The 56482-nt window shown below is 35.3% G+C and carries 64 protein-coding genes and 1 pseudogene (1 of these 65 cut by a window edge); 45 read left to right on the forward strand and 20 right to left on the reverse strand.

Features of this window, described 5'->3' with window-relative positions; all coding sequences use genetic code 11:
• Positions 1-136: 136 nt before the first annotated feature.
• The 24 genes from EHQ31_RS09275 (at position 137) to EHQ31_RS09390 (ending at position 17020) form a co-directional block, all read left to right on the forward strand.
• Entirely contained in the window at positions 137-1069 is a 933-nt protein-coding gene (locus EHQ31_RS09275; RefSeq protein ID WP_135574155.1) for a hypothetical protein, read from the forward strand.
• Positions 1070-1302: 233 nt separating this feature from the next.
• Positions 1303-1818 (forward strand): MltR family transcriptional regulator, encoded by a 516-nt coding sequence (locus EHQ31_RS09280; protein ID WP_135574157.1) that lies wholly within the window; start codon positions 1303-1305, stop codon positions 1816-1818.
• A 154-nt stretch (positions 1819-1972) separates the two neighbouring features.
• Positions 1973-2200, forward strand: a complete 228-nt coding sequence (locus EHQ31_RS09285) for a DUF2188 domain-containing protein (RefSeq protein ID WP_135574159.1) — start codon at positions 1973-1975, stop codon at positions 2198-2200.
• 211 nt (positions 2201-2411) lie between these two features.
• The gene (locus EHQ31_RS09290) at positions 2412-3158 is read left to right on the forward strand and encodes a class I SAM-dependent methyltransferase (RefSeq protein WP_167481651.1); all 747 of its coding nucleotides are present in this window, start codon (positions 2412-2414) and stop codon (positions 3156-3158) included.
• Between the two features lie 279 nt (positions 3159-3437).
• Positions 3438-3683 carry a CopG family ribbon-helix-helix protein gene (locus tag EHQ31_RS09295; RefSeq protein ID WP_135574163.1) on the forward strand — a complete coding sequence of 82 codons (246 nt, stop codon included), beginning with the start codon at positions 3438-3440 and terminating at the stop codon, positions 3681-3683.
• Positions 3683-4099: a putative toxin-antitoxin system toxin component, PIN family gene (locus EHQ31_RS09300; protein WP_135574165.1), complete on the forward strand. Its 417-nt coding sequence runs from the start codon at positions 3683-3685 to the stop codon at positions 4097-4099. Before EHQ31_RS09295 ends, EHQ31_RS09300 begins: the two co-directional genes overlap by 1 nt.
• Positions 4100-4369: 270 nt before the next feature.
• Complete coding sequence (locus tag EHQ31_RS09305) at positions 4370-4651, forward strand: type II toxin-antitoxin system RelE/ParE family toxin (protein ID WP_135574167.1); 282 nt, start codon at positions 4370-4372, stop codon at positions 4649-4651.
• 12 nt (positions 4652-4663) lie between these two features.
• Positions 4664-4969 carry a HigA family addiction module antitoxin gene (locus EHQ31_RS09310; RefSeq protein WP_100721806.1) on the forward strand — a complete coding sequence of 102 codons (306 nt, stop codon included), beginning with the start codon at positions 4664-4666 and terminating at the stop codon, positions 4967-4969.
• 1115 nt (positions 4970-6084) lie between these two features.
• Complete coding sequence (locus EHQ31_RS09315; RefSeq protein WP_208652760.1) at positions 6085-6285, forward strand: type II toxin-antitoxin system VapB family antitoxin; 201 nt, start codon at positions 6085-6087, stop codon at positions 6283-6285.
• Positions 6282-6671, forward strand: coding sequence for a PIN domain-containing protein (locus EHQ31_RS09320; protein ID WP_135574171.1), 390 nt, complete (start codon positions 6282-6284; stop codon positions 6669-6671). Before EHQ31_RS09315 ends, EHQ31_RS09320 begins: the two co-directional genes overlap by 4 nt.
• 515 nt (positions 6672-7186) lie before the next feature.
• Positions 7187-7411 (forward strand): hypothetical protein, encoded by a 225-nt coding sequence (locus EHQ31_RS09325; RefSeq protein ID WP_135574173.1) that lies wholly within the window; start codon positions 7187-7189, stop codon positions 7409-7411.
• Positions 7412-7793: 382 nt separating this feature from the next.
• Complete coding sequence (locus tag EHQ31_RS09330) at positions 7794-8072, forward strand: hypothetical protein (RefSeq protein WP_135574175.1); 279 nt, start codon at positions 7794-7796, stop codon at positions 8070-8072.
• Positions 8073-8279: 207 nt separating this feature from the next.
• Positions 8280-8606 (forward strand): hypothetical protein, encoded by a 327-nt coding sequence (locus EHQ31_RS09335; protein ID WP_135574176.1) that lies wholly within the window; start codon positions 8280-8282, stop codon positions 8604-8606.
• Positions 8607-8657: 51 nt separating this feature from the next.
• Positions 8658-9047 carry a hypothetical protein gene (locus EHQ31_RS09340; protein WP_135574178.1) on the forward strand — a complete coding sequence of 130 codons (390 nt, stop codon included), beginning with the start codon at positions 8658-8660 and terminating at the stop codon, positions 9045-9047.
• A gap of 255 nt (positions 9048-9302) precedes the next feature.
• Positions 9303-9647 carry a helix-turn-helix domain-containing protein gene (locus EHQ31_RS09345; protein ID WP_100729106.1) on the forward strand — a complete coding sequence of 115 codons (345 nt, stop codon included), beginning with the start codon at positions 9303-9305 and terminating at the stop codon, positions 9645-9647.
• Positions 9634-10182 carry a hypothetical protein gene (locus EHQ31_RS09350; RefSeq protein WP_135574180.1) on the forward strand — a complete coding sequence of 183 codons (549 nt, stop codon included), beginning with the start codon at positions 9634-9636 and terminating at the stop codon, positions 10180-10182. The genes EHQ31_RS09345 and EHQ31_RS09350 overlap by 14 nt, the downstream gene beginning before the upstream one ends.
• A gap of 345 nt (positions 10183-10527) precedes the next feature.
• Positions 10528-10809, forward strand: coding sequence for a type II toxin-antitoxin system RelE/ParE family toxin (locus EHQ31_RS09355; protein WP_135574182.1), 282 nt, complete (start codon positions 10528-10530; stop codon positions 10807-10809).
• A gap of 11 nt (positions 10810-10820) precedes the next feature.
• Positions 10821-11126, forward strand: a complete 306-nt coding sequence (locus EHQ31_RS09360) for a HigA family addiction module antitoxin (protein WP_015679981.1) — start codon at positions 10821-10823, stop codon at positions 11124-11126.
• A gap of 203 nt (positions 11127-11329) precedes the next feature.
• The gene (locus tag EHQ31_RS09365) at positions 11330-12013 is read left to right on the forward strand and encodes a DUF4304 domain-containing protein (RefSeq protein WP_135574184.1); all 684 of its coding nucleotides are present in this window, start codon (positions 11330-11332) and stop codon (positions 12011-12013) included.
• 524 nt (positions 12014-12537) lie between these two features.
• Positions 12538-13344 (forward strand): integrase core domain-containing protein, encoded by an 807-nt coding sequence (locus tag EHQ31_RS09370; protein ID WP_135574574.1) that lies wholly within the window; start codon positions 12538-12540, stop codon positions 13342-13344.
• Positions 13345-13504: 160 nt separating this feature from the next.
• A complete protein-coding gene (locus tag EHQ31_RS09375) occupies positions 13505-14164 on the forward strand; it encodes an MORN repeat-containing protein (protein WP_135582927.1) in 660 nt (219 codons plus the stop codon).
• A gap of 407 nt (positions 14165-14571) precedes the next feature.
• Positions 14572-15684 (forward strand): dual specificity protein phosphatase family protein, encoded by a 1113-nt coding sequence (locus tag EHQ31_RS09380; RefSeq protein ID WP_135574188.1) that lies wholly within the window; start codon positions 14572-14574, stop codon positions 15682-15684.
• 13 nt (positions 15685-15697) lie between these two features.
• Positions 15698-16375: a lysophospholipid acyltransferase family protein gene (locus tag EHQ31_RS09385; protein WP_167481652.1), complete on the forward strand. Its 678-nt coding sequence runs from the start codon at positions 15698-15700 to the stop codon at positions 16373-16375.
• Between the two features lie 78 nt (positions 16376-16453).
• Entirely contained in the window at positions 16454-17020 is a 567-nt protein-coding gene (locus EHQ31_RS09390) for a DUF4256 domain-containing protein (protein ID WP_135574192.1), read from the forward strand.
• A 126-nt stretch (positions 17021-17146) separates the two neighbouring features.
• Here EHQ31_RS09390 and EHQ31_RS09395 read toward each other — a convergent pair whose 3' ends face one another.
• Positions 17147-17803, reverse strand: a complete 657-nt coding sequence (locus EHQ31_RS09395) for a glutathione S-transferase family protein (protein ID WP_315901916.1) — start codon at positions 17801-17803, stop codon at positions 17147-17149.
• Entirely contained in the window at positions 17787-18224 is a 438-nt protein-coding gene (locus EHQ31_RS09400) for a MarR family winged helix-turn-helix transcriptional regulator (protein ID WP_135574578.1), read from the reverse strand. Before EHQ31_RS09400 ends, EHQ31_RS09395 begins: the two co-directional genes overlap by 17 nt.
• Before the next feature lie 111 nt (positions 18225-18335).
• Here EHQ31_RS09400 and EHQ31_RS09405 point away from each other — a divergent pair, with 111 nt between their 5' ends.
• Positions 18336-18725, forward strand: coding sequence for a DoxX family membrane protein (locus EHQ31_RS09405; protein ID WP_135574194.1), 390 nt, complete (start codon positions 18336-18338; stop codon positions 18723-18725).
• A gap of 64 nt (positions 18726-18789) precedes the next feature.
• On the opposite strand, the gene EHQ31_RS09410 is transcribed toward EHQ31_RS09405, so the two are convergent.
• The 4 genes from EHQ31_RS09410 to EHQ31_RS09425 all read right to left on the reverse strand — a co-directional run bounded on the left by EHQ31_RS09410 (position 18790) and on the right by EHQ31_RS09425 (position 20824).
• Positions 18790-19374, reverse strand: a complete 585-nt coding sequence (locus tag EHQ31_RS09410; RefSeq protein ID WP_135574196.1) for a putative antibiotic biosynthesis monooxygenase — start codon at positions 19372-19374, stop codon at positions 18790-18792.
• A 115-nt stretch (positions 19375-19489) separates the two neighbouring features.
• The gene (locus EHQ31_RS09415; RefSeq protein WP_135574198.1) at positions 19490-19957 is read right to left on the reverse strand and encodes an SRPBCC family protein; all 468 of its coding nucleotides are present in this window, start codon (positions 19955-19957) and stop codon (positions 19490-19492) included.
• Positions 19958-20016: 59 nt separating this feature from the next.
• Positions 20017-20481, reverse strand: a complete 465-nt coding sequence (locus EHQ31_RS09420) for an SRPBCC family protein (RefSeq protein WP_135574201.1) — start codon at positions 20479-20481, stop codon at positions 20017-20019.
• Positions 20444-20824, reverse strand: a complete 381-nt coding sequence (locus tag EHQ31_RS09425; protein ID WP_135574214.1) for an ArsR/SmtB family transcription factor — start codon at positions 20822-20824, stop codon at positions 20444-20446. The genes EHQ31_RS09420 and EHQ31_RS09425 overlap by 38 nt, the downstream gene beginning before the upstream one ends.
• 223 nt (positions 20825-21047) lie before the next feature.
• Between EHQ31_RS09425 and EHQ31_RS09430 the strand changes: the two genes are divergently transcribed.
• The gene (locus EHQ31_RS09430; RefSeq protein ID WP_135574580.1) at positions 21048-21374 is read left to right on the forward strand and encodes a DMT family transporter; all 327 of its coding nucleotides are present in this window, start codon (positions 21048-21050) and stop codon (positions 21372-21374) included.
• A gap of 10 nt (positions 21375-21384) precedes the next feature.
• Entirely contained in the window at positions 21385-21915 is a 531-nt protein-coding gene (locus tag EHQ31_RS09435; protein WP_135574216.1) for a MepB family protein, read from the forward strand.
• Here EHQ31_RS09435 and EHQ31_RS09440 read toward each other — a convergent pair.
• The gene (locus tag EHQ31_RS09440; protein WP_135574218.1) at positions 21895-22719 is read right to left on the reverse strand and encodes a helix-turn-helix domain-containing protein; all 825 of its coding nucleotides are present in this window, start codon (positions 22717-22719) and stop codon (positions 21895-21897) included. The genes EHQ31_RS09435 and EHQ31_RS09440 overlap by 21 nt on opposite strands.
• Positions 22720-22809: 90 nt before the next feature.
• Here EHQ31_RS09440 and EHQ31_RS09445 point away from each other — a divergent pair, with 90 nt between their 5' ends.
• Positions 22810-23250 (forward strand): LIC_13387 family protein, encoded by a 441-nt coding sequence (locus tag EHQ31_RS09445; protein WP_135574220.1) that lies wholly within the window; start codon positions 22810-22812, stop codon positions 23248-23250.
• Between the two features lie 80 nt (positions 23251-23330).
• On the forward strand, positions 23331-24161 hold the full coding sequence (locus EHQ31_RS09450) for an acyl-CoA thioesterase (protein ID WP_135574222.1): 831 nt from the start codon (positions 23331-23333) through the stop codon (positions 24159-24161).
• Here the strand turns inward: EHQ31_RS09450 and EHQ31_RS09455 are convergent.
• On the reverse strand, positions 24151-24882 hold the full coding sequence (locus EHQ31_RS09455) for a pseudouridine synthase (RefSeq protein WP_135574224.1): 732 nt from the start codon (positions 24880-24882) through the stop codon (positions 24151-24153). The two genes, EHQ31_RS09450 and EHQ31_RS09455, sit on opposite strands and share 11 nt — an antisense overlap.
• Positions 24883-25000: 118 nt before the next feature.
• On the opposite strand from EHQ31_RS09455, the gene EHQ31_RS09460 reads away from it, so the two are divergent.
• The 6 genes and pseudogenes from EHQ31_RS09460 (at position 25001) to EHQ31_RS09480 (ending at position 30576) form a co-directional block, all read left to right on the forward strand.
• The gene (locus tag EHQ31_RS09460; protein WP_135574226.1) at positions 25001-26800 is read left to right on the forward strand and encodes an ABC transporter ATP-binding protein; all 1800 of its coding nucleotides are present in this window, start codon (positions 25001-25003) and stop codon (positions 26798-26800) included.
• A gap of 180 nt (positions 26801-26980) precedes the next feature.
• Positions 26981-27175 (forward strand): annotated as a pseudogene (locus EHQ31_RS19085) (methyl-accepting chemotaxis protein); the annotation flags it as partial.
• A complete protein-coding gene (locus EHQ31_RS09465) occupies positions 27170-27985 on the forward strand; it encodes a PDC sensor domain-containing protein (RefSeq protein WP_244247330.1) in 816 nt (271 codons plus the stop codon). The pseudogene EHQ31_RS19085 and the gene EHQ31_RS09465, both read left to right, overlap by 6 nt.
• A gap of 15 nt (positions 27986-28000) precedes the next feature.
• Positions 28001-28246, forward strand: coding sequence for a hypothetical protein (locus tag EHQ31_RS09470; protein WP_135574228.1), 246 nt, complete (start codon positions 28001-28003; stop codon positions 28244-28246).
• 26 nt (positions 28247-28272) lie between these two features.
• Positions 28273-28950 (forward strand): hypothetical protein, encoded by a 678-nt coding sequence (locus EHQ31_RS09475; protein ID WP_135574230.1) that lies wholly within the window; start codon positions 28273-28275, stop codon positions 28948-28950.
• A gap of 105 nt (positions 28951-29055) precedes the next feature.
• The gene (locus EHQ31_RS09480; protein ID WP_135574232.1) at positions 29056-30576 is read left to right on the forward strand and encodes an SDR family oxidoreductase; all 1521 of its coding nucleotides are present in this window, start codon (positions 29056-29058) and stop codon (positions 30574-30576) included.
• Here EHQ31_RS09480 and EHQ31_RS09485 read toward each other — a convergent pair.
• Positions 30563-32305 (reverse strand): alkyl sulfatase dimerization domain-containing protein, encoded by a 1743-nt coding sequence (locus tag EHQ31_RS09485; protein WP_135574234.1) that lies wholly within the window; start codon positions 32303-32305, stop codon positions 30563-30565. The genes EHQ31_RS09480 and EHQ31_RS09485 overlap by 14 nt on opposite strands.
• Before the next feature lie 348 nt (positions 32306-32653).
• Here EHQ31_RS09485 and EHQ31_RS09490 point away from each other — a divergent pair, with 348 nt between their 5' ends.
• Positions 32654-33763 carry a hypothetical protein gene (locus tag EHQ31_RS09490; protein WP_135574236.1) on the forward strand — a complete coding sequence of 370 codons (1110 nt, stop codon included), beginning with the start codon at positions 32654-32656 and terminating at the stop codon, positions 33761-33763.
• A 43-nt stretch (positions 33764-33806) separates the two neighbouring features.
• On the opposite strand, the gene EHQ31_RS09495 is transcribed toward EHQ31_RS09490, so the two are convergent.
• From EHQ31_RS09495 to EHQ31_RS09510, 4 genes are all read right to left on the reverse strand, one after another.
• Positions 33807-34859, reverse strand: a complete 1053-nt coding sequence (locus EHQ31_RS09495; RefSeq protein ID WP_135574238.1) for an MBL fold metallo-hydrolase — start codon at positions 34857-34859, stop codon at positions 33807-33809.
• Complete coding sequence (locus EHQ31_RS09500) at positions 34856-35692, reverse strand: formylglycine-generating enzyme family protein (RefSeq protein ID WP_244247331.1); 837 nt, start codon at positions 35690-35692, stop codon at positions 34856-34858. Before EHQ31_RS09500 ends, EHQ31_RS09495 begins: the two co-directional genes overlap by 4 nt.
• A gap of 122 nt (positions 35693-35814) precedes the next feature.
• Entirely contained in the window at positions 35815-37476 is a 1662-nt protein-coding gene (locus EHQ31_RS09505) for a sulfatase-like hydrolase/transferase (RefSeq protein WP_135574240.1), read from the reverse strand.
• A gap of 172 nt (positions 37477-37648) precedes the next feature.
• Positions 37649-38140: a DinB family protein gene (locus EHQ31_RS09510; RefSeq protein ID WP_135574242.1), complete on the reverse strand. Its 492-nt coding sequence runs from the start codon at positions 38138-38140 to the stop codon at positions 37649-37651.
• A 278-nt stretch (positions 38141-38418) separates the two neighbouring features.
• On the opposite strand from EHQ31_RS09510, the gene EHQ31_RS09515 reads away from it, so the two are divergent.
• From EHQ31_RS09515 to EHQ31_RS09530, 4 genes are all read left to right on the forward strand, one after another.
• Complete coding sequence (locus EHQ31_RS09515) at positions 38419-40023, forward strand: ArnT family glycosyltransferase (RefSeq protein ID WP_135574243.1); 1605 nt, start codon at positions 38419-38421, stop codon at positions 40021-40023.
• Complete coding sequence (locus EHQ31_RS09520) at positions 40020-40334, forward strand: hypothetical protein (protein ID WP_135574245.1); 315 nt, start codon at positions 40020-40022, stop codon at positions 40332-40334. Before EHQ31_RS09515 ends, EHQ31_RS09520 begins: the two co-directional genes overlap by 4 nt.
• 26 nt (positions 40335-40360) lie before the next feature.
• Positions 40361-41119 carry a polyprenol monophosphomannose synthase gene (locus EHQ31_RS09525; RefSeq protein ID WP_135574247.1) on the forward strand — a complete coding sequence of 253 codons (759 nt, stop codon included), beginning with the start codon at positions 40361-40363 and terminating at the stop codon, positions 41117-41119.
• 119 nt (positions 41120-41238) lie between these two features.
• Positions 41239-41532 (forward strand): STAS domain-containing protein, encoded by a 294-nt coding sequence (locus EHQ31_RS09530; RefSeq protein ID WP_135574249.1) that lies wholly within the window; start codon positions 41239-41241, stop codon positions 41530-41532.
• On the opposite strand, the gene EHQ31_RS09535 is transcribed toward EHQ31_RS09530, so the two are convergent.
• Positions 41521-43152, reverse strand: a complete 1632-nt coding sequence (locus EHQ31_RS09535; RefSeq protein WP_208652762.1) for an alpha-glucosidase — start codon at positions 43150-43152, stop codon at positions 41521-41523. The genes EHQ31_RS09530 and EHQ31_RS09535 overlap by 12 nt on opposite strands.
• An 81-nt stretch (positions 43153-43233) precedes the next feature.
• Between EHQ31_RS09535 and speD the strand changes: the two genes are divergently transcribed.
• Entirely contained in the window at positions 43234-43995 is a 762-nt protein-coding gene (gene speD / locus EHQ31_RS09540) for an adenosylmethionine decarboxylase (RefSeq protein WP_135574253.1), read from the forward strand.
• Positions 43996-44001: 6 nt separating this feature from the next.
• Here the strand turns inward: speD and EHQ31_RS09545 are convergent, their stop codons facing one another.
• Both EHQ31_RS09545 and EHQ31_RS09550 read right to left on the reverse strand, forming a co-directional pair.
• Positions 44002-44565, reverse strand: a complete 564-nt coding sequence (locus EHQ31_RS09545; protein WP_167481653.1) for a thioredoxin domain-containing protein — start codon at positions 44563-44565, stop codon at positions 44002-44004.
• Positions 44552-46081: a methyl-accepting chemotaxis protein gene (locus EHQ31_RS09550; RefSeq protein ID WP_135574255.1), complete on the reverse strand. Its 1530-nt coding sequence runs from the start codon at positions 46079-46081 to the stop codon at positions 44552-44554. Before EHQ31_RS09550 ends, EHQ31_RS09545 begins: the two co-directional genes overlap by 14 nt.
• Positions 46082-46342: 261 nt before the next feature.
• Between EHQ31_RS09550 and EHQ31_RS09555 the strand changes: the two genes are divergently transcribed.
• From EHQ31_RS09555 to ileS, 3 genes are read left to right on the forward strand one after another with little or no spacing between them, the layout of a single operon-like run.
• Positions 46343-48517 (forward strand): hypothetical protein, encoded by a 2175-nt coding sequence (locus tag EHQ31_RS09555; protein ID WP_135574257.1) that lies wholly within the window; start codon positions 46343-46345, stop codon positions 48515-48517.
• A 13-nt stretch (positions 48518-48530) separates the two neighbouring features.
• Complete coding sequence (locus tag EHQ31_RS09560; RefSeq protein ID WP_135574259.1) at positions 48531-49160, forward strand: leucine-rich repeat domain-containing protein; 630 nt, start codon at positions 48531-48533, stop codon at positions 49158-49160.
• A gap of 58 nt (positions 49161-49218) precedes the next feature.
• Positions 49219-51954 carry an isoleucine--tRNA ligase gene (ileS, locus tag EHQ31_RS09565; RefSeq protein ID WP_135574261.1) on the forward strand — a complete coding sequence of 912 codons (2736 nt, stop codon included), beginning with the start codon at positions 49219-49221 and terminating at the stop codon, positions 51952-51954.
• 176 nt (positions 51955-52130) lie between these two features.
• Here the strand turns inward: ileS and murJ are convergent, their stop codons facing one another.
• From murJ to lipB, 4 genes are read right to left on the reverse strand one after another with little or no spacing between them, the layout of a single operon-like run.
• The gene (murJ, locus tag EHQ31_RS09570) at positions 52131-53756 is read right to left on the reverse strand and encodes a murein biosynthesis integral membrane protein MurJ (RefSeq protein ID WP_135574263.1); all 1626 of its coding nucleotides are present in this window, start codon (positions 53754-53756) and stop codon (positions 52131-52133) included.
• Between the two features lie 11 nt (positions 53757-53767).
• Positions 53768-54634, reverse strand: a complete 867-nt coding sequence (locus EHQ31_RS09575) for an STAS domain-containing protein (protein ID WP_135574265.1) — start codon at positions 54632-54634, stop codon at positions 53768-53770.
• A gap of 3 nt (positions 54635-54637) precedes the next feature.
• The gene (locus EHQ31_RS09580) at positions 54638-55633 is read right to left on the reverse strand and encodes an LIC_12071 family protein (protein WP_135574266.1); all 996 of its coding nucleotides are present in this window, start codon (positions 55631-55633) and stop codon (positions 54638-54640) included.
• A gap of 60 nt (positions 55634-55693) precedes the next feature.
• The gene (gene lipB, locus EHQ31_RS09585; protein ID WP_135574268.1) at positions 55694-56353 is read right to left on the reverse strand and encodes a lipoyl(octanoyl) transferase LipB; all 660 of its coding nucleotides are present in this window, start codon (positions 56351-56353) and stop codon (positions 55694-55696) included.
• Here lipB and EHQ31_RS09590 point away from each other — a divergent pair.
• Positions 56336-56482: the beginning of a type II toxin-antitoxin system antitoxin SocA domain-containing protein gene (locus EHQ31_RS09590; RefSeq protein ID WP_135574586.1), read on the forward strand. The gene runs 387 nt beyond the window's last position; 147 of the gene's 534 nt are visible here — the first part of the coding sequence; its start codon is at positions 56336-56338; its stop codon lies beyond the right edge, outside the window. The genes lipB and EHQ31_RS09590 overlap by 18 nt on opposite strands.

The raw sequence follows: 56482 nt of genomic DNA on the forward strand, positions 1-56482 counted from the left end.
CGCAAGCCTCGTTCCAGTCCCTAACGTCCCGTTGGGACTCAGGGCCAGCCTACGTCGGTTAGTCTAGTTCGTTATCTGCCATTTTTCAAATCAAATTCACTCTATAAAAATTTTGAATAACTTGGACACTTAGAAAATGAATTCAAATAAACATAGCCTAGAAAACATAGAAGCTGAATTAAAAAAATATGACACTGAACATAACTATTCATCATATTCAGCTAACGATAAAGAATTAGAAAGACAATTTTTAACCGATACTATTAAAACAGACATAAAATCCACTCTGGGAATTGATATTTACCAGTATTCTCAATTTCCTGAACCGAATCAAAATTTTATCCCTGTCATATTCAAATTATTAATCGATGTGACTAATCTAAATATAGCAAAATATGATTTCATACTATTTCAAAAATATATTAAAAATTCTAAACTGGAAATCGACTTTATTGATTCAGGTGACGGAGGATTTTTCATATTTGAAAATCCATTACTGTCTTTAGCCTACGCAATCCATTTTCAAGAAGTCTTAACCAATTATAATACATATCATCTATACAGAAGACTTCGGATTAGCATTGGAGAAATTTCTTTAAGGTATTCGATAACATACGATTCTATTTTTCAATTAGATGATAATTTCTATGGTGCTTCGATTATAAACAATGCTCGAATCTTATCAAAAGATAAACTAAACCGATGCCTTAGCGACCAAAATACACACGACTGGTTTTTGAAATATTTTAACAGTATTGAACAACTCTCCAATATTACTGATAGAGACCTAAAAAGAGTTGAACCATTTAAAGATTATGACTTTAAAAATATCTCCAAAATAAAATTTTCCGCTTTATCAAAAAATGCAAATGGTGCAGTTCAATCCTTTGGTATTAAAAATATCTATTCTCAAAAGATAGGTTTAATAAAATCAAAGAATCAATATTTTTCTATTTATAACTTACAAATTACCTTTATTTACGGTATATTCAATGAAGAGGGCACTGAATATCAAAATATAACATCAACCCTAGGAAATTTAAATACATCAGGTTTAAATGTTGAATAAATTAAAGTCATAAAAAACGGCAGATAACAGCGCCTTAACGCTTCACTTCGGCACTTACGGCCTCGTTCGGTCTGCGACACATAGGCTTCTGGCACTCCCCTTGCCTGCGCAAGTGTCGTGGCCAGTCCCTAACGTCCCGTCGGGACTCAGGGTCAGCCTACGTCGTTAAGGCTAGTTCGTTATGCGTAATGGCTAAAATTAATTAGAATAAGTCAAAGACAAAATTTAATCGAATGTCCAACAAGACCGATCCCGAAATAATAGAATTATCTCAATTTCTGAATGAATTCAATAAAGAAAGCGATCGAGGAGCAGTTCTTGTTTCTACTTCATTAATTGATGAATGGTTAATGAAAATGTTATTTAGTTATTTTGCAGATGTTAAATCATCTAAAGATTTAATTGAAAGATTTAATGCACCATTAGGTACATTTTCATCAAAAATAAAAATAGCCTACTCTCTAGGTTTACTTCAGGAAAATGAATATAATGAAATCAACATAATAAGAAAAATTCGCAATGAATTTGGCCACTCATGGAAAGACATAGATTTTAAAAATAGTACAATTATTCAATTCTGTAATATGCTTCCTTGGCTAGGACCCAAGGAACTAGAAAAAGAATCTAATGCTAGAGAAAGATTTAATTTTACCGTTGTAATTTTACTAACTGATCTCATGTGGCGTGACCGTTTAATAAAAAAAGAAAAATGTAAAATAAGAACCTGGCCTAACAAATCAAGAAATTGATAAGAGAATCAAATTTTTTAGCGTAATTTCTTGTCTTTCGATTCATTTACCTGAAAATACTACTTAACTTTTTAAAAAGAGACACCAAAAATATATTGACAACTATACATCCGTATTGTATATTTAGGGACATAATCCTTCTTGGAGATTCACTATGTCTAAAAAAACACATCACGTTGTCCCTGCACAAAACGGTGGTTGGAATATAAAAAAAGGTGGTGGAGAAAGAGCCATCTTACATACCCAAACGAAAAAAGAAGCAATCGATAAAGGAAGAGAAATTAGTAAAAACCAACATTCTGAGTTTTATATTCACAACTTGAATGGTCAAATTTCTCAAAAAGATAGTCATGGAAATGATAAATATCCTCCTAAGGGCTAAAAATTCAAATAAAAGCTATATTATCATACCTTAGCCACTACGCATAACAGCGGGGAAACGCTGCGCTTCGGCACTTACGGCCTCGCTTGGGCTACGCAAGCTACATGCCAGTCCCTAACGTCCCGTTGGGACTCAGGGTCAGGGAACGTCGTCTCCCCTAGTTCGTTATACGCTATGGTGCAAAATTTCTTTAACAAAAAGGAAAATTAATTTGGATAAAAACGCAAAAACTTTCAATCTTGAATCAGAAAAATATTTTTTAAACCGCCCTCGGTATCCATTAGAATTATACAGTTTCATAAACAAGCACTGCAATGGTAATAAACTTGCTTGGGATTGCGCTTGCGGAAATGGACAAGTTGCCATTGATTTAGCTTCATATTTTGAAAAAATTGAAGCTTCCGATATAAATGAAAATCAAATTATAAACTCTTTCAAACACGAAAAAATTAACTACTCTATTCAGAATTCTGAGAATACTTATTTCCCGAATAATTACTTCGACCTCATTTGTGCTGCTCAATGTCTTCATTGGTTTAATTTTCAAATCTACTTTAATGAGGTCAAAAGAACACTTAAAAAGAATGGGCTATTTGTTACTTGGGGATATAGTTTCTTTAAAATAGATAATAATATTGACAACATAATTGATTCAGCTCTTTTTAAAATCATTGATCCTTTTTGGTCCGATAAAAATAGAATTTTACATAAACAATACTCTGGCATTGAATTTCCATTTACAAAAATTAATATTCCGGAAGTCGAAATGTCTTTATCTTGGGACTTAAATCAATTACTTTCATATTTACAAACTTGGTCAGCCGTAAAACTATATATAGATAAATATTCTGATCATTTGTTAGAAAATTTAAGACAACTTTTATCCGGACATTGGCCTGAAAATAGTAAGAAAAAAATTAAAATGGACTTCTTTTGTTATTTCGGGTATAACGAATAAAATGCACCACAGCGTATAACTACCGCTAACCACTTCGCTTCGGCACTTCCGGCCTCGCTCGGCCTGCGGCACATAGGCTTCTGGCACTCCTCTTGCTTGCGCAAGCGTCGTTCCAGTCCCTAACGTCCCTCCGGGACTCAGGGCCAGCCTACGTCGGTTAGCTGAGTTCGTTATGCGAACATTGCGGGGAAGAATCGCCACATCCGTGTGGCGTTTTTAAGAAATCCTTTAAAATTATCGATTTGACAAATATACAAATTTTGTATATCTTGGAGAATTATGAATCAGACTGTAAATATCTCTTTCGAAAAAACTCTCTTAAAAGAAATCGATAAAATTGCAAAAAGAGAGCATAGATCCAGATCTGAACTGATTCGTGAGGCAGCAAGGACTTACATTGAGAAAAAATCTAAGTGGCAAGCTATCTTCGATTTCGGCACTAAATCTGTTGAAAAATCAAATATTACAGAAGCTGACATTTTTGGAGAAATTAAAGCTGTTAGAAGAAATAGAAAAGTTTCTTAATGCTTAAAGTTCTCCTAGATACAAACATTTACATTTCTGCGATTCTATTTAATGGAAAACCTAAGCTTGTTTTACAAGATTTAATAGACGAGGTTTTTGTTGGATATATTTCAAATGAAATTCTCAATGAAATTGAAGAAACTTTAGCGAAACCTAAGTTTAAACTTCCAAATGACTTTATTCAGTTCACAATTGAAGAAATCAGAGGCTCTACAACTATTACTAAAAATAAACCTCTAAAGGATTATTTAAATCTAAGAGATAGAGATGATTTTCACATTCTTGAAACTGCTTTTTCTGCAAATATAGATTTCATAATTACTGGTGATAAAGACTTACTTACTCTTGAAAAAATCAAAGGTTTAAAAATAATTACACCTGATGAATACTTAAGAATAAAAGACGAACTTAGATAAGATTGCGACATCCGTGTCGCTCCCCGCAACGTCGCATAACAGCGACTAACCGCTTCGCTTCGGGACTTACGCCCTCGCTCGGTCTGCGACACATAGGCTTCTGGCACTCCTCTTGCTTACGCAAGCCTCGTTCCAGTCCCTAACGTCCCGTTGGGACTCAGGGCCAGCCTACGTCGGTTAGTCTAGTTCGTTATACGACATCACCAAGAATTTTATCCAAAGAACAAAATAACTATTGACAATAGTATCGCAATACGTTAGTATCTGATTGTGATTATAGGTTTTGCCGACAAAAAAACTGAAAAAGTTTGGAAAGGTGAGTTTTCTAAAGATTTACCAAATGAAGTTCAGAACCAAGGCAGAAAAAAACTTAGGATGATTAATAATGCTCAAAATATTGAAGACTTAAAAGTTCCTCCAGGAAATAAGTTAGAGATTCTAAAAGGTAACAGAAAAGGCCAGTATAGTATACGAATTAATGATCAATGGCGTATCTGTTTTTATTGGGACGGAAATAACGCTTCTTTAGTAGAAATTGTTGATTACCATTGATAAGGAGATTTTATGAAACGTTTAGCAAACATACATCCTGGACAAATTCTATCGGAAGAGTTTCTTACTCCATTGAATATAACTGCCTATCGCCTTGCTAAGGAAACTGGTATTCCACAAACAAGAATCAGTCAAATTCTACTTTATAAAAGATCAATTTCTGCTGATACGGCAATACGCTTATCAAAATTTTTTGGAACTACTCCACAATTCTGGCTTGGTTTACAAAATGATTATGATCTGGAAGAAGAAATGTTGAAAAAACAAAAAGAATTTAACGGAATTCACAATTACAAAGATCTAGCAAAAGCTTCTTAATTCTATTTAGTACCTCGGTGACGTCGTATAACAGCACCTTAACGCTTCGCTTCGGCACTTGCGGCCTCGCTCGGTCTGCGACACATAGGCTTCTGGCACTCCCCTTGCCTACGCAAGTGTCGTGGCCAGTCCCTAACGTCCCGTTCGGGACTCAGGGTCAGCCTACGTCGTTAAGGCTAGTTCGTTATGCGACAAGTGGTAAAATATTATTCATTACTAATTAAAATAAATTCTACGTAATTACTTGATAGGTAAAATAAATCCACTTTTTAATAGAATGAAAAAACAAATTCTCTGATATATTCATAAAGATTTACACGGACTATTCATAAACTCAACTTTGAAATAATCTTAATCCATTCGTTTCAATTAAGTATGAAACTTATCAAACCTCTCAAATTTAAATCGAACTATCGAAAAATAATAAAAAAATACTTCATTACAATATTATTTGCATTCCTATTATTAGGTTTCAGCTTTTTAGCAGTAAATTTTGCCTTTGCTTATTGTAAGAGTGAAATATTGTATGGAAACCAAACAAAGCAATACGGTCATATGCTGCTTACTATATTTTTAGCATTCTCTTACTTACCTATTCTACTACTATGGATTTATAAACGAACCCATGATTTAATCAATTTCAAAATAATCCTTACAGTTGTATCTATTGGCATCTTAAATCCATATACATTATTCATATTTATTGGATGCCATTTTTACAGAGAATGTTTGTAGTCGACCTGACTATACTCTTTCTTAATTTACCATTTCTGAGATATAATCATATTTAATTGAAAAAGAATTAATCTTAATAAATACCACACTGCGAATAACAGCGACTAACCGCTTCACTTCGGGACTTGCGCCCTCGTTCGGTCTACGACACATAGGCTTTTGTCACTCCTCTTGCTTACGCAAGCGTCGTGCCAATCCCTAACGTCCCGCTCCGGGACTCAGGGCCAGCCTACGTCGGTTAGTCTAGTTCGTTATGCGTAATGACCTAAATGTATGCCTCAGGACAAGGGTAACACCAATATAAAGGAAAAAATTTCCTTAACTTTTACTAATGTGACAGAAAAACAGGAGTTGACTAATGCATATAAAATAGTAAAATTATGCATATAATGAGAACAACAATAGATATACCAGAAGAGTTAGTTTTAGAAGCAATGAAACTTACACACATCAAAACTAAAACAGATGTAATCAAAGAAGGTTTGAATACATTAATTAGAAAAGAAAAGTTGAAAAACCTAAAAAATTTCAAAGGAACGATCGATCTTGACATAAACCTTAATGATTTAAGAAAAAGATGAATCAGGTTTTATTAGATTCTTCTGTTTGGATCGAATATTTTAGAGATTCTAATTCTAAAGTCTCTTACGAGGTTGATAAACTGATCGATATTGGAAACATTTTTACAAATGATTTAATTTTGACTGAAATAATTCCATTTCTTAAAATCAAAAAACAAAATCAATTAATTCAAATTCTGGATTCTATTGAAAGTTTTGAAATGAATATAGATTGGAAGCAAATAATCGAATTTCAGACCACAAACCTTAAAAATGGAATCAATAAAATTGGCATTCCAGATTTACTGATTCTTCAAAATACAATTCAAAATCATTGCTCCCTATTCACTTTAGATAAACATTTCAAACTAATGAGCAAAGTCCATAAGCTTGATCTTTATAATTAGGTCACTACGCATAACAGCAACTAACCGCTTCGCTTCGGGACTTGCGCCTTCGCTCGGTCTACGACACATAGGCTTCTGGCACTCCTCTTGCTAGCGCAAGCGTCGTTCCAGTCCCTAACGTCCCGTTCGGGACTCAGGGCCAGCCTACGTCGGTTAGTCTAGTTCGTTATGCGTAATCGTATAATTAGAAATCAGAAAAAATGGAACTTTCAAAAGAAAGATAAAAGGATATATTCAGTAAAATTAAAGATAGATATGAATATGAAGATTTTTTATTCATATCTCACGATCTTAAACAGATATTACCAAATTTCCCAAGCTGCGTATTAGAACAGTGGACATTCAGACATCGCAGTAATTTTTTAAATGACTACTGGGATCTAAAATTTGAAAATTTTGAATTCAATTTAGAAAACTGGAGCACTGAGAAAATATATAATAATATAGGATGGAAAGAAAGGGTTCCATTAGATTTTTGGGGCGATGAACTCTATGCTAGAAAAAATCCACTTCGGATGAAAACTTGGTTAGCTAAATATTTTATCGAAAATAAAACTTGGCCAAAACCAATTATTATTTTAACAGTAAACCAAATTCAATCATATCAGAATATAAAATTTTCAAAAGATTTTCATCTACTAGAGGGACATATGCGTCTTGCATATATGCGAGCACAATACAGAAATAAAATTGAAAATATACCTAAAAGTCACCTTGCATGGGTTGTGAAAATTGTCTAAAAAATTATACTATTAGTATAGAGGATTAATGGAAAACCTATTCTTTAAACTAGATACAAAAGATAAATTTACAAAAATTTCCGATCATTTAGTCAGATTGAATTTAACAAAAAATGACCTGGAAGAATCATAAAAATACATAGAAACTCTGTTAAATTCCTTTAATGATTTTCAAGAAATACTGGTAAAGGAATCACTTTCTGTATCAGCAGTTGTCTCTTATACTCGATGCTTTAATAGCGATTACTCCTTACCAATACCTATAGAAATTTTTGACGCTACCGTCCCAGATCCGACAAACCCAGCTAGTTTATCTATGAGAGAATTTCATAGACTAGTAATGAACTGGAGAAACCAACACATTGTACATTCGAATACACTTATGAATATAGGCGGAATCGGAGGAAATAAAAATGAGTCTGGATTACATGAAATTATTATTATAAGTGTAAGTAGGAGCAAAGTTGAAGATCCCTATTTCTACCAATCAATATTGAAATTGATCGAGGTTTCCCAAAAATACGTTGAAACACAAATCAATGAAAAATCAGAAGTTCTAAAAAAAGCATTAGATAATAATGACATTCAACTAAGCACAAATGAACTTAATTTTACTCCAATTCCATCCAATAAGAGCCCAAGAGAGCTATGGGGATTATAAATATACGACTACGCATAACAGCGCCTTAACGCTTCGCTTCGGCACGAGGCCTCGCTCGGCCTTCGGCAAATTCCCCTTCTGGCATTCGCCTTGCTTACGCAAGCTACATGCCAGTCCCTAACGTCCCGCTGGGACTCAGGGTCGGGGAACTTCGTTAAGTCTAGTTCGTTATACGCCATTTTTTAAAAAAGTAAGAAAATAACAAAAATGATAGAATTAATTTTATCCTTCCTTCAGAAGAACCAAAGCATACTTAGTGCAATATTCTATATCAGTGCTCTATGTATTTTTTCCTTTATTTTACAAAAAATTAAAAATTTAGCACGTGAAGCTACGGAAAAAACGATAAAAAACTATGAACAAACGATAAAACTTAGCGCAGATGAAACTATTAAAAAAACTGAAGCTTCACTCAGATTGGATACAGAAAAAAATTTAGAACAACATAAAAGAGAAATCGAATTATTATTTCGAGATGAAGATATCAGAAAAAATATTCTACAAAATACTATTATAGATGCCAACAAAAAATGAATAGATTTTTATAAAGAAATTTATTCTCTTTTTTTTGAAATTCTTTATGGATTGAACGAAGTACGATCTTCAACACTTGATATAAAAAAAAATAAATACAATAAATTACATAAAAAAACAGAAGAAATACGGACAAAAATTTTTATAAACTCAATTCATTTAGGTAAATTAACTCAATATCTATTGAATGCGCAATTAGCTTTCTGGGATGATATAAGATTAGAAGCAGATGAGGAATATGCAAAATATTACTTTACAGATGAAAATAGAAAGAAAGCATTTTATGCATCTGAACAAATAGACAATGCTAGTAAATGGATTATTGAAAACATGGGGACTGACAAAACTTATATAGATTTCGAATTAAACCCAAAGGATTTAGAAAACATTCTAAACATAAAGAACCAACAGATTGAGGAAATGTTTAAACCAAAAGAGTAAAAAAACGGCGTATAACAGCGACTTAACGCTTCGCTTCGGCACAAGGCCTCGCTCGGTCTGCGACACATAGGCTTCTGGCACTCCCCCTGCATCCGCAAGTGTCGTGGCCCTGAGTCCCTAACGTCCCGTTCGGGACTCAGGGCCAGCCTACGTCGTTAAGTCTAGTTCGTTATGCGTAATCCCTATAGACTACTTTTTAGTCTATATCGACTATTTTTTGGTTGATAGATTTGAGCGAATCTGTATTTATAAATCATGATACTTGATGGTATATTTGGGAACAAAACTGCTTCACGAGTTCTTCTACATTTATTTCATTACAATGAAATTCATTCAGCTGCAATAGCAAAGGATTATCAACTCGCTTCTACACCAATTAGGTTACAACTCGAACGTTTTGAAAATGCCGGTATTCTTGTAGCAAAAAATGTCGGAAGAACTAGGCTTTTTTCATTTAACCAAAAATCTCCATTTGTCAAACCTATTAAAGATATCTTAGAGATATTTTATAATTCATTAACTATAGAAGAAAAAGAAAAAATATTTTCAGCACGAAGAAGGCCTAGGCTAAAAGGGAAACCTGTATATGGAAGAGCCTAATTGGCCTATCGTTAATGAGGAAGACCTTTGGAAATTTGTTGGATGGCATCTTGCAAATAAAGGAATTCATTCCGTTTTAGTTGGTGGCGCTGTCGTGGCTATTTATTCAAAAGGAGCATATCGTTCTGGCGATTTAGATTTAGTTGAACCACTTTTATCAAAGCAGACTGAAATCAAGTCTACTATGGAAAGTATTGGCTTTAACAAAGTAAATCGTCATTATGTTCACCCAAAATGTCCGCATCTGTATATTGAATTCGTTTCTGCACCTGTATCAATAGGCGATGATTATAGAATTATTCCTGACGAAAAAGAATTCAAAGGAAAGATTCTCAAAATTTTATCTCCTACAGATTGTATCAAAGATAGACTAGCTTCATTCATACATTTCAAAGCTAGAGAATGTCTAGATCAGGCGTTGTTAGTTGCAAAAAGTCAAAATTTTGACTTACAAAAAGTAGAAGAATGGTGTTTAAATGAATCGAGTAGCGGTAAAGAAGCTTTCGATGAATTTATTAAGCTATATAAGAAATAATTTAATATACGGGACTACGCATAACAGCGACTTAACGCTTCGCTTCGGGACAAGCCCTCGCTCGGCCTACGGCAAATTCCCTTTCTGGCATTCGCCTTGCTTACGCAAGCTACATGCCAGTCCCTAACGTCCCGTTCCGGGACTCAGGGTCATGGAACTTCGGTAAGTCTAGTTCGTTATACGACATTCTTGGAAGCTTAAATTACTAATTTTAAATCTGTCTGATACGTTAGCGAAGAAAAAACGAACATGTCATTTTTTGAAATCTTAGTTCCAAATGAAAATATCTTAAAATCATCAGTAATAGTGTTTGACACTAGTATCTCAATACACCAGTATTGACTTGTGATAAAATCCTTCAGAGACAAAGATACTGAAGCTATTTGGAATGGTGCTCTATCTAAAAAATTTCCAAAGGAAATTCAAAGAACCGCGAGAAGAAAAATGATCCATATCGATAGTGCTAAAAATCTAGATGATTTAAAAACACCACCCGGAAACAGACTGCACCACCTTACTGATGACCGATCTGGACAACATTCAATAAGTATCAATATGAAATATAGAATCTGTTTTAATTGGAATAATGGTTCTGTCGAAAATGTGGAAATTATGGATTATCATTAAGGAGATTCTGTATGAATAAAGAACTTATGAACATTCATCCTGGGGAAATTCTATTAGAAGACTTTCTTAAACCGATGGAATTATCTGCTTACAAACTTGCGCAAAGTACTCTTATCGATCAAAAAAGAATTAGTGAAATTATTCATGGGAAAAGAGCAATTACAGCAGATACAGCTCTGCGTTTCTCTAAATTCTTCGGAAATTCTCCTGAGTTCTGGCTCTCGATTCAAGCTCATTATGATTTAGAAATCAAACAATATGAATTGAAAAATGAGTTAAGAGCAATAAAAAAATATAAAGAGCTTAAAGCCAGTTAAACCCAAGCACGTCGTATAACAGCATGTTACCGCTTCGCTTCGGCACTTCCGGCCTCGCTTGGCCTCCGGCAAATTCCCCTTCTGGCATTCGCCTTGCATACGCAAGCTACATGCCAGTCCCTAACGTCCCGTACGGGACTCAGGGTCGGGGAACGTCGTCTCCGCTATTTCGTTATACGCAATTTTTTAAATTGAATATCTAAATGGGTGCAAAAGAATTTAAAAATCTCTCTCGTTTACATCTATCTCCTAAATTAAAAGAAATGGGGTGGAATGGAGACGGTTTTAACTTTTACAAAACAACAAATAATATAATTCAAATTTTCGGAATTTATGGATCTTGGATAGGTGGAACAATTTACTGTGAAACTGCAATTCATTTTAATTTAATACCAGATCTGGCTGGAAATATTCAACCAGCAAAAATCAGATTTAATAGTTGCCTAATCCGGGAAAGATTAACTCGGAATGGTTTTGGAAGTTCAGGTTGGAAATTAAAAGAAAAGGAAGAAGATAATATCTCATCAATTCTTCAAATTCAAAATTCATTCGAAAAATTTGGATTAGAATTTTACAAAGAGTTCGAAAATTTTCCCAAACCATTTGATTCTATCAATCCCGAAGATATTCAAACTAAAAGAAATCTAAGAGTATTGGAGAAGTATTATATTCATAATGAAATATATTTTCTCTGGTTATTACTAGAAATAAATTGCAAAATGAAAAGACTTAATGTTGCAAATCGATTCTCTCAAATCGGCCTGGAAAAAGTAAACATTCACTTTCAGAAATTAATCAGCAATATAAAAGACGATAAACAAAAACTAATAACAGAAGAAAATTGGAAAAAAATGAAAGAAAACTTTCGAATAAAAAACTTCGTATAACAGCGACTAACCGCTTCACTTCGGTACTGCCGCCCTCGTTCGGTCTACGACACATAGGTAACACTTTCAAGTTATTCATCCCTTTAGATCACCTTTTTAGGAGGGCTTTGGGGATGCCTTGGAAGGAGTTTAATACCGTGGATTTAAGATTTCAATTCGTTCTGGATTCGTTCCAGACAGGCGTCAATTTTACTCAGCTTTGTGCTCAGTATGGCATCTCCACTAAGTGTGGATACAAGTGGTAAGAACCCTTTCTGAAGGAAGGGAAAGAAGGTCTTCGTGATTGGAAGAAAACTCCGAAGAACTCTCCCGCTAAAATTGCTCAAGATACAATTTTAGAGATCATTAAGATCAAAAATCACAGAAAGTTTTGGGGTGCTAAGAAAATCCGAGAACTCTACAAGACTCAATTCCCGAATCGCAAGGCTCCTAACAGATCTACCATTGAACGAATTCTTAAGAAAGCGGGACTACAAGATTCTAAGAGAAAAAGAAGACACACTAACTCTGGTCAACGTATCTCTATGCCCGAGAAAGCTACCAGACCTAATCATGTTTGGACTGTTGACTTTAAAGGATGGTGGTATACTCCGGAAGTTAATCCTCTCACTGTTCGAGACGATTTCTCCAAATACATTCTCTCTATAAAGACTCTTAAGAAAGGGGACATTCCTTCCGTTAAGGCCGAATTTATTAGGTTATTTAAAATCTATGGGATTCCGGATATCATTCGCTCTGACAATGGTCCTCCATTCGCTTCTATGCAGTCCCTTTGGGGACTCACTAAACTCTCTGTTTGGTGGCTCTCCCTAGGAATCAAACTTGATCGATTTCAACCTGGAAAACCTTACCAGAATGGCGCTCATGAGCGCATGCATAGGGACATGGCTCGCGAACTACAACATGAGATCGTGGGAAACATCACTCTCTTCCAAAAACTATTCGACAAGTGGAGAATCGATTTTAATAGAAACAGACCACATGAAGCTCTAGGTATGAAAACTCCTGAACAGATCTATGTGAAGTCAGATAAACTATTCGATCCAAATGCTGATTTACTCATCTCATATCCTTATGGCTTCAAGCAAAGACATGTCAATGACAGAGGATACATTAATTGGAATGGGCACCTCGTTATGGTTGGAAATCCTTTTAACGGATTTAATGTCGGGATCAAAAATGAAAACGATTCTGTTTCCATTTGGTTCGGTTCTAATAAGCTGGGGTTCATCGATCAAAATTTATTCTTGATCATTTCTGATCCTAACTCATACAAAGTTCATAAACCAAGAAAGATAAATAAAAAGTGTTACCCTTCTCATGACGCATAACCGTTACACATGTATTGAAGTCATACCAGAACTATAATAATACCTAAGTTCATAATTGACAAAACTAACCAAAATTAAGACTTAAGAGAAGGTACATCAAATGAAAAATATACTAGCAACTATAATTTCAATATCAATCTTATTTTCATGTAGATCTTCAATGCTAAAATGCACAGAAGAGAATCAATGTCAGAACAACAAAGGTAGATACATCGCAACTGGCGAATATAAAGACATTTATGAAGGACAAACTAAAGTAAGCCCATTTTTCAATTTTTGGGTAGACCGTATTTTACCTTTTGGTCGTGGAAAAATGCTATATATTCAAGAAAAACCAGGATACCATCGAAATGAATCTCTAATTTTTTCTTATGAAGGAGATTGGGATTGGATTCAACCAAATCCAAACATAGATTACATAAGCGTATATCATGGAAAAGGAACAAAAACATTAACTGACGGGACAGTAATTGATACCGAATGGCAATTTGGAGAACATAAAATTGGATCAGCAGGAAAAATTACTTTTAAGGATGGTAGAACAATCGCTGGAACTTGGGGCAAATACTTTCTATGTTCAGGAAATTGTTTAAATGGCACGGGAAGCTGGTCAAGTTCTGCTGGTGGTTGGATCCAATCGGGAACTTTCACAAATGGAAGCCTAAATGGAAACGGAGTCGAAGAAACAAATGAATATATTTTTACCGGAATTTTTGAACGGAACGCTAAAATATCAGGTAAAGTAAAATGCAAAGTAAATACAGTAGAATGCAAAAAATCTATACCGAAAGGTTATCACTCAATATTAGATTTCGAATAAAAACTACGCATAACAGAGAAAAAAAATCATTAACTCAATGAATTACATTCATTAGATGTTTCTACTAAACAATTTACAAAAAGCTAAAACCTTTCGCGTTATACCGAAAGTTTATAACATAGACCAAACGCTCATAAGAAAAACTCAATATTTGAAAAAACACTTTTTGTATTTTTCCTAAATACAAAAAGCTAACAAAAAATAAACGATTAATTTAAAATAACAAAGTATGATATAATTACTCCATCTAATTATGTCATTATTCATATAAACAATTTACCAAAATAATTTCCAATTTAAAAAGAATTTTCTTGTCATTAAATACTAACATACAATAGATAGACCTTTCAATCAAGCCTCCTATTGATCCAAATCAATCATTGGCGCTGATAACAGGAAACGTAAAGATGTCAAAATCAGAAAGAATTTATTGCGCGGGCCCAATGTTTAATCCTTCCGAAATCAACGAACTTGCCGCAATATCGAAACATCTGGAATCTCTAGGCTATTCTACATTCCTACCACCGAGAGATGGCTTAGAAATAGCTGAGTTATTTAAGGTAATACCAAAATCAAGAGATATTGTACCCGAAGAAGAACAAGGCTGGGCAAAATATTATCTAAAATCAGCAATTTTTGCAATAGATGTTTATAATGTTATCGAACGATGCGATGGTGTCGTATTAAATTTGAATGGAAGAGTTCCTGACGAAGGTGGAATTATTGAAGCAACTCTTGCCTTCGCAGCTGGAAAGCCAGTAGTTTTTTATAAGACAGATTATCGAACCAAACTATTTGGCGAAGACAACTTGATGGTAACTGGTTTAGCAAGAAGTGTCCCTTATGTAGAAAATTTAAAAGATTTAGAACAAGCATTAGATTTAAGTTTTGATATTCTTAGGAGACGAGGTGGTATCGGTGGTCCACTGCCTGCTTCCACAAATATCTGGGTAGAACTTGGACGACAAGTTTTCGATTACCTACTTCAACTACGAGGGTCCGAAAATTATAAAACAGGAAAAATCAATCAGATCGATATTATCCACCAACTCATTGGAATTCTTGCAAGGAGTAATTCATTAGAGAGTCCGGCAGTTGTTGAGACTGCAAAACCTGATGAAGTAATTGACGGCCTGTACATTAGTGGCTTACAAGCTTCTTTAAATAAGAAAGAACTACAAAAAAATGGAATTACACATATATTATCTCTAGGATCTTTTTTAGATGACCCTCATAAAGGTGAATTCAATCATAAATCATTCCGAATCTTAGACAATAAATCAGAATCATTATCTACAATACTTCAAGAATGTATGGAATTTATCGAAGAAGGAAGGAAAAACGGAAAAGTCCTTGTACATTGTCTATCAGGTGTTTCCAGGAGTGCTGCTATTGTAACTGCATACTTAGCAAAAACAAACGGAACTTCTGTAGATGATTCTATGCAATTTCTAAAGACGAAACGGAATGTTATTAATATAAATGAAGGATTTCGCGAGCAATTACGAGCGCTTGTGTAATGTAACTCTCAATATGAGAAGGACACTTGCTTTTCTCATTCTTTTAATAGTAACTTTTCTTTCCAAGGTATTTTATAAAGGTCATTTTCGATGGTTAGATCCAATTCCGAAAAATCCTTGGAAACAGATCAGACTTATTGTATTCTTAAACCATACATCGTTATACGAAGTAGTCTATTCCAAGATACTCCCATTTAGTTATCTTTGGCATTTATCTGGACACTTTAAAATCCCTGGTGCAGATACCACACTTAAACGCCCGATTGTGGGAACTTTTTTGAAACTACTGATCCCTAATTTATATTCAGTTTCTAGAAAAAACGATGAGACCTGGGATCTTTACCTTCAAAGTCTTAAACCAACAGATATTGTTATGATCACCCCCGAAGGACGAATGAAGCGACCAACCGGATTTGATAAGTTTGGAAAACCTATGACAGTCAGAGCTGGTGTGGCAGATATTATGGAGAAAATGGATGATGGAATGATGTTACTTTGCTTATCTGGTGGTCTTCATCATGTGCAGGCTCCAGGACAATTTTTTCCAAAGCTATTTAAAAATATTCACATGAACTTTTCTTATATCGATATTAAATCTTATAAAGCGCAATTTCCTGAATCCAAACGGGAACGAAAACTTGCGATAGTTCAGGATCTTCAAAGAAGATTAGAAACTGATTGTCCAAAATAAAACTTATATTTTACATTTTCTTGCAATCTAACAAAAACTATTTTGTAACGAATTGCAATTTCAGAAGAGGCACTTGAAATGAGCAGTAGTAAAAAAAAGTTAACAGTTAAACAATCAGTTGAACTATTGAAAGAATTAAAGATTCGTTTCGATAAAAATAAAAATAGACATAAAGATCTCGATTGGCTGGAAATACAAAAAAAACTCGAAGCTAATCCTGAAAAAGTTTGGTCGCTCAGTGAAATGGAAAGAACCGGCGGAGAACCAGATGTAGTCGGATACGATCAAAAGACAAACGAATATATTTTTTTTGACTGTTCAATTGAATCACCAAAAGACAGGCGAAGTTTTTGTTATGATCACAAAGCATTAAAGGAACGTAAAGAAAACAAACCGAAAAATTCCGCCATTGGCATGGCAAATGAAATGGGCATCAACTTGTTAACAGAAAGCCAATACAAAGAATTGCAAACATTGGGTAACTTTGATACAAAAACATCAAGCTGGATACTCACACCTTCTAATATTCGAAATTTAGGTGGAGCATTATTCGGAGACTTACGTTATGATACTGTTTTCATTTATCACAACGGCGCCGAATCTTACTATGCTGCCCGAGGATTCCGAGGATCTCTTCGTGTATAACGATCACACCGAAATATTCTAAATATTTCAGAATAATCTAATATGTTTGTATATAATTTCGGATGCCTAATTGATCAAAAAAAAACGAATTGTCACAGAAAGGAAAACTAAATTTAAATGCAAAATCTATTCAGCTAATCCAGGCATAGTAATATACCCTGGCATATTTTCTATTTGCAACATCCATTTCCGAATATTCCCATAGTCTGATAAATCAACTTTTCCTTGATGACAAAGTGCAATATAAGGATAAATTGCTAGATCAGCAATGGTAATGGAATCTGTGACTAACCAATTTTGATTTGAAAGTCTATTTTCTAAGATAGATAGAAGGTTTTCTGTTACAGATTTTGCTTCTTCAAGATTTATTGGACGTCCCAACAAATAATGCGCTCGTAGTGTAGCAGGTCCACGCGAAACTTCGTTTGCAGCGGTTGATAGCCAAGCGATTACCTCGGCAGTATGTAAAGGTTCCGTTGGGAACCAATTTGTTCCACCATAAGTTTGCGCTAAATATACTAAAATTCCTTGGCTATCTCGAAGTAGAATTCCCTTATCTTTTAACACAGGAATTTGACCAAATGGATTCATAGCCAAAAAAGAACTAGTTTTGTGTTCTTTTTCTAAAAGATTAACGATTCGACTTTCATATTTTAAATTCAAAAAAGACAACAATAACTTAACTTTGTAGCAATTTCCAGATAAAGCAAATTCGAATAATTCAATCATATTTTTTCTAATAACTAAAAATATATACGAATGGCAATTATTTCTTAACTTCATCGCCTAGAATTTTTCGAAATTGTTTCAATAGCAGCAAAAACATTTTGCGATTTTTCTCAGACATTGCGTTTAATATAGGATCAAAGTGAGTTAAGATTCTCTTTGGCAAAATCCTTTGTAATGATCTTCCATCAGCAGTAAGATTAATGATAGTTGAACGTTTATCTAATTTGGATACTTTTACCTGAATCAAACCAGCATGTTCCATTCGGCGCATCATTTTTGATGCAGAAGGTGCATCTTGTAAGGTTAATTCAATTATTTGTTTTTGCGTTAATTCCTCTTTTTGCCACAACATAGCTAAAACCTGCCACTGCTCGGGCGTTAAGTGAAATTCCCGAAGACAACGAATCAGTTCTCGACGAAATAAAAGAGCCACTCGATTCAAATTAAATCCAATTTGATCTTCCAGTAAAAACATAATTAAATATTCAGATGAACCCATATCATTTACTTGTCTAGACAAATAAATGTTGACGGAAATTTTTATTTAAAATTTACTTGTCCGAACAACTACTTTTTGGAGATATTTATGAATCCTTTGGACACCTTTTTTAGAATTGTATTGGGAATTATTTTTATCCTATTCGGATTTAGCAAGTTTTACGCTTTTATGCCTACGCCTCCCATGACACCGGCGGCTGCGAATTTTATTGCTGCCATTATTTCAACAGGTTATTTGTGGAATCTTGTAGGTATCATCGAAATTATTGGCGGAATTCTTGTTCTTTATCAAAAGACAACGGTCACTGGTTTATTGATTTTATCTCCAATTGTAATTAACATTGTATTATATTTAGGGTTTTTACAATACAGTATTGGACCTGCCCCGTTTCTTATGATTCTATTTTTGCTCGTAAGCACTTGTTACTTAGCTTGTAAACGTTTAAACCAATGGAAAAAATTATTTTTACCAAATTAGAATATTTGAAAGTATGATTATGATACACTTCGCATAACGAAGTGTATCATTTTAATTGTGATAATTATGGTCTTTTATATAACCAAGTTCTGATCAAACTTGTATATTTTGGCATTATCACAAAAACCATTAAATACACGATGCACGCAGAAATAAAAAAAGAATCTAATAAACGATTTTCGTATGGAATTATGTACCGTAAAGCAGGCAAAATAAATATTGGAACTATATTTACTAATGGAAAGATAGCTGACCAAGTAATAAGAAATTGTTTCCAACGCAATGGTGGCTTAATAGATTGTGTTTCGAATGAAAATAAAAAATCTAGACCATTCCTTGTGTCGTATTGATCTCCACTTTCAAGAGAGTCACTAATTTCCTGAATAAGATGACTCCTTTGAAAAGAGTTCATCCAATTTTGTAAATTTATTTCAGAATTAAACCTAATAATAAAAGTGTATGTAACAGTTAAATTGGGAATTGGTTTAATTACCTGCCAATCCAAAAAGCCATTCGCAGCACGGCAATATGAAGAAATAACTTCCAGCCACTCTTCATATTTTTTTTCTTTGCCTATCAAAACACGATGCGAAATGATTACTGTAGCACCTTGTATATTAATTGGCGTAGTTTTTTCTTTAGCTTCCATTGAATTTTAAGCTGATATAAGAAAATTTTTCGTCAAGTTTTTTGTTCTTTCCTTTTCATCTGCCTTTGTTTTTCCAATTAGACAGATGAAATTTTTTAGTCTAATTACATCTAAATCAATTTATATCATCAATTTTGATATCATCAGGTGAAGGTTTTCCAACTCCAATTTCAATTAAGTTCTTTAAGCTGAGAAGAAAGGTTGCCCATTTCATACTACAATGAGCAGTAAACTCTGACTCTTTCTTCCAATCTTTATGTCGAAAGTATAAAATTGTCAATTCTTCTCCTGTGGCAGCCTTTCCCATATTCAAATGGAAATCAATATGGGAACCGATCCAATCTTCTGGTCCAGATATACATTCCCATAAAACGTGATTTGCCGTTATATCCTGCACTTTCATTTCAATAGCATTACCATGCCCAAACCCAAATGAAATCAAATCTCCTACAGCAGAAATTCCGGAAAAAAAATTTCCACTGACGTCCTTCGTCCACCAATTGGCTAATCCTGTTTTTGTGGTCAGTGCATTGATTACATCTTTAGCTACTGCCTTAACCCCTATTTTGTGATATATCCCCATACAACTCTCCTTATTTATAATTCAATATTCTTTAATTTCTTTAAAGCTAAGTACTCGACTCACTCACACCATTTGTTCAAACCTTCCAATATACTTGTCCATCCGTGGTTGTGATTTTTAATTTGAATTTCGTCTGATAACATTTCATGCACCAAGGTTATCAAGGTTGTTGGATGTTTTAATGATACCTCACTATTTTCACTTTTTTCATTAGATAACTCGGTAAATGTTACTGTAACGAGCGTATCACGGTTTTCAGTTGCGTGTGAACGCCAAGTAAAAATTAATGTATGCGGTTCTTCAATTTTAATGTATTCACCTGTATGTGGAAGAATTTCTCCATTGAGACTCATATTGATTAGAAACTTTCCACCGGGTCGCGGTTCTAAAGTAACCGATTCAATCCCTATCAATTCACCGGATAAAAACCAACGTGAAAAATCCTCTGCATTGAGCCATGCCCGAAATAATCTTTTTGCATCAGCATTAATTTTTCTTTCTACTCTTAATACTTGATTGTTCATGATCTTTCTCCTGTAAAAATGCTTCCAACTTTTCTAATTTATTTGTCCAAAACTCTTGATGATAAATAATCCAATTGGATGCTTCTGTTAAAGTTTGGTTTTGAAGTTCCAGACGATAACTACGCCCATCTTCAGGAGCGCGAATCTTTCTCACTAGCTGTGCTTCAGTTAAAACTTCGATATGTTTAGCAACACCTGCAAATGACATAGCAAAGGGCTCAGCAAGCTCGGTAATACTCAAGGATCCCTTTCGAAGCCGAGATAACATTTGTCTTCTTGAATGGTCTGCAAGTGCTGCAAACACACGGTCCAATACTTGTTCTTTCTTTTTTAATTCAACCATTTAGTTTAATAAAATATAGTAGCTTTTTTTGGTCAATTATTATACCAAATAGTTGAATAAATTTTAATTAATTTAGAGAATAAAATCGGGCCATCATTGCAATCAATTGGTTTTTCAAAAAACAATGTCACGATACAAACTACATCAACTCGGCCAAACCAGTTTATTCATATGGAGTTTACAACCAAAGATGTATGGCGAGGATAGCCTTACGGGAGTGTATATGAGTTGGATTTTACTTTTAATTGCAGGTCTTTTCGAAGTTTTGTTTGCTTTTTGTTTAGGCAAAACAAAAGACATTACCGGTACAGAAACTTATTTTTGGTATTCCGGTTTTTTGGTTTCACTAATCATTAGTATGAGTTTATTGATTAAAGTAACGCAAACGCTTCCGATAGGAACTAGTTATGCGGTTTGGACTGGAATTGGTGCCATAGGAACTGTGGTGATTGGAATTTTATTTTTTAAAGAACCAATGGAATTCTGGAGATTATTTTTCCTTTCAACTTTAGTTTTATCTGTTGTGGGTCTCAAATTAGTATCACACTAAAAAAATTAAAATGAAACCTATTCCAACTAATAAAAATACTATTCCCAAATTTCTATTAAGATTACAAAAAAAGTTATTCGATCTTTATCATTTAACCATTGAAGAAATCCAATACGATAAAGAAAGTGAAGACTATAATGCAATTAAATTCGAATGTAAAAATAAAATAATTATTTTTCGAACCGCAAAAATTACTCCAAAAAAAATCGGACAATTTGTAACTCTATGGAAACGGAGTAAAAATGGACCGATTGAACCATTTCATTACAAAGATAATATTGATCTTTATATCATAGAAACTATCAATGAAAATAGAAACGGTTACTTTATTTTTCCAAAGGTGGTTCTTAATGAAAAAGGAATTTTATTGGGTAAATATATAGGTAAACGAGGATTTAGAGTGTATCCGCCTTGGGATACGCCGAACAATAAACAAGGAATCACTACTCAAAACTGGCAATTAATCTATTTTGTTGAATCAACAGATATTAAAGATAATTTGGAAGCTTTGAAAACTCATTTAGAGATTTTTATAAAATAATTTACCAAATTGATTTTCCTTGGACGTAAATTGATTCGGACTATGTCCAGTGTATTTTTTAAATTCTTTAATAAAATGTGACTGGTCGTAGTATAAATCTAATAATCCAAGCTTCTGAAAATGAAGGATGTCAGTTTTCGCCCATGTTTTGTAAATTGATTGAAATCTCTCAATGGATGAAATCAGCTTAGGAGATACTCCGACATAAGCTTGAAACAATTTATCTATATAACGTTTACTGTATCCAATATCTTCAAAAATTTCCTGAATGAAAAACTGTCCTTGTTGTAATTGTATCTGATTAACTACATAATTCACGATTCTATTTTCTTTATTTAATAAATTTTTTGAATTGATTAAGAATTCTTGAATACTGTCTGAAATCTGATATGGATCTTTAATGTTACTAATTGTTTCTTCTAATGAGTTTGCTGATTTTCCAAAAATTTCAGACAGATATAAAATCTTATTGGTTGATTCATGTAAGGGGAATGGAAAGATTTGATAACCACCTACAGTGGTCAGTCGAAAGATAAGAGTATTGATTTGATATTCCGATGATCGAATTGATACTGGATGATCCCAAATCCCAGTAATCAAAATTTTTGATAATGGGTATTCATTTGTTACGCCAAATTCTTCGGTAGTTAATTTTCCACAAACAGGAACGATCAACTTTGCACTACTGTGCGGTACAACAATTGAACTATCCGAGCTAGGAATGCCTATCCCACTTTCAAACCACCAGATACTTTCGATAATTTCAGCCAATTCAGGCCTTATCTTTAGTGACAATAATTTCAATGATTAGTTCCCTTTTTTACAATACCTTTCCACATTTACATTGTAAATTAAAATCAAAATATAAATATTTCAATTCAACGGAGATAAAAAATGAAATCTAAATGGAGACTTATCAGCGCAATAGGATTAATGATTTTTTTTCTTATTGGTCATACAATTGGCAGCCTTACTAGGAAGGATTTAAAACTAGAAACCTCACTTCAGACCTTGCAAGCAATGGAAAAAACACTTGTCGAACTCCCTGGTGGCTTATCTAACCATACAGTTGACGAATTTTATCAAGGTATGAGTCTTTCCTTGGATATATCCATTTTACTCGTCATTGGCATTTTAACAATATGTTTAACAGATGGGCAATTACCTGGTCGCTCAAAAAGTAAATTACTATTATATGCCTTTTTTTGGAATGCGTGCGTTTCGATTGTAAGCTTTCGTTATATCTTTCCAGTGCCTGCTTTTACCTGTCTTTTCACCGCAATACTATTAGCATTAGAGTGGTATAAAGTATATTTTAAATCGGAAAGGATTTAAAAATTCCATTTCATATGTAAATGCGAAATATATGCAGGTATTTTTCTTTACCATTCTCTTGAAATAGAAACAAAGGTGGAATGAGCCAAATTTACCGTAAAACCTTAACTACTCGACACTTTGATTTGGACTGGAATCGCCACGTTACAAGTCGTACGTATGAACGTTTTGCTTACGATGCGCGCTGCGAAGTTTTAAAAGAATTTGGATATCCCATTGAACTACTGTTAAACTTAAATATCAGTTATTTTCCAGGTTCAACGAAAGTGCGATTTCTGAACCAACAATTTGTTAATTCTGAAATTACCGTAGAATCTCAAATTTATGGCTTGGATGACGCAAGCCTACTCTGGAAACAAACAATCTTAGGAGCAGATGGAAAAAAAGCCTGCGAAATAGAAACAACATCCAGATTGGTTCAGGATGGAAAAAATATTCGCATCCCAAATGTGCCTGAAATCAATATTTTGCCATACCAATTTACAATCCATCCAAAGCCAACATTACAAAATACTGTTGAACATAATTATTATATACCGTTCAGTGATATGAATTGTTTTTGGAATTTACCATCGGATTCTATTTGGAAAATTTTCGAAGAAGGTCGTTTTCTATTTTTTAAAGAAATTGTTGATCTTAATTTAATCAAAGAAACTGACTCTACCACTTTTTTTATGGGCGGTGAAATTTTAATCTATAAGCAGCCGGACCCAGGCTCATATGTAAAAATTATTAGTTGGATCGAAAGTTTTGAAAAAATTCGATTCTACTTCAGACAAGACATCATTGATTCTAATGGAAATTTATTGGCGAGTATGAAAGATGAACAGCTATTTGTTTCTCTTTCAAATTCTAGACCAAGAAGAGCACCGGCAGCCTTCTTCGACAAAATCGAACGATTTATTGAATGAGAGGTATTTTCTGTTTAAGAATGGATTCTTCTTCTACTGTCAACTCTCGATAACTACCAAGTGGAATTGACGGATCCAATTTTAAATTTCCCATTTTGATTCGTTTGAGATAAATAACTTCCTTTCCTAAACTTTGAAACATTCTGCGAATTTGTCGATATTTACCTTCTTTTAACCAAACGGTTGCTATATGTAACCGGGAAGGATCAGGAATGGCTAATCTTGCTGGTAAGGTTTTATAACCATCATCTAATTCGATACCCTTTTCAAATGCTGTGATATCATGGTCAGAGACTGGAGCAGAAATTTCAACATAATACTCTTTTTCGACAAAATGTTTAGGTGATGTATAATAATGGGCAAGTGTTCCATCTGTTGTAAATAATAAAAGTCCCTCTGTTTCTTTATCTAATCGACCAACAGGAAACAAATTCATATTCCGATGTCTCTCACTTAAATAATCCATCACAGTTTTTTCACGAATATCTTCGGTCGCAGTGATACAATCAGGGGCTTTGTTCATCATGAAGTAATAAAATTCTTTTCGAATTAAAATTTCTTCATAATAAATAACTTCATCTGAGAGAGAAACTTTAAAGCCAGGATCTTTAACCACCTTTCCGTTAACTTTAACAAGTCCCTGGTGTATCTCTTTTTTAACATCAGAACGAGAACCTAATCCATAATTTCCTAAAACTTTATCTAAACGTTCTTTTGTCATAATCTATTTTCAAGTTCTAAATCCTAAATAGTTATGGCAATCAGGAATTCTATTGAATCGCCCTCTATCCAAATAAAAAAATGTATCAAAAACAAATACCAAATACAATCTAACAAGTATGTCCGATACCTTTTTTAGGATTCTCAAAACTTCGCGAATTGCTTTTGATTTGGCTTACAGAAGTTCTCCAATTTTAACCGCGCTAATCTGCATTTTAACTATAGCCAATGGCTTATTTCCTTCGACACTTGTATGGATCGGGAAACTAATTATTGATTCCATTTTATTAAGTCAAATAAAGTCAGAGGATTGGATTACCTTACTTCAATCAGATACAGTTTCCTTAGTATATGCGGAAGGTGTTTTAACGATTCTCTTTTTTGGTTCGCAGAAATTATATAATATTGCCTACACTCTGCTTAGAATTCGTTTAGGACAAGAAGTGAATGAAAGGATACTATCAAAAGCCATTCGACTAGAACTAACACAATTTGAAGATTCTGAAACCTATGATAAAATGACTCAGGCAAGGACAGAGGCTTCCTCCAAACCTCTTTCGATGGTTACTAGGTTTTTTACCATCGCACAATCATCTATTACCATTATAAGTTTTTTTGGGCTTCTTATCAAACTGTCACCATTGGCTTCTTTAATTTTAGTTGTGGCGGCAATCCCATCCTTTATTGCAGAAACTAAATTTTCAAATCATAGTTTTCGATTGTTCCGCTGGAAAGCTAAAGAAACAAGAGAACAAGTTTATCTTGAAACTCTCATGGCAAGAGAAGACAATGCAAAGGAAATTTTGCTATTTAATCTTGGAAAAGATTTTTTAAAAAGATATAAAGAAAATTTTAATAAAATATATACTGAAGATAAAAAACTTACAATTCAGAAAGGTATGTTTAGTTTTCTTTTAGGATTACTCAGCCAATTTGCATTTTATGGTTCTTATGTTTGGATAGTATGCCTTTCTTTATTACATAAAATCTCTTTAGGTGAAATGACAATGTATCTTGTCATATTCAGACAAGGTCAAAGTACTTTTTCTAATGCGCTATCAGCATTCGGTGGAATATATGAAGATCATTTATATATAGAAAATTTAATGGAATTTCTTGAATTACCAATTCTAAAACGTTTCGGAAATAAAAAAGGAAACAGTAGATCGGGCATAGTTTTTGATTCTGTTTCTTTTTTATATCCAGGAGCCAAAGAACCTTCACTTTCCAATGTTAGCTTTGAATTAAAATCTGAAGAAAAACTTGCCATAGTTGGAGAAAATGGATCAGGTAAAACAACTCTTATTAAACTTCTAACTCGATTATATTCACCTACATCAGGAAATATTTACTTAGATGGAATCAATTTAGAAGATTGGGATGAAGATACTTTACGCAGAAGATTCGGAGTTATTTTTCAAAACTTTGTACAATACCAATTCAAAGTTGGAGAAAATATTGGAATGGGTGATGTCCAAAAACCGCAATTGGAGGCAGAATGGATTCCAGCTGCTAAACTTGGAATGGCTCATGACTTTGTAACTCGTTTAGAAAAAGGATATTCTACAAGACTAGGAAAGTGGTTTCAAGATGGACGTGAATTGTCCGGAGGTCAATGGCAAAAGGTGGCATTATCTCGCGCTTTTATGCGCACAGACGCCGACATCTTGATCCTGGATGAACCTACTTCAGCAATTGATGCGGAAGCAGAAATGAAAGTGTTCGAACATTTCAGAGAGCATACACAAGGAAAAACTGTAATTTTGATTTCACATCGATTTTCTACGGTTAGAATGGCAGACCAAATTTTAGTCCTTGAACAGGGAAAAAAAACAGAATGGGGAAGCCACGAAGAGTTACTTCTAAATAAAGGAAAATATGAAAAACTCTTTCGATTACAACAAGCAGGTTATCAATAGGACAAGTCAAAGATCCGATACTATAAAAGAACGTACAAAACGAACTGTACAGGAAAGAACATGGAAGATAGTTATTCTAATTTAGGAATGCGAAAACTGAAAGTTCTTATTGATTCTTTTGGTGAAAGATCAAAAGAAATTGGATTCGTTGCAGCTTCCATATAGCAGGTAGTCAAACAAACCAACTTACTTGCGCTAAATGCTTCAATTGAAACAGCAAGAGCAGGTGAACATGGTAGAGGGTTTGAAATCGTCGCAAATGAAGTTACAAAACTATCGTTTCAAACATCTGAAGCTACTAAAAAAATCTCCGAAATTTTATCTCGAATCAACTCAGAAAATTCTTCAGCAAACGCCGATGTCATCGAAATGGAAAAACAATCGGTAGTGGATTTTGCAGAACTGTGGACAAACAATATTGCTAAAGAACTCGAATCAATATTTTATATTATGGCAACCTCGTTGTACGGTTTAAAATTTCTTATTCAAAGTTTGGTACATGCTAATATTGGAATGAAAAGAGAACATTTGCTTCTTATTCTACAAGAATACTTAATTCAAAATGAACAGCAACTTGCCTATGCGATCTGTTGCGAACCGAATGTAATTGATTTAATAGATTCAGAATATGCAAACAAAGAAGGTCATGATACAAACGGAAGATTTGTTCCGTATTGTCATAGACATTCCGGAAGAATATCAATCGAACCTTTACAGGGTTATGATACAATCGGAGAAAATGAATGGTATACACTTCCACGCGACTTAGGCGAAGATTTAATGATGGAACCTTATGATTATCCCATCGAAGGAAAAACCGTAAAAATGACAAGTTTTATGACTAATTTATTTTTACATTTTAAATTTGCAGGTATTCTTGGTGCCGATTTTTCCCTGGAACAATTACAAGCGGAACTCTCTCCTAAAAAAATCTTCGGAATTGGAAATACCTCTCTCATTACCTACAACGGAAATTTTGCCTCCCATCCTGACCGGGAAACTTTAGGAACATTCGCAGAAACACTCACGGAAAATGCCAAAAAGGCAATTCAAAGAGGCGAAAGTTATACTTTTATTGATAAATCTAACACTGCAAGAATCCTAAAGCCAGTTCGAATTGGGCAAAGCAAAAGACCTTGGAGTATTATGGTCGAATTTAATTTAATTTCTGCTCTTAAAAAATAACCAGTCTAAACTGCGATGGACAATTCAATCGCTGAAAACTTGGAATCTCAAATTGTTAATCTTTACAAAGAAAAAGAAGAACTAGAATTTCAATTAGGTACATCTGATACCGATAAGATTCTAGAAGAATTTTATCAATTAGAATCAGATTTAAAACGTCTTTACAAATTCAAAGAAAATTATAAACGAATCGATTCAAAACAAATTATCATTGAATCAATTCGTTCTGTTTATATCCCAAACAATCGACTTTCAAAATAGAAACCTATCATTGGATTCAAATAACTATGGAATTAAAAATCATTAAAGACAGATTAAAAAATGAATCTTTTGTTAGGTCAGTGAAAGAAAACTTAGAAGACTGGGCAAAGGGTTTCGAAAGATCAAAAGAAGATGAACTCAAAACTCAACATTGGCTTGATACTCTAATTAACAATTTTCTAAAAATTCTAGAAGATATTGAAGATGAGGAAGAACTGCGAGTCATTTTATTTTCCAAGTATGTTGAATTAAAATGTTTTTGGAAACAACTGAATACACAAATACAATATCAAAATTTTAAATCTGGAGATGCTGATCCACAATTAATGATCCAGGCATCTCTTATTACTTACATTTTAATTGCAATTGAACCACTCATTCACGAAAAAGATCTAGTGGAAATCCAACAATTCCTCACAAAACCTATACGTGAAATCCTGACTGAAGATCCAAACGGAGTTTCAATTACCAATGAACCAGATATAATGACGCAACAACTGGAACAACAATTATCATCTCTATATTATGACAAAGAAAAATTGTTTCAAACATTGGGTACTTGTGTACCTAACGAAATAATCTCAATGATAAAAAGTATGAGAGAACAAGTAGCTGAGTTAAGGTCAGATATGCAGGATAGTTGTTTGCTTGAAGGTCCGATTCAGTTTACAGGCAAAAGAAAGATCCGAGTGATTAAAGTCTAAAAATTAAAGAAATATTGTAACGCCATCGGGATTTGCCAGAATCCCTCACGAATACACTGAGCCAAAGATACTTGCTCATCCAAATCCAGCAAAAATTCTGGTTTTATGGACATAGATTCTTTGTTACAGGATTTAAAAACTCTTTTGGATTCCCCCAAGGAACTTGTAACGATCTCTGAGGAGAAAAGATTAGAACTCATGATTCTTTGCGGGAAGATATCTCGCCCTGATCGTAACGAGGTACGTAAAAGAAATAGAACTGTTCGCGTCGAAAAAAAACAAACCATTAAAGTTCAAGAAAAACAAAAGACTGCACTAACTGGAATTAGACGAGCAAGGGAAACAGCCGTGTTCAAAGCTCCTTTACAAATTTCCAATTCAGCTGGTTGGTCTTGGGATAAAGCAGAGGAATTAGCAAATCCAAAACCATGTTATATTTGCAAAACTCCATTTACAAAACTCCATTTTTTTTATGATTCCATGTGCCCTGCTTGCGCGGAAATCAATTATTCCAAAAGGTTTCAAACAGCAGACTTACGAGGAACAGTCGCAGTCATCACTGGTTCCAGATTAAAAATTGGGTATCAAGCAACCTTACTTTTGTTACGTTCTGGTGCAAGAGTCATTGCAACTACAAGGTTTCCGAATGATTCAGCAATTCGTTTTTCAAAGGAAACTGATTTTCATCTATGGAAAGATCGGTTACAAGTTTTTGGACTCGATTTAAGACACACTCCGAGTGTTGAAATTTTTTGCAAATTTTTAGAAAATCATTTAGAACGATTAGATATTTTAATTAACAACGCAGCACAAACGGTAAGACGGCCTCCAGGTTTTTATTCTCACCTTCTTGAGACAGAAAAGTTATCTGTATCTGAATTACCGCAAGAGGCACAAAAATTACTTAGTTTTTACCAACATTGCAAGCAAGAGTTAGATTCTTATAGGTCCGATTCTGAAATGAAAGACACCGCCACAGCCCTTGCTGTGAGTTGGAATCACAAAACTCCCGGCGTAGGAATTCGTTCATCTGCTGCACTTTCCCAAATTCCTTATTCCCATGACAATTCAAATGAATTAGAGGCAGTGTTTCCTGAAGGCCAATTAGATGCCGACTTACAACAAGTCGATCTTCGCAAAACGAATAGTTGGCGATTAAAACTTGGAGAAATTAATACTTCGGAAATGTTAGAAGTTCAGTTAGTAAATGCAGTGGCACCATTCGTACTTTGCAACCGCCTTGTTGGAATTATGCGTAAGGACAATACGGGGAAAAAACATATCATCAATGTGTCAGCTATGGAAGGTAAATTTCATAGATTTAAAAAAGAAGACCGTCACCCGCACACGAATATGGCAAAAGCAGCCCTCAATATGATGACTCATACGTCGGCTGAAGATTTTGCAAAAGACGGTATCTTTATGAATGCAGTGGACACAGGTTGGGTGACCGATGAAGATCCCATCGAACTTGCAAAAAGAAAACAAGACCTTCATGATTTTCAACCTCCTCTCGATATAGTGGACGGTGCCGCAAGAGTCGTTGATCCCCTGTTTGACGGTGTTAATACAGGAAAACATTGGATCGGAAAATTTCTGAAGGATTACTTCCCTATTGACTGGTAGGAATTTGTAATGTTAGGATTTGTTCTTTCGGTGAAAACTTCTTTAGAAACTGTGTAAAAGATAACAAGTTTCCCTTTTTAAATCTAAATTTAAGAAGTGTTGTAACAGGTGACTTTAATCTGGTTAACATTTCTTTCCAATCTTGAGAATTTAGTTCCACAACCAGATTTGTTTCTGTGAGTAGTCCAGGAATCACTTCTGCGACTCCTCTTCGCAAATGAATGGTGTAGGATTCCTTCGTATCAAAAAAAATAAAGCCTACTTTCTCGTCCGTATTAGCACTTAGTTTCGGATCTAAATTCGTTACAAAACTACTGAGAATCACTTTTACAGGATATCGTTTTAACAACTCAGGACTAGGCCTTACTTTAATTTTTGCAACAAACTGATTTCGTAACTCCAAAGCTTCCGTAAGATAATAATGTTTTGCATTGGCATTGGATTCTAAGGAACCTAATTTTTCCAGTGCCTCTATTCGCAATGATACCACATCTTTTAATTTGGGATCGTGCCTAATTAAATATCCGGAAAGTGTTAATACCGTTTGGTAATCCTTTTTTTGGAGTTTACTTTTTGTGTATTTGATTAAGTTTTCTTTTCCTCCTGCTAAATCCACAATCAAATCTGCATAAACCTTTCTTTCCAATGGTTGCAATTCAGCAGAGTCACCACTAAACCAACCCAAATTTCCATTAAATGCAGAACGAACAGACCATGAAACTTTTCCATAAACTTCCTTAAGATAAGGCGATTTTAGAAGGTGTTCTGGAAGTTGAATCAATTCCACTAAATCATCTGGATGGTAACCTGCATTGATTCCACGTAAAGACTGATCATGTACAAATTGTACGGCATCTCTATAATCCGTTATTATTTCATAAATTGTTGACTTTCCAGAGATTGGTTTTCCATGACTAGGGACTAAATGATCTGGTTTTATATTTCGAATGATATCTAGAGACTCATACCAATGTTTTAAACTACGAAACCAAGTTCCTCGGATTGTATACAAATTCGGGAAAGCTTTATAAAAATTATCACCTACAAATAATATATTTTTTCCAGGATGGTAAATATAGATTTGATCATCGGTTTCACCAGGTGCATGGATCAGCTTCAATTTGATTCCAGAAACTTCAATGTCGAGAGTGTCACTAAACGTTTTTGTTGGAGGAACAAAATCTAATTTGGTATCCGTGTTGTATCCTTGGTAAGGTCCAATTCCAACATTTACCAAATCATTTTTTTCCAAATAATTTCCAAACATCCGAGCACTTCTTGTTCCAATGATCGGAGTGGTTTCACTTGCCAATTTCTGAACAGTAGGAAGTAAACTTTCATGGGCATAAACTTCCGGTGATCCATCAGTAACAAATGACCCAGAACCAAAAATATGATCAGGGTGACTATGTGTATATATGATAGCTTTGATTGGCATAGAAGAAATTTTTCTAAAGTCTTCTAATACTTGTTTTGATGCTTTTAACTCATCTAACGTATCAATGATGATGAGACCATCGTTTCCAACAAGTAAGATTGAATTTGCAATTCCATAACCTACAGCAGAGTAAACTCCCGGTGTCACTTCATAAATTTTTTTCTCAAACTCTACGTTAAACTCCTCCAAATGAACATGTTTAGAATCTTTTTCCACAACTTTTGATTTTGTTGAGTTACAATAAACGAGTAGGAATATAAATAAACTAAAGATAATGGATTTAACTTTCATACAAATTCATAGTAACCCAATCAATCTCTAAGGAATAAAGATAGTTTTGTATTCAAAATACCTAACCTTTCCATTTAAACCCATTACATTGTGCGAATTGTATAATCAATCGACTAACATTCCAATTTTAAAGAATGCATTGTTTAAATTGAATCGCAAAACCAACTAACAATAAAATGGTGATTCGAATAGAATGAACATACAGTGAATCAAAAAAAAAAGATTGGTTTCCTGCTAAGTAATCAGCAATAAATACAATATACTGGAAATATATCCGTAATAACAGATTTCCACCTACTCAAAACGGGTCTTTAGAGAACAGTGTCCAAAACACTAACGAGAGACCCTATGAAACCAATTTTACGGAGCCTATCCCTTATCCTATTCGTAATATCCCCGCTTTTGGCACAAACTGCGCAAAAAGAGCCCACTAACCTTACCCAAAACAAGTTTGAGGGGCTAAATTCTAAACCTGAGGACGAAGCGACTGAGAAGGAAAGGTGGCGATTTCTCTTCTACGCTGGAGCAGGAAAGGCGGATATCCAAACCAATCCGAACATCCCCTTTGCACACCGTGATCCCAATACCGGACTCATCATCAATCCTGGAATTGGTAAAAGGACAGGGCTTACCAGTGCAGGCACTACCAATTTTCCATCTGAAGGATCTGGAACCAACCAAGGAACTGTTTTTACTTTAGCTAACGACAAATGGTTGTTTGCTTATGGTTATACATCTATAGATTTAAAAATGTCACCGGCAAACCAGGGCATGGTTCCGATTCAGTCTTTTGATTCTTCTTCCGAACATGTAGTTAGAAACATTCGAGTTGATTATACACAAAAAATATCTGACTTAGTATCCGCGGTATTTTCTGTTCGGCAATTTTTAAGGACTGGAAACTACGAATGGAATAATGTACTCGAAACAACAAGTGTATCAAACCATTATGTTGCCTTTCCTAAAATCCAAGTGAATGACCAAATGAAAATTAACATCTATTCACTCGGTTTTAAATTCAATTATTTCAAAAATTGGGAAATTGAACCTTACTTTCAATACCGCGATGCTAGATTTTATGCCAATGTCTTTTCCACAGTAGGAGCGATACAAAGATCGGACAATTTACTTTTGCCATCCGATCCTGCTGCGATTGGTGGCGCTTGGGCTTACCAAGGTTTAGGAAGTGCTTATGCTCGTCCATTATACAATTCGATTAATAAAGAATTTGGAAACTTGGGATTAAGGTTACAATACAATCCCTATAAGTTTTTATTTTTAAGGACTGATGTCAGAAGGAATCCAGTGCTTGCCGCTTGGGAAGTGAGAGGATCTGCCACAGTTTTTTTCAATAAGTATTTTGGAATTACTTTAGGTGGAATCTATGCGGAAGCGGAAATTAATCCTTTAAGTTTACGTGGATGGGAAATTGGCCCTACATTTACATATTTGTTTTAATGTAGAACCAAAGACCCTTCAGATAGTTACAAATCGATGACAATCATGGCAATGGAATTTCGATTCTTTTGCCGTCATGTCCAATGATCAAATCTCCATGATATACCTTTTGGATTGGATCTTTATATATTGCTTTGGTTTGAACATATCCGCTAACGAAGGGAATCATATGAGTTAAAACTAATGTTTTTACTTTAGCTTCTTCAGCCAAATTCCCCAACTCAAAAGCATCTATATGATACAACTGGATATCTTTCATAATTTTACTTAATCTTGAATTATTTATCGAATCATAAGCTGTTTCAATTTTTGCAATCATTGACTTATTCATAACTTCTGAAATTAAATAATCAGCACCAAATGACTGTTTTTTGAGAAACTCTGAATCCGCAGTATCACCAGATATCACTATAGATTTACCCTTATATTCAAGGCGATAACCCACAGCTGGTTCTACTGGTACATGGTTTACATAAAAAGCATATACAATGACTCCATCTTTTTCATATACAATTTTTGAAGATCCATCCGATTTAGGTGCAAACTCATTGGTTTTAGCCCCTTTCCACTGCGATGGCATTACTGCATCACCGTGGTGTTTGGTGCGGTAATAAAATTCCGATTGATAACTCTTTAAAAATCCATTCACTAGATCCGAAATTCCTTTAGGACCGTGGATTGTCAGAGGTTTTTGTCTTCCTAGTAACCAACTGCGGTCAATCACCTCACCCAAGTCAGCAAAATGATCCGAATGAAAATGTGTAATAAAAACCGAAGTGATTTCACTTACCGGTAAATTTAATTTTTCCATTGCCATTGCCACACCATCACCGGCGTCAAATACCAAAAACTGCCCATTCACAAATATAGCAGTGGAATTCTGGATACTTTCTGAGGGAAGTGGCGAACCTGTTCCTGTAAGAACAATCGTAATTTTATCCTTATCCAAAAGTTCTTTTGCCGCTTTGGCTTTTACAATTGTACTTTCATTCACACGACTAATGACAAAACGATCCCATGAACAAGACAGTGTGAGTAAACATACAGACAAAAATAAGATATTGAAATAGAGTGATTTGGTTTGATTTGACTTCATAATTTTTCCTTTAGTTTTTTAATTGTATTAAAATGAGTTCTTTTTATTGTTCGAAATCCAATATGGTTACTGGCCAATTGGTCTTCTTGAGGTTGTTTAGCTTGGGCCCTATATCGTTTGCAATAGTTCGGCGAACAAAGATAAGATCCACCCTTGATCGTATGGTATTTTCTTTTGTCTAAAGTTTTGTCCTCAGTCCACGGATCGGCAGTGTATTCCCAAACGTTTCCGATCATATCATATAAACCGAATTTATTTTTCGCAAAACAACCAACAGGTGAAATTCCAACAAATCCATCTTTCCCTTCATCTAAGTAAGGAAACTCACCTTGCCAAGTATTGGCATTATCCTGACTTCCATTAGCTGCAGCCAATTCCCATTCCACTTCCGTTGGCAAACTATGGCCTTTCCATCTCGCAAAGTTTAAAGCGTCCATATAACTCACTGCTACTACAGGAAAGGATCCCTTTCCTTCTATGGAAGAATCTGGCCCATCAGGATGACGCCAGTTGGCTCCTGGCACGTAATTCCACCAATCGAATGATGAGTTTGATTTAAGATCCTCTTTCGGTTTTTGAAAAACAACAGCGCCTGGTACATTCAGTTTCAGCTGGTTAAGTTGAATGTTTGAAATCAATCCTGTTTCAGCTTCCGTTTGATAACCTGTCTCCCATACAAATTTGGCAAATTCATCATTGGTAACTTCAGTTTCATCTATCCAAAATCCAGAAACAGTTGCGGAGTAAATCGGTGATTCTTCTGGATATACATTAGATCCCTTTTCAAACTGACCCGAAGGAACCCAAACCATTCCAGGAAAATTTGGATTCACATTTGATTTCTGATAGTGACAATTATCTTTGTTTCCCCAATGAATTCGAACTAGCGAACAATTGCCAAAAAGAATCAAAAAAAGCACTATCAACTTACTCATATTAGCTGATTATTAGAGATTTAATTCACCCAATACGTATACTCATCTTCTTTTTCTTGTTTTTGATCTAAGGTTTTATCAATCGAAACAGGAAATTCAATAAAAGAAGGCCAAAGTGGCTCAGGCATTTGTTTATTATAATTATCTAATAAATTCTCCAACTTCGATAGTTTTTCCGGATAAATAGAAACAACATTTTTCTTTTCCAAGGGATCGATGTCTAAATGAAACAACCATTTCTTTTTCGGGCGTTCTGTTCGAATTAATTTCCATCCATCTGATTGTACCGTTTGATAATACCCATCACTCCAAAAAAGTGGTCTTTGTTTTTGAACCACATTTCCTTTTAAATAAGGCAAAAGATTCTCACCATCAATTTTTCTATCTAACGGTAGTTTTACGCCAGCTGCCCCTGCGACCGTAGGTAAGATATCAATATTCGTAATCGCATTTTGGTATTTTGTTCCTGGTTTGATATGACCTGGCCATTTTGCTAAATAAGGGACACGAATTCCACCTTGAAATAGTGTCAATTTCCAACCACGGAATGGTGAGTTCACATCAGGTAACCCAATATAATTCGGTGCACCGTTATCACTTGTAAAAATCACAATTGTGTTTTTATCTAATCCTTCCTCTGACAATGAATCTAAAATTTTTCCAACACTTCGATCTAAAGAACGAATCATACTCAAATACACTCGTTTTCTATGATCTTTGATATGCGAAAGCGCATCATAATCTTCCTTACTTGCTTGTAAAGGAGTGTGTACGGCCCAATGAGCTAAAAACAAAAAGAAAGGTCTATGTTTGTTTGTTTTAATCACCTTCACTGCTTCATCAGTAAAATAATCTGTCAAATACCTGCTTGGTTCAAACCACTTACCACCGTTATAACTCACGCCAAAACGCATATTGGGCCATAAAAAACGATCTATGGGATCAAAATCCTGTTTTGAATTATAAACATTTGGATCATCAACTGGAAGATACAACCCACTCTCCATAAACAAAGTTTCGTCAAACCCTTGTTTGTTTGGTCTCATTTCTTCCGTACTCCCCAAATGCCATTTCCCAATATGAACCGAATGGTATCCTCTCTCTTTTAAAACTTCTGCGATCGTAATTTCCGAACCAGGCATGCCGAGTTCATTAAAACTTTTAGATTTTTCAGCTTTTTCTTTATCAATCACAACAGGATACAACCGATCCGGATCTGCGTACAAATCAGCTCCCACTCTTGCAAGCGCACCTGGAGTTGGAGTATATTCCACTCCAAACCGAGAAGGATACCTACCGGTCATTAAAGCTGCACGTGATACCGTACAAACAGCACTCCCTGAATACCCAGAATCAAAACGCACACCATCCTTCGCAATAGAATCAATATTAGGTGTGGGAACCCCTAATTCCGCATAACCACCACCATACGTAGTGACATCATTAAAACCTAAATCATCTGCCATGATGACAATGACATTCGGTGGGCGACCAGTGATTGGTTCATTGGACTGAACTGGTCCAGTTTGCCAAGGGACAGGATGATTGGGTTCTCTCGGATGACGGATGTCAGTAATCCAACCCAGAGAATAACGGAGTAAAAGCAATCGATTGTAATAGAGAACACCGAAAATGATAAAAAGAACGAAAAATGCTGCGATTATTTTTTTATAAAGTTTCATTTGAAAATAAAAGTCCCAGTTTTGAAACTAATTTATCTCAAAGAAAAACGCCAAGATCTAAGTGGTATGTGAGATATTACAAAATAGAAAAAATGTTAAATCCATCCAGTCTAATGAAAAATCGTTCAATGAATTAAACAATTTAATCTAATAACACAGTTAATTAAATTTATTATGTTTTTGCAAATAGAGTCGCAGGGGAAAACCCAAACTCTTTGGATACAACTCCACCATCTAACTTCACCAAAATGGATATAATTGCATAGTGATGAACTGTATGAGAAAGTAAAAATAGAAGTTCTCGATTGGTATAGCTAGGAATGATCGGAACGTTTTCATTCGGGTTATAGTTTTGTGAAATTGAAATTTTTTCTGGCTTCAAGTTCCGGGTTTGAAACAGAGAAACATATTGTTCCATTGATTCAATGGCAAATAATCGATCTGTTTCCAGGCGAGGATTTCTATTTCTTTTATCATAATCGATATGACCAACATTGAATCCATTCCAAAACAATTCGTAATGTTCAATGATGTGACGAAAGTGTTCACCAATGGAAGATGTTAGGATTTCCTGTTTTTGTTTATATCTTTCGTTCGTTATAGATTCGAGAAGAAAAATTCCTTGCTGCAAAATTTGTAAGTTCTCAGCAATAATTGGATCCATACAATGAAGTTTAGACTGCGCGGTCCCGTTCCTATTCCAATCAATTTTCAAAGATTTTGAACGAAAAACATCGATTTTTAGGAATATCCTGCCTTTTGCCTTGTATTCCATGCCTTTCTCCCTATTGAAACCATCTAAAAAACCTTGTCATGGCTTTCACTCATCAAAATAAAAAACACTAAACATAATTTTTAAAAACGCAACGGATTCACAATTTTCAACTTAAACACGTTGACTGACTGGTCAGTATCTTCGTTTATGGATAAATGGGGTCCAAAATGTATTTTGTTCTACTAATAATTCTTTCTGCTTTATTTGCGATGACCCTTGGTATACCCGATGTTGCCTTTCCACAAGGTGACGAAATTATGCACATTCGTTCCATTCGAGAAAGTTTGGAAGTGGGAAGTTATACCCTCCCAGTTTTATCTGGACTTCCAAATCCGTATAAACCACCTCTTCTCTTCTGGATGGGTATGTTTTTTGATAAAATATTCGGAATTAGTTATTTTTCCGAGCGATTAGTTTCTTTTTTATTTGGCCTCGGAACCTTGGCTTTGTTCTATAAATTTTACCAATCCATAAGTAAGTCAGAAAAAGAATCTAAACTTGCTACTTTAGCATTTGCTTTCTCTTTCCTTTCCTTAAAATTTTTCGGGATTCTAATGATGGAAGGAGCACTGGTATTTTTTACCTTACTTTACGTTTATTTATTTTTTAAGTCCAAAGAAAAAGAAAATCTAACTTATGTTGCCTGGGGAAGTTTTCTTGTAGGATTTGGATATTTACTAAAAGGCCCCATTCTTCACATTTATATAGTTTTATTTTTAATCAGTTATCTATATTTAAAAATGATTCGAGTCAGAAAGGGACATTTCCATATTTCTTTCAAGCCACTTTTAAAAGAAAAACAAACTCTTCTTTTGTTTTCACTTTCTCTTCTTATTCCAATCCTTTGGATATCCTATTTATACCTATTTACAAATTCAGGAAAAGAATTATTAAGATTCTTTTTTATTACAGAGAATATGGGGAAATTTTATGCCGCGAACCAATCGGGACTTAGAATTTGGGGAGGTTGGCTTCTATATACAATCCCTTTTTCCATCCCATTATTTCATACAGTTTGGAAAATTATTAAAAGAACTTCCAAAGATAAAAACAGAATTATGACTATGGTTTTGTTGGTTTTTTTATTGTTTGTTACGATTTTCCACTTAATGCCAAATAGAAAAGATCCATATTATGTTACTCCTTTTATAAGTTTTTTATTTCTGATTCCAGCATTAAAGAAAGAGAATTGGGAGACTATAATCCTTTCCAAATGCAATAAATACTCAATTCCAGTATTATATTTTTTACTGGTAGCTTTAGCAGTAGTTCTTCGATTACCTTCGTTATTCGCAGTATCACTTACTGGAATTGTGTTATCAATAAGCGCTATAGCATTTCAAAATAAAAATAAAAGTTTTTATGGAGTTTTTATTTCGCAACTTCTTTTAGTGCCTATCATTATGTTGTTTTTTGTCAGACCGATGGCCGATCCAAACATCGCAGATCAACTTACTGACGTTAAAGGAAAAGAATTATGCGTAATCGCAGAGAATCCTTGGACAGCAATGGACGTCCAAAATAAATTAATAGATTCCAAAGTAAAATTTGCTCTTCCACTAACCTATCGGGATACATGTCCCGATGCAGAAATGATTGTTACCTTCTCGGAGGCTAATTTGACTGAAGATTGGAAAAAAGTTAACTCTTGGTTTCAATGGAAACAACATTTGAACTTAGATTCAAAAGAAACTTTAAAAGCCTTACTTAAAATGGACAAACGGACTTTTCAATCAGAAGTAAACGTGTGGAAAAAGGAAGAGTTACGATGAAAAAATACGGAATCCTTCTATTTTTATTAGCACTGGTTTCTGTTTGGGACATCTCCAAAGACAATGCTCCCAAGTTTGGACAAAAAGCAAAATTAGATCAATCATCGGAGTGTAAGGATCTTTGCGGAAAAGCAAGTCTCTGTTTAAAAGAAGACCAAAAGAAATTACAAGATCCTAAGATGTACCAATTTGCCTGCGAAATTCTCTGCACCAAACAGTTCCAATTGTTTGGAGAATGTTCCAAAGCAATTGCGACTTCGTGTGAAAGTGGTGAGTTATGTATCAAAAATCAAACAAAGGGGCTTTTTTAAAAACAAAAGAAGTTAAATGACCAGTCATGCAAAATAAAACAAGTATCATATTACCAACTTATAATGAAGCCGGCAATATCAAAAACTGTGCCGAAACCATCTCTAAAATATTAGAAAAAGAATCTTTAGAGTTTGAAATTGTCATTGTGGATGATAACTCCCCTGATGGCACTTTTGAAGTTGCAAAAGTCCTTGCCGAGTATGATAAAAGAATCAAACCCTTTGTTCGTACGACAGAACGAGGATTAAGTTCTGCAGTCACTTACGGATACGACAAAGCAGAAGGTGAGAATCTGGTGGTGGTGGATGCTGACTTTCAACACGACTATACCAAAATTCCTGATGTGATCCGATTACTGAATGAAAACGATATCGTAGTTGCCACACGCCGTAGTGCCGATGGAGGTTACGGAAATTTTCCGATACTTCGAAAGTTAGCAAGTCAGTTTGCAACAAAAATTTCTGAATGGTTGTTTCCTGTTCCGATTACAGATCCTATGAGTGGATTTTTTGGAATCCGAAAATCAATTTATTTAGAAACAAAGGAAAAACTTCATCCAAGAGGATATAAAATTCTTTTTGAAATATTGGGTTCAGTTCGCACAGAAAAAATTGCAGAAGTTGGATATACATTTGGACTTCGCACTTGGGGACAATCGAAACTTGATTCCGGCGTAATATTTTATTTTATATGGGACCTAATTTCGATTAAATGGAATCAGTGGAAGTCATCACACTCCTTCCAATTCCGATCCAAAAGAAGAAATTCACATATACATCCATAAGGAAACTTTAGGGCGAATTAGAAAAAAGTGGAAAGATAAAAAATATTTTGAATCGTTTTTCTTTTTCAAACACTCAGGTATTTTTTTCTTTTACCGTCCATTGATTTGTGAGGGAAAACATGGTGAAAAAAACAATTGAGGAAAATTGTTATCGAATAGAGTCCAATCGACTGGACGTATATTCGGCTGCAAGTTTAGAAGAAGATATGACAAGTATCTTCGAAAAAGGAGTCACTTCTCTCTACTTAGATTTTTCCAATGTAGAAGAGGTTTCTTCCTCAGTTCTAGGACTTCTTTTATACAAAAAGATGATCTATGGAAAACAAGGAGTGAGACTTTTTCTCATCAATGTGAATCCACAGATTCAAAAGATCTTAAAGATTTTAAATCTTAATGCGCATTTACTTCTTTAGTTTGTTTTCCAAAACAAGGCCAGAATGTCCAGGCATTTGAATCGTTTCTCCGGTTACCATCGCAGCACCAAACTGATACAATAATTTTGATCCTTTGATTGAAGGTTCCTTTACAGTCTTTTCACCAAAATTTAGAAACACAGTAATCACTTTATCTCCAAAAATCCTCTCAAAACAAAGTAGATCACTAGAACTTGTGCACTTCGTTTGCACACTTCCCGCTTTTAAAACTTCAGATCCTTTTCTTAAATGAAATAGCGACTTGTAATGATTCCAAAGAGACTTTTCTTCTTTTCTTTGACCAAGTACTGTATCCGAATTTTGGAACTTTCCAACAGGTAACCAAGGCCTTCCTGTAGTAAATCCAGCATTTTCATCTGTATCCCATAACATAGGCAGACGACAATTGTCCCTATTGATATAAATCCCTAGAAGATTTGATAAAAATAGAGGTACAAACCGGTTCATTTTGGCAATGGGATCCTTTCCAAGGAAATTAGAAATCCTTCCTTCTTTTCTCCCGATTTCATCTCCATAATAGACAACAGGAATGCCTCTAGCTAAAAACTGAAAGGCTGAAAGAACTTTTGCCTTTCGGATATCACCACCTAACCTGTCTATATAACGTCTTTGGTCGTGGTTACCCAAAACATAGGTAGGTGTGTGAGGTGCCAAAAATTCTTTTTCGTTTTTTTCCAATAGGTCTTTAAAAAATTGGGCATGATAGTCAAAATGAATTAATTCAAACTGAAATACCAAATTGAGCCCATCAGCTTTTTCTCCCAAAAAGGATTTTAAAACTTTGTCAGATCCACTCACCTCTCCAATGAGAAATGGTTTTTGTTTGTATTTAGAAATATGTTTTCTTACTTCTTTGGCAAACTGAAATGATTCAGGTAAGTTTAAATTATAAGTTTTTTTCTGAAAGAACGCCTCATCATGGTTATCTGGCGTTGGGAAATAGCGAAAGCTAAAAGGATTGTTTTTAAAACTTTCATCTTTATAAATGGAGTTAAAGATATCTAGCCGAAACCCATCAACTCCTTTATTTAACCAAAAGTCTAAAACACTAAACATAGCTTTTTTTACTTTTGGATTTCTATAATTGAGATCTGGCTGAAACGATAAAAAATTACTATAATAATATTCATCCGTCGTTTTGTCGTAGTTCCAACCAGAAGTCCCCACCATTGATATCCAGTTATTAGGTGGTTTGTTTGTTCCCTTTTTCCAAATATAAAAATCCCTTTTCGGATTTTCTTTGGAAGATCTGGATTCCAAAAACCAAGGGTGTTTGTCAGAAGTATGGTTCATCACCATATCGAGTACCACTCGCATCTTTCGTTTGTGGATTTCTTTGATGAGTTTGTCACAGTCATCCATTGTGCCAAACCGAGGATCAATGGCCGTGTAGTCAGAGATATCGTAACCAAAATCTTCCCCGGGACTTCTGTAAAATGGGGAAAACCAAATGGTTTCGACACCCAAATCACGGATTTGATCCAAACGCCCAAGAATCCCCTGCAAATCGCCGATCCCATCACCATTGGAATCCTGAAAGGACCAAGGATAAATTTGATAAATTGAAGTTTGTTTCCACCATTCCATTTTGTTTTCCATGACTTTTCTAAAACTTCCCCGTTATTTCAGTTGCCTCTTACCTAAATACCGAATTTCTGTTCTTTATACAAGCAGGTAGCAATGGATAAAGAAAAAATCAAACTTTCCGGTTTCAACAATCTGACAAAAGTTTTGAGTTTTAACCTCTACGATTTTTGCATCACTTTGGATGACGAACAAAAAGGTAGATACGTAAGTTATATCCACGACAAATACAATGCTAGCAAAATTACAGAAATCTCTAAAGAGATTGTCAAACGAATTGATGCCAATATTCTTTCTGTCTCCGCACAAGACTACGATCCTGTAGGTGCTTCTGCTATGGTTCTGATGAGTGATGTCAAAGGTGGAGGTAATCCGATCCCATCGACACAAGTGAGCATGCACTTAGACAAATCTCATATCACAGTACATACGTATCCAGATGCCGCAGATCCTGATGGAATTTGTTCCTTTCGAGTGGACATAGATATTTCTACTTGCGGAGAGATCATTCCTCTCGACTCCATTAATTTTTTATTTGAAGCCTTTGAGTGTGATGTGGTATATATTGATTATGTAGTTCGCGGATACACAAGATTAGCGGATGGAAGAAAAATTTACAACGACCACCATTTCAATTCCATTTTGGATTTTGTAAAACCAGAAATCAAAAGAAATTATACTTATTTATCTGATATCAATATGCCTCAAGACAATACATGGCAGACGAAAATGATGATTAAAGAACTTGGACCAGAGAACTATTTAATCAATCCAACTGATATTTCTCATCCAGATGTTCCAAACAAAATGAAACTACTCAGAGAAGAAATGAAAGAGGTATACCACATGATCCATTAACATTTGTTATTGGATTTCGGTTTCTATTTCTTTTTGAATATCTATCCATTCTTTCTCACCCAATTTCGGTATTAAATACATAGTATCACGGTTGGGTGGGACTAAAAAAAACTGAGTTCCATGTTCATCTCTTTGTTTTAACGAAGGGTGGATTGGCATATAAGCTCCTAACTTTCGATAAAAACTAATTTCTTCTTCCGTTTCCGGCCTTAGTGCCTTAATCTGTATACTTTTTTGGTAATAGTCCAAATAAGCGGCAATTGCCTCTTCTGATTCACTGGGATCGGTAACTAAAAAATAGAAGGATGTTTGGATTTCAGGAAATCTCTCTTTGAAACGGCGAAGGGCTTCCAGAGCTAATGGACATTTTTTACCACAACCCACAAGACCTGGGTAAATCAAAATCCAAGTGCCAGTTGGTTCTTTGGAAAACTTTTTCAAACAAAAAGGACAATCTACAAACCTAGACTTCCCACCAAAGATGGTGATCACAAAACTTAAAACAAATAGAAAGAAAATTCCAGAACTAAAAATTAGAAATTTTAACTGGAGTGATTTAGGTTTTGTCATCTTCAATGATGGCCGCTAAAGTTTCTACAGAATCCTTCAATCCATTAAAGATAACATTTCCTTTATCAATTAACCCAATCATATTGCCACAAGTACCTAAATTGGATTGTGTTTTGACATTGAGATCGAGGATGGAATTTGAAATTTCAGCCATACTTGTGGATTGTTCTTTACTGGATACTTGCATCTCCTGCGCAATTTGATCCAAGGTAAGTAAAGCTTGTTCTTGTTTTTCAAAGGCAGAAAGAGTGCCTGTAATTTTTACAGTGAGTTCTCGCATTCCTTCTTCTGAAGAGAGAATGGACTTCACAAAACTTTGAACCGTTTGGTTAATTTGATTGGACTGTTTAAAACTTACCTGTATTGCCGACTTAATTTTTCCTGAGATAGAGGAAATGTTTTTTGTAGCTTCTGCAGTTGAATCTGCAAGTTTAGAAATCTCAGAAGCAACGACCGCAAATCCGCGACCCGCATCTCCAGCACGAGCAGCTTCAATCGATGCATTTAACGAAAGTAAGTTGACCTTTTCTGCAATATCAGAAATTAATTCTAAAATTTCTTCCATTTTTTCCGAATCGTCAACTGCCACCTCCATTGATTGGTAAAGACCCGTAAATTCGGTTTCTGTTTTTTTAACACTATCGGCTGACTCTTGGATTTTGGAACGCATGACTTCCAATGAAGTCACAAATCCTTCACTCAAAGTAAATAAATTACGATTTAATTCCTCAACTGTTTTGACCTCACCAATTTGGCGGTTGGAACCTTCTAAAATCAATTGGCTGGAAGCAGCTGTTTCTTCTGTTGCCGCCGAAATAGCCTCAATGGAAGAAGATTGAGTTTGAAAAGAAGTTTGAAATTCTTTTACTTTCTGTGAAATTAAATTGGAATTTTCTATAAATGTTTTGGTTCCAGAAGATACCTCATCCACAGCCGCTGTGACACCGGCAATTACAGTTTCCAAATTGGTTTGTGCCTCAATTTGGTTTTTGAGTTCCAAAACAGAACGAATGGAAAAATAAATGAGAATCCCAGTTTCAAATACTACAAATAAAGCATGGGTAAGAACGATCTCAAGGCCCGTTCCATAACTATATACCATTACCTTGGTTCCAAAAATTACAGTCCCAAATTCTTGGACGTAATTACCCACTAAGTGGTGTACGGCGATCGTTAGTGCAGCAACTAATAAAACTCTCCAATCTTCATACACAAATAAAATCGCAAGGGCACTAAAAACATGAAAGTGCATTTCGATGCGACCAAACTGCGCTTGGATCATAAGAGCACTAAATATCATAAGAGTTGCCCCATTCCATGCCCTTAGGAAAAAAGAACCTCGAGCCATCTTATAAAAAAGAAAGGAAACAAAGGAAATTACCACCGCAGAGAGGGTTACAACAGTCGTAGCACCATAACCCAAAGAGAGAAAAAAAACAAGAGGAGTGTGGGCCAAAATCGCCCAAAGAAAAAATGTATCTACTTTTTTTTGGCGTTCCGACAGAACTGCCGCCAATCTAATATCCATATGTTAATAGACGAAAAAAAACTAAGGAAGTCTAATCAATAAATTATTTGATTATAAAATTATATACTTTAATAATCTGGAATGATAAAAGTTTTGGTACTCTATTTTATAAGTACAAATACAGAGGAATGAGGTAGGTTTTGAACCGACTCCATCCGATTTGTTTTGCAAAATGAAACCTTAGAAATCTAGAATTCTCTCTTGCTTTGTCGAAAATAGATTCTGATACTTGTTTGCAGAAGGTATATTTTGGAACCATTCTCTGATCCCATAAACTCGGAAACTCCACTTTCAGGAGAATCAACGGATCCTGCTTTTTTCATTCAATTACCTAAAAATATTGCCAGTTATTCCATGACTTCTCAGGCAATTTTAGAAGAACTACGTGTGCGTCATAGACGACTTGAAATGCATGGAAGTTCAGAAATCACACCTTCTCTACTTTTGACGGTTGATTCCATTCCTGAATTACTTTCTAAACAAGTGCAACTCACCGAAGTTCATAAATCGCAAGCAGCGATCGCCGAGGCATTTAAAGAATTGGCAGGCCTTACTGAACACAACAAAGAACCTGTGGTTTATTTTTATCCCTTCTTATTGCAGATGGATCAAAAACTAACCATGCGCATCAGCATGATTGCACCGCAAAACAGAGAAAAGACAGATATAGTTCCGTATCGTCGTGCCTGTTTTAAATACAGTGTTGATTTGATTGACCTACTATTAAAAAACAGAGCCAGTAGAGAATTTGTTTTAGAAGAAATAAATCCAGGCTCTACTTTGATTCGAACTGACCAAAAAGGAAATTCCTATTTTTTTCCGACCAAACTCAGTTACGAAACAGAACTCGAATTAATGATCCGCAAAACTCTGGAATCTTTTGGATACATTCCAATGAAAGATTTTATCCAAGATGTAATCACGAGAGGAAAAGAAACTGCAAAACTTGTGGAAATCATTCCTGGCTACCATCTCATTTTACCAAATGGATCACATAACCCTGAATATGCGCGTCATCTGGCAGTTCAGCTGGATGGTCTAAGAACCTTTTCCTTTCCATATCTAAAAAGATTCGCAAATGAAAACAAATACGTTGGTTTTTTAGAAAAACTAAACGAATTAGAAATAAATTTCCCAACCCAAACAGAAGGACTTCTCAAACAAGGAAATAACCTCTTCCCCAAACTCCGTGCCTTACTCGATGAATTTCCATTTGATAAAATTACAACTGAAGAAGGCAAACGTGTGGGAAATAACGTAAAAGAAAGTTTATTCATTTTAGATAAACTTTCCAAACGTTTAAAAGAACAGAAAAAAGAAGATTCCGAAGAGGCAGTCTCATCACTCATCAAACTTCTAGGTAAAAGAATTGAGGATAACACCACAAATACTCTTACACTCACAAAGATTAATTTAAATTCCGAAATAAAATCTTTGGGCCTAAAAAACGATAAGGAAATAACAGACGTTATTTCTAAAATTATAACCTCCCTTTCTGAAACCTATGGTTGTTTGGCCATAAAAGAAGAAACATTCCAAATACTCTTTGCTTTGGATCAAAAAAAACTATCAAAAGTGGAAGCCAATACTTTAAGTCTTTCCAAAACAGATTCTAATTATCGAAACGAACTACCTATACTCGACCAAATCCGTGTAATCTTAAAAAATAGATCGGATGAAAACATAGACAAAGAAGAAATTCCGGAAACAGAACTAGAAGAAGAGAATGATTCTAACCAAACCAGCTCTTCTGAACCTAAATTTTCTTTTTCTGCACTTCAAGAAAAATTCCACATCCCTATTGGAGTTTTTAGTTTTTTATCTTTGGCCTCCTTAACTACCGTTATATCCTTATTTCTTGGTTCACTCGAATACATTGTGAGTGGATTTATGTTTAGTTTCCTTTTGGGACTTTTCCTTGGTTATCTCTATCGTAACGATGGAAAAAAGAAACAAATCCCAGAAAAACAAACATCCAATATTTATCCTAAAGAAAATAAATCTCTCGGTATTGCAAAAGTAGCAGAAAGTTTTATTTATCCTAAAAAATTCAATAGTATAGCTGAAAAGGTTTATGATTTCAAACGTTTACGAAATCATATAGACGATTGTGTAGAAGACATCAAAATCCAACTCCCAGTTGCTGATCAGAAAAAAGATACAAACAAAATTGTGGCAGAAATAGAACATGCCATTTTGCAAATTTCAGTTGTAATGAAAATCCCTGAAGCCATTCAATTAAAAAATAGGCCAAAGGAACTCATCCTTTCCAAAGCTGACTTTCGCACCATTTTATTTCGAACACAACTCGCAGAATACTATCGTAAGGAAGCGAGTATTTATAAATCGGATCGTGACCAAATGGATTACATCCAGTTTATCATTCGAGAATTAGAATTTGGCTATAATAAATATTTGAAATGATAATTCTGGTTTTATGAAGTCTTTTGTACACGTAACACTTACTATTTTATTTCTAATGTCCTTTACCCATTGTACGAATAAGGATGTAGTCAATGCAGAGGAATGGTTCGAAAACCACAAAGAAGATCGGGTCCTAAACCTATCCAACAAAGAAGTGGGAATCCTTCCTGCTTCCATTGGAAGTTTAACAAAAGTGGAAGAACTTACCCTCCAATACGACTCTCTAAAAACACTTCCCAAAGAAATAGGAAACCTTAAACAATTAAAGATCCTCAATCTTTTTGGAAACCCTCTCCAAACCCTACCAGATGAAATCGGAAATTTAGAAAACTTAGAAATTTTACTTCTTGGAAGAACGGAACTGAACGAAATTCCACCTGTAATCACAAGGTTACAAAAATTAAAAACACTAGCACTCGATGAAACGAAAGTGCAACTAACAGAAGCTGACGTAGAAGTAATCGCCGCACTCCCCAATTTAGAAATCCTCGATCTAAGCCTTATGCGGGAATACAAAACTCTGCCCCAAAACCTAGCAAAACTAAATCATTTGAAACAATTAGTTTTACAAAAAACCCTTCTCGAAAAATCCGATGTGGTTAGACTAAGGGACGAACTCCCCAAGGTCCGAGTCAAACTCTAACATTACCGAATTTTTTTCCGTTTTCTCTTTGGCCTAGACCACAAACATTGGTCTTACTATGGCCAAACCAGAAACGGAAAATCCTTATTCTAAAACGGTTCTTCTCCCTGAGACCTCCTTTCCCATGAAAGCCGACCTGGCAAATCGTGAACCAGGTCAAATTAAAATTTGGAAGGAGAAAAAAGTCTTCCAAAAGATGAAGGAAATTCGTAAATCCAAACCTTCCTTTGTACTACACGATGGACCTCCTTACGCCAATGGAAATTTCCATGTAGGCCACGCTCTCAATAAAATTTTAAAAGATATCATTGTTAAATCCAAAACTCTTTCCGGTTTCCAAACCGACATGATTCCTGGTTGGGATTGTCATGGACTACCCATCGAAGTACAGGTGTTAAAGAATCTTGGAAAAGAAGCAAGGAATACAAGCCCCAGTGACCTTCGAAAAAAATGCCGGGAGTACGCGGCTGAGTTTGTTGGAAAACAAGGGGACGATTTAAGTCGTTTTTTATGTTTCTGGGACGAAGAAAACAAATACCTAACAATGGCTCCTGAATTTGAAGCAAGGATCGTAGAAGTATTTGGATCTCTTTTTGAAAAAGGATATATCTACAAAGGAAAAAAACCTGTGTATTGGTGTATTGACTTGGCTACTGCACATGCGGAAGCGGAAATCGAATACCAAAACCATGTCTCTCCGTCTATTTATGTTAAGTTTGCAGTAAAGGGCGAAACCGACACTTACTGCTTGATATGGACCACTACGCCTTGGACACTTCCAGCAAACCTTGCCATTTGTTTTAATGAGGAACTTGACTACTCACTTTTCCAATCTGATTCTCACGGAAGACTGATCCTTGCGGATGGATTAAAAGAAGCAGTAGAACAAAAAACAGGAATCACTCTCACAAAAATTAAATCTTTAACAAGTGATGACCTAAAAAATATGACCTTCTTACATCCGTTTATTGATCGTGAATCCATTTCTCTTTTTGGGAATCATGTCACCTTGGATGCAGGAACGGGTTGTGTCCACACGGCTCCAGGCCACGGAACGGATGACTACCGAGTCGGAACAGCAGCGGGACTACCTCCCCTGTCTCCAGTGGATGATTACGGCCGTTATACGGACGAATTTGAAATGATGAAAGGAATCAAAATCTGGGATGCCAATCCCAAAATTGTGGAACTTCTCAAAGAGAAAAATGCCCTCGTCCATTATTCAGAATTTACACATTCCTATCCCCATAGTTGGAGAAGCAAAAAACCTCTGATCTTTCGTGCAACCCCACAATGGTTCTTTTCCATCGATCATGCAAGTCTCAGAGAAGATTCACTAAAAGCCATAGACAAAGTCCAATGGATTCCGGATTGGGGGATCACTCGCATCCGTTCTATGGTTGAATCTAGACCTGACTGGTGTTTGTCGAGACAAAGAAACTGGGGAGTACCCATTCCTTCCTTTACTTGTAAATCTTGTGGATTCACTCACCTAGATGACAAAACAATCAATCACTTCATTCAAATTGTAAAAAAAGAAGGGATCGAAGTATGGTATGAAAGGGAAGCAAAGGACCTTTTACCAGAAGGAACCAAATGCTCCAAATGCGGATCAGATGATCTCAAACAAGACAAAGATATTTTGGATGTTTGGTTTGACTCTGGTGTTTCCAGCTTTGCTGTGTTTGGTGATTCCCTTGACCGCGAACCTGCCGATTTATATTTAGAAGGTTCCGACCAACACAGAGGTTGGTTCCAATCTTCTCTTTGGCCCTCAATGGCGATAAGAAAAAAACCTCCTTACCGATCTGTCCTCACTCATGGTTATGTGTTAGATGAAAAAGGCCATGCGATGTCCAAATCTCTTGGAAACGTAATCAATCCTACAACAGATATCATTAACCAATACGGGGCTGATATTCTCAGACTTTGGGTCTCCACTCAGGATTTCCGAGACGATGTCAAAATCGGAAAGGACTCCATCAAAACCGTTGCTGAAGCCTATCGTAAGATCCGAAACACCTTCCGTTATCTTTTAGGAAATACAAAGGCAGATGTTCTTGGTTGGAATCTAAAACAAGAAGATTTAGAGCCGATTGATCGTTATTACCTTCATAAATTAGCAAAGTTGAATGAAGACGTCAAAAAATTGTATGCGAACTATCACTTCCACCAAGTATACCACCGAGTTTTAGTTTTTTGTACAGTAGACTTGTCCCAAGATTATTTTGAAATCATTCGGGACAGAATGTACTGTGATGCCAAAGATTCAAAAACTAGAAAATCTTCTGAATATGTATTGGCAGTCATTTTAGAAACCTTAACCAAACTCCTCTCGCCTATCCTTTCGTTCACAACAGAAGAAGTATGGGCTGAATTTGGTTTAAAGGATTCGGTGTTTTATTCTGATTTTTCAGACTTATCTTCTTTACTCGATTCCGACTTAGAATCCCAATTTGCACCAGTGTTTGAAACAAAAGAAGTAGTACAAAAAGCTTTAGAAGAAGCAAGAAAGTTAGGAAAACTCGGAAAATCATTGGAAGCGGAAGTTTTAGTCAATGGTGATTCTTTAAAAGATACGAAGTTTACTAAAGATGACCTAAGCCTATTCTTTGTCGTGTCAGAAGTTTCTTTTGATGCGAAGGAAATAGGTGAGGTGTTTTCGGAATGGAAGGGAGAAAAAGCCTCCATCCAAATCCGAAAACCGCACCACCACGAATGCCCAAGATGTTGGCGCCATGTATCTGCTGTTGAAGGAAAGCTTTGTGTTCGTTGTGAATCAGTGGTATCCTAATTCTAAATTTAAAGTTACAGTAAAAAAACAACTGCCGTAAACAAACTCTAAACTAAAAAAACCGATGGAAGTTTTGGATCAATCTAAACAACCATCGGTCTTTTTTTTATCATTTACAATTTCTTTGAGATACAAAAGAAAACAATCCGCCGATTAAAAGTTAGGTGAACGAATGACTAGGAATTTTTTTTTCGAAACCTGCGGAAAAATCTACCTATAATAATTTCTGCTTCTGGTAATTTAGATATCCCTGCCACAACAAAGTATATGACCATTGCCGGGAGAATGGAAACCACAAGACAAAGTCGACTTACATTGGCAAAACCAATCCCTAAAGATTCGGAAAGATATGTTACTAAAAAAGGTTTTATGAACCACTCAGAAACTACTAACCAAAGAAAAAGTCCAAAGAGGGCAGGTAACATTTTCAAAATTCGAAACCAAACAGTAAAAAAGGGAATTTTTACCTGGTGGGCTTTCAAATAAAATAACAATAACATAGAAGTCACAGAAGCACTCAGAGCCGATGCCAAAGCAATGGCCGAATGTTTTAAATAGAACATAAGTCCAATACTTACAACAATACTAAGGCCGAAAGAAACCAACTGAATTCGTAAAGGTGTTTTTGTATCCGAAAATGCGTAATAAGAAGACACCAAAACTTTATTGATACTGTAAAATGGAATGGCAAAAGAATAAAAGACCAAAGGATAAAAAGCGGTGATCGTTGCTAAATGGTCCCAACGGCCACCATAATAAATCGAATCCAAAACGGTTTCCCCTAACACCGCCAAACCAATGCTTGCCGGCAGTGTTAAAAAAAATGCAAAAGCCAATACATCCGATATTTCTTTTGGAACATTCTCTTCCCTACCTTCGCGCAGGTCTTTCAAAAGCGATGGCAAAATGGTAGTGGCAAGAGCGACTCCAATGATTCCTGTAGGAAGTTGGACAAGCCTTTGTGAATAATCTAAACTCACCACTGCCCCAAGTCCTGGGTTTTGGTTTTGGATGTAATTAGCGAGGAAAATATCTACTAGAAGTCCTATTTGATAAAAACTTCCCCCAAGGGCCGCAGGTAACATCAGTTTAAAGATTTTTCGAATGGCGGGATGTTTCAAATTCAATCGAAAGATGGGTCCAAACCCATTTTTGTATACATACCAAGCTTGGACTAGAAGTTGTAACACTCCTCCCGTTACAATTCCATAGGCAAGAATAAATACTTTTTCTTTGATCTCATGATAAAAGGGAAAAACAAAAATAAAAACAATCAAATAACTAAAGTTAAGGATGATGGGAGATAAAGAAGGAACAAAATAATTATGATGAGAGTTAGAAATCGACATAAAAATCGATGACAAACTGGCGGTCATAATCAAAAAAAACAAAACTAACGAAAGTTCAACGACAAGTATCCCATATTCAGGTGCCCCACCCACAAGTGCGGGTAAAAACCCTGCCGCAAAAAACCAAAACAATGCTACAAATAAAGACAAACAAAGGAAAAGGAAACTAAGGACAGTTCCTGCCATCACCCTTGCTTCCAATACACCCATTTTTTCATATTCTGAAAAAATCGGCATAAAGGATTGGCTTAAAGTTCCTTCTGCCAATAGGTTTCGAAACATATTGGGCAAACGATAAGCTACACTAAATGCAGAAGCAACCATCCCTGTCCCAAAACTAACAGCCATAAAGTGGTCACGAATGAGTCCCAATATTCGAGATAAAAATGTATAAAAAGAAAGGGCAAGCGAACGTCTGGTGCTTGACTCACTTACCTTGGCTTGTTTCGTCATAAGACCAGACTTTAGAGTGGATTCAATTTTTCAAGAAAACGCACGGAACCGTTGGTGCTCACTTCGAACTGGGTAGAGCAACCCGGACATTCGTGTTTCCCAAATTTATGGAGTCTTAACCTTGTTCCGCAAACTTCACATTGTATGATTCGTTCAATGGTTTCTAATTGTTTTGTTTTAGATTGAATGTAGCTGGGAATCGTAATTCTTTTTTCTTCCGACCCAGGAGAGGATTTATAAACAGCAAACCTTCTCTCCAATTCATGGTTTAAAGTATCCTTGATTTCCAACCTTAAGCTATTTAGTTTTTCTTCCAAAACTAATTCCATAGGAGAGGAAGGACTAGGTTTGACCTGAGTTACAGGTTCTTGCATTTCTTGTTCTGGCATGGATTCCAATTGAGAAACAGGTTCCTTCTCTTGATTTGTGGAATCTCTATCCTTGGATTTCCCGGTAAAATAAAAACGAATCCGATTTTCACGTCCAACTTGGGCTTGTGAAACAGATTCCTTTGATGAATTCGTTTCAGGAGGATTTGGAAGTTTCGGCTCGATCTTTAAAAGGAAAGATTCTGCCTGATTGTGATCTCTAAAAATAGGAAGTTTATCAAAAAGGCCAACAAGAGTTAGAACATCTTCCACTTCTTGTTTCACTCCATAAATGGCATAAACTGCACCTATCTTTGTAATTTGTTTATGGATTTTAACAATCACACTGATTCCGTTGGAGGTAATAAAATCTAAAGCCCCGAACTGGAACAAAAATTTTCTGTATCCTTTACCTACTTGCGATTCAAAATAACGATAAAAATCTTCAGCGCTAGTTCCGTCTAAACCACCTTTCAATTGGATTGAAAATACTTTATCTTTGGCTTCCATAATCTATCCTAAAAAGATCGCATCGCGAATGGGTGTTTCTTTAGAGCCAGGGGAAACATGGGAAACCATTGGTCCTTCCGAAAGAATTTCTACTTCACTTTCAGATCCTACATTTACATTGGTTCCATCGTTTTGCTCTACCGTTAAATCAACTATTGGTTCCACGTGACTCTCTGGTGTATCCACTGTTTCTAATGTTTTTTTCTCAAATAAGGGAAGGTTCTTTGCTTCTTTAGGTAAAACGGAAGAATCTTTTGCAACTAACATAGTGTAGGCCACAAAAGCACCTGTTAAAACCAAACTTACTATAAATGCAAATAGAATGTAATTTAATACCATCCATTCCACAAGTTTCCATTGGTTTTCAAAAAGTAATCCTAAGTTTCCTCTTTCATATACCAAAATCACAAGTCCCGAAACATCGAGTGTTCCTGGTTTGTATAATGGTGAAGTAAGCCTGACAGTATTTGACTTAGCAAGTGGCAAATAGGAAAGAACCCATTCAAAGCCAGACCGAACTTTGGGATCTCGTTTGGAATTTATGACGGGATTTTCACCATTTTCCGGCTCTGACCATTGCCATTTTTTCATCCGAATCCCTTTTTTGAAAAAAGTGGAATGGAGGAGCGCCTCATCAGGTTTTCTATTTTTTAATTCTTCTGGAGTGTAAATGGTATCCGTAGAAACAAGAAGAGTGGCATCTACTGAATACAAACTGATTTTTTGAATGTAAAATTCTTCAGGATCATTTTTCGATTGTTCTACATAACGATGGAACATTTTTTCTAGTTCCACATAACCTTCGTTCTGTAGTCTTTGCTCCGAACTTTTTGCCAAAGCCAATGTTAAATCACGAGCTCTATGGTCAGAAACAAATTGTTCTTGGGTGAGAGCATTTTGTAAAGATTCATAAAACGTCCAAACCACAGCACTGAGAGCCAAGGCCTCACAGAGGAAAAAGAAAAGTATAAAGGATAGAAAAAAACGTGAATATTTCATAGATCCCCCTTATTCCTTTCGGCCATCCAAGCGAATTTACGGAGGAAAATACGTTAGAATTTAAGGAAGTAGGCCAATGAATGTTTTCGTAAAAATCTCTACAAATTCCCTGCGTTTCCTGGGGAAATCCTTATCTTTTCCCAAACGAAGGAGAGAGGTCATATCCTCTGACTTGGCCCCGCAAGGATTGATGAGAGAAAAGGTAGAGAGATTATTCAGACCATTTAAGGCGAACCCAAAACTTGTGAAATAAGACTTAGCAAAGATCCCCTCAGAGACAAGTTTACGTTTGGGTTCTTCTAACGTATAGAGTCCCGGTGCCTTTGGATTTTCTTCCACGGTTAAACCCCAAGTTTCTTTAATGGAGACCACCAAACTCTGGTTTAAGGCTCGCAAAAAATCACCCAAACTTAAATTTCTTTTTTTCAAATCAATGTGTAAGTAACCGACAATTTGGCCGGGTTCATGGGCTGTAAAGTCCCCTCCTCTAGGCAGGGTGACCACCTCTACCCCAAGGGAAGACAAATGAGAAGCTGAAACCAAAAGATTTTCCGCTTTCGCACCTATGCCCCCTGTCAAACATGGACTGTGTTCTAAAAAGAGCATGGATTCTCTTCGATTTTTCCTGGAATTTTCCTGGAATTTCACGTATCTTATGTACGGAACGATCGAAGGAAACAGGTAAGAAGGAAGTCCTTTTTGATGGAGAAACTTTGTCATGCGATCCTTTGGATCCTCGAAAAATCACCGAATGGTAGAGCCCGCCTTGATTTGGCGAAATTGCTGTATTATTCGGATGGTGTTCATTTCCAAAAACATGCGGAGATGATCACAAGAGGAGAATATATC

It is taken from the genome of Leptospira montravelensis (assembly GCF_004770045.1).
In the GTDB taxonomy this organism is placed as follows: domain Bacteria; phylum Spirochaetota; class Leptospiria; order Leptospirales; family Leptospiraceae; genus Leptospira_A; species Leptospira_A montravelensis.

What these genes read in the sequence shown, in the direction of transcription:
- EHQ31_RS09275 (WP_135574155.1), top strand. Translation starts at nt 137, where the DNA reads ATGAATTCAAATAAACATAGCCTAGAAAACATAGAAGCTGAATTAAAA.
- EHQ31_RS09280 (WP_135574157.1), top strand. Translation starts at nt 1,303, where the DNA reads ATGTCCAACAAGACCGATCCCGAAATAATAGAATTATCTCAATTTCTG.
- EHQ31_RS09285 (WP_135574159.1), top strand. Translation starts at nt 1,973, where the DNA reads ATGTCTAAAAAAACACATCACGTTGTCCCTGCACAAAACGGTGGTTGG.
- EHQ31_RS09295 (WP_135574163.1), top strand. Translation starts at nt 3,438, where the DNA reads ATGAATCAGACTGTAAATATCTCTTTCGAAAAAACTCTCTTAAAAGAA.
- EHQ31_RS09300 (WP_135574165.1), top strand. Translation starts at nt 3,683, where the DNA reads ATGCTTAAAGTTCTCCTAGATACAAACATTTACATTTCTGCGATTCTA.
- EHQ31_RS09310 (WP_100721806.1), top strand. Translation starts at nt 4,664, where the DNA reads ATGAAACGTTTAGCAAACATACATCCTGGACAAATTCTATCGGAAGAG.
- EHQ31_RS09315 (WP_208652760.1), top strand. Translation starts at nt 6,085, where the DNA reads ATGCATATAATGAGAACAACAATAGATATACCAGAAGAGTTAGTTTTA.
- EHQ31_RS09320 (WP_135574171.1), top strand. Translation starts at nt 6,282, where the DNA reads ATGAATCAGGTTTTATTAGATTCTTCTGTTTGGATCGAATATTTTAGA.
- EHQ31_RS09325 (WP_135574173.1), top strand. Translation starts at nt 7,187, where the DNA reads ATGAAAACTTGGTTAGCTAAATATTTTATCGAAAATAAAACTTGGCCA.
- EHQ31_RS09330 (WP_135574175.1), top strand. Translation starts at nt 7,794, where the DNA reads ATGAATATAGGCGGAATCGGAGGAAATAAAAATGAGTCTGGATTACAT.
- EHQ31_RS09335 (WP_135574176.1), top strand. Translation starts at nt 8,280, where the DNA reads ATGATAGAATTAATTTTATCCTTCCTTCAGAAGAACCAAAGCATACTT.
- EHQ31_RS09345 (WP_100729106.1), top strand. Translation starts at nt 9,303, where the DNA reads ATGATACTTGATGGTATATTTGGGAACAAAACTGCTTCACGAGTTCTT.
- EHQ31_RS09350 (WP_135574180.1), top strand. Translation starts at nt 9,634, where the DNA reads ATGGAAGAGCCTAATTGGCCTATCGTTAATGAGGAAGACCTTTGGAAA.
- EHQ31_RS09360 (WP_015679981.1), top strand. Translation starts at nt 10,821, where the DNA reads ATGAATAAAGAACTTATGAACATTCATCCTGGGGAAATTCTATTAGAA.
- EHQ31_RS09365 (WP_135574184.1), top strand. Translation starts at nt 11,330, where the DNA reads ATGGGTGCAAAAGAATTTAAAAATCTCTCTCGTTTACATCTATCTCCT.
- EHQ31_RS09370 (WP_135574574.1), top strand. Translation starts at nt 12,538, where the DNA reads ATGCCCGAGAAAGCTACCAGACCTAATCATGTTTGGACTGTTGACTTT.
- EHQ31_RS09375 (WP_135582927.1), top strand. Translation starts at nt 13,505, where the DNA reads ATGCTAAAATGCACAGAAGAGAATCAATGTCAGAACAACAAAGGTAGA.
- EHQ31_RS09380 (WP_135574188.1), top strand. Translation starts at nt 14,572, where the DNA reads ATGTCAAAATCAGAAAGAATTTATTGCGCGGGCCCAATGTTTAATCCT.
- EHQ31_RS09385 (WP_167481652.1), top strand. Translation starts at nt 15,698, where the DNA reads ATGAGAAGGACACTTGCTTTTCTCATTCTTTTAATAGTAACTTTTCTT.
- EHQ31_RS09390 (WP_135574192.1), top strand. Translation starts at nt 16,454, where the DNA reads ATGAGCAGTAGTAAAAAAAAGTTAACAGTTAAACAATCAGTTGAACTA.
- EHQ31_RS09395 (WP_315901916.1), bottom strand. Translation starts at nt 17,803, where the DNA reads ATGAAGTTAAGAAATAATTGCCATTCGTATATATTTTTAGTTATTAGA.
- EHQ31_RS09400 (WP_135574578.1), bottom strand. Translation starts at nt 18,224, where the DNA reads ATGTTTTTACTGGAAGATCAAATTGGATTTAATTTGAATCGAGTGGCT.
- EHQ31_RS09405 (WP_135574194.1), top strand. Translation starts at nt 18,336, where the DNA reads ATGAATCCTTTGGACACCTTTTTTAGAATTGTATTGGGAATTATTTTT.
- EHQ31_RS09410 (WP_135574196.1), bottom strand. Translation starts at nt 19,374, where the DNA reads ATGGAAGCTAAAGAAAAAACTACGCCAATTAATATACAAGGTGCTACA.
- EHQ31_RS09415 (WP_135574198.1), bottom strand. Translation starts at nt 19,957, where the DNA reads ATGGGGATATATCACAAAATAGGGGTTAAGGCAGTAGCTAAAGATGTA.
- EHQ31_RS09420 (WP_135574201.1), bottom strand. Translation starts at nt 20,481, where the DNA reads ATGAACAATCAAGTATTAAGAGTAGAAAGAAAAATTAATGCTGATGCA.
- EHQ31_RS09425 (WP_135574214.1), bottom strand. Translation starts at nt 20,824, where the DNA reads ATGGTTGAATTAAAAAAGAAAGAACAAGTATTGGACCGTGTGTTTGCA.
- EHQ31_RS09430 (WP_135574580.1), top strand. Translation starts at nt 21,048, where the DNA reads ATGAGTTGGATTTTACTTTTAATTGCAGGTCTTTTCGAAGTTTTGTTT.
- EHQ31_RS09435 (WP_135574216.1), top strand. Translation starts at nt 21,385, where the DNA reads ATGAAACCTATTCCAACTAATAAAAATACTATTCCCAAATTTCTATTA.
- EHQ31_RS09445 (WP_135574220.1), top strand. Translation starts at nt 22,810, where the DNA reads ATGAAATCTAAATGGAGACTTATCAGCGCAATAGGATTAATGATTTTT.
- EHQ31_RS09450 (WP_135574222.1), top strand. Translation starts at nt 23,331, where the DNA reads ATGAGCCAAATTTACCGTAAAACCTTAACTACTCGACACTTTGATTTG.
- EHQ31_RS09455 (WP_135574224.1), bottom strand. Translation starts at nt 24,882, where the DNA reads ATGACAAAAGAACGTTTAGATAAAGTTTTAGGAAATTATGGATTAGGT.
- EHQ31_RS09460 (WP_135574226.1), top strand. Translation starts at nt 25,001, where the DNA reads ATGTCCGATACCTTTTTTAGGATTCTCAAAACTTCGCGAATTGCTTTT.
- EHQ31_RS09465 (WP_244247330.1), top strand. Translation starts at nt 27,170, where the DNA reads ATGGAAAAACAATCGGTAGTGGATTTTGCAGAACTGTGGACAAACAAT.
- EHQ31_RS09470 (WP_135574228.1), top strand. Translation starts at nt 28,001, where the DNA reads ATGGACAATTCAATCGCTGAAAACTTGGAATCTCAAATTGTTAATCTT.
- EHQ31_RS09475 (WP_135574230.1), top strand. Translation starts at nt 28,273, where the DNA reads ATGGAATTAAAAATCATTAAAGACAGATTAAAAAATGAATCTTTTGTT.
- EHQ31_RS09480 (WP_135574232.1), top strand. Translation starts at nt 29,056, where the DNA reads ATGGACATAGATTCTTTGTTACAGGATTTAAAAACTCTTTTGGATTCC.
- EHQ31_RS09485 (WP_135574234.1), bottom strand. Translation starts at nt 32,305, where the DNA reads ATGAAAGTTAAATCCATTATCTTTAGTTTATTTATATTCCTACTCGTT.
- EHQ31_RS09490 (WP_135574236.1), top strand. Translation starts at nt 32,654, where the DNA reads ATGAAACCAATTTTACGGAGCCTATCCCTTATCCTATTCGTAATATCC.
- EHQ31_RS09495 (WP_135574238.1), bottom strand. Translation starts at nt 34,859, where the DNA reads ATGAAGTCAAATCAAACCAAATCACTCTATTTCAATATCTTATTTTTG.
- EHQ31_RS09505 (WP_135574240.1), bottom strand. Translation starts at nt 37,476, where the DNA reads ATGAAACTTTATAAAAAAATAATCGCAGCATTTTTCGTTCTTTTTATC.
- EHQ31_RS09510 (WP_135574242.1), bottom strand. Translation starts at nt 38,140, where the DNA reads ATGGATCCAATTATTGCTGAGAACTTACAAATTTTGCAGCAAGGAATT.
- EHQ31_RS09515 (WP_135574243.1), top strand. Translation starts at nt 38,419, where the DNA reads ATGTATTTTGTTCTACTAATAATTCTTTCTGCTTTATTTGCGATGACC.
- EHQ31_RS09520 (WP_135574245.1), top strand. Translation starts at nt 40,020, where the DNA reads ATGAAAAAATACGGAATCCTTCTATTTTTATTAGCACTGGTTTCTGTT.
- EHQ31_RS09525 (WP_135574247.1), top strand. Translation starts at nt 40,361, where the DNA reads ATGCAAAATAAAACAAGTATCATATTACCAACTTATAATGAAGCCGGC.
- EHQ31_RS09530 (WP_135574249.1), top strand. Translation starts at nt 41,239, where the DNA reads ATGGTGAAAAAAACAATTGAGGAAAATTGTTATCGAATAGAGTCCAAT.
- EHQ31_RS09535 (WP_208652762.1), bottom strand. Translation starts at nt 43,152, where the DNA reads ATGGAAAACAAAATGGAATGGTGGAAACAAACTTCAATTTATCAAATT.
- speD (WP_135574253.1), top strand. Translation starts at nt 43,234, where the DNA reads ATGGATAAAGAAAAAATCAAACTTTCCGGTTTCAACAATCTGACAAAA.
- EHQ31_RS09545 (WP_167481653.1), bottom strand. Translation starts at nt 44,565, where the DNA reads ATGACAAAACCTAAATCACTCCAGTTAAAATTTCTAATTTTTAGTTCT.
- EHQ31_RS09560 (WP_135574259.1), top strand. Translation starts at nt 48,531, where the DNA reads ATGAAGTCTTTTGTACACGTAACACTTACTATTTTATTTCTAATGTCC.
- ileS (WP_135574261.1), top strand. Translation starts at nt 49,219, where the DNA reads ATGGCCAAACCAGAAACGGAAAATCCTTATTCTAAAACGGTTCTTCTC.
- murJ (WP_135574263.1), bottom strand. Translation starts at nt 53,756, where the DNA reads ATGACGAAACAAGCCAAGGTAAGTGAGTCAAGCACCAGACGTTCGCTT.
- EHQ31_RS09575 (WP_135574265.1), bottom strand. Translation starts at nt 54,634, where the DNA reads ATGGAAGCCAAAGATAAAGTATTTTCAATCCAATTGAAAGGTGGTTTA.
- EHQ31_RS09580 (WP_135574266.1), bottom strand. Translation starts at nt 55,633, where the DNA reads ATGAAATATTCACGTTTTTTTCTATCCTTTATACTTTTCTTTTTCCTC.
- lipB (WP_135574268.1), bottom strand. Translation starts at nt 56,353, where the DNA reads ATGACAAAGTTTCTCCATCAAAAAGGACTTCCTTCTTACCTGTTTCCT.